The 56,816-nt window shown below is 60.4% G+C and carries 53 protein-coding genes and 2 riboswitches (1 of these 55 running past the window's edge); of the genes, 18 read left to right on the forward strand and 35 right to left on the reverse strand.

The window, feature by feature from the left end; translation table 11 throughout:
- Positions 1-180 precede the first annotated feature (180 nt).
- Positions 181-1,020, forward strand: a complete 840-nt coding sequence (locus O0882_RS12855) for a site-specific integrase (protein ID WP_289948491.1) — start codon at positions 181-183, stop codon at positions 1,018-1,020.
- Positions 1,021-1,207: 187 nt separating this feature from the next.
- Here the strand turns inward: O0882_RS12855 and O0882_RS12860 are convergent, their stop codons facing one another.
- Both O0882_RS12860 and O0882_RS12865 read right to left on the reverse strand, forming a co-directional pair.
- Positions 1,208-1,504 carry an RnfH family protein gene (locus O0882_RS12860; RefSeq protein ID WP_219135438.1) on the reverse strand — a complete coding sequence of 99 codons (297 nt, stop codon included), beginning with the start codon at positions 1,502-1,504 and terminating at the stop codon, positions 1,208-1,210.
- Complete coding sequence (locus O0882_RS12865) at positions 1,497-1,928, reverse strand: type II toxin-antitoxin system RatA family toxin (RefSeq protein ID WP_071077738.1); 432 nt, start codon at positions 1,926-1,928, stop codon at positions 1,497-1,499. Before O0882_RS12865 ends, O0882_RS12860 begins: the two co-directional genes overlap by 8 nt.
- A 93-nt stretch (positions 1,929-2,021) precedes the next feature.
- On the opposite strand from O0882_RS12865, the gene smpB reads away from it, so the two are divergent.
- Positions 2,022-2,471, forward strand: a complete 450-nt coding sequence (gene smpB, locus O0882_RS12870) for an SsrA-binding protein SmpB (protein ID WP_034752217.1) — start codon at positions 2,022-2,024, stop codon at positions 2,469-2,471.
- Between the two features lie 312 nt (positions 2,472-2,783).
- Here the strand turns inward: smpB and O0882_RS12875 are convergent, their stop codons facing one another.
- From O0882_RS12875 to ppsA, 5 genes are all read right to left on the reverse strand, one after another.
- Positions 2,784-3,092 (reverse strand): H-NS histone family protein, encoded by a 309-nt coding sequence (locus O0882_RS12875; protein ID WP_010397665.1) that lies wholly within the window; start codon positions 3,090-3,092, stop codon positions 2,784-2,786.
- Positions 3,093-3,689: 597 nt separating this feature from the next.
- Complete coding sequence (locus O0882_RS12880; protein ID WP_099759493.1) at positions 3,690-4,634, reverse strand: stomatin-like protein; 945 nt, start codon at positions 4,632-4,634, stop codon at positions 3,690-3,692.
- Positions 4,635-4,649: 15 nt separating this feature from the next.
- Positions 4,650-5,066, reverse strand: a complete 417-nt coding sequence (locus tag O0882_RS12885) for an NfeD family protein (protein WP_289948501.1) — start codon at positions 5,064-5,066, stop codon at positions 4,650-4,652.
- A 177-nt stretch (positions 5,067-5,243) separates the two neighbouring features.
- Positions 5,244-5,741 carry a Dps family protein gene (locus O0882_RS12890; protein WP_071077742.1) on the reverse strand — a complete coding sequence of 166 codons (498 nt, stop codon included), beginning with the start codon at positions 5,739-5,741 and terminating at the stop codon, positions 5,244-5,246.
- A 146-nt stretch (positions 5,742-5,887) separates the two neighbouring features.
- Positions 5,888-8,320, reverse strand: coding sequence for a phosphoenolpyruvate synthase (gene ppsA, locus O0882_RS12895; protein ID WP_289948504.1), 2,433 nt, complete (start codon positions 8,318-8,320; stop codon positions 5,888-5,890).
- A 152-nt stretch (positions 8,321-8,472) separates the two neighbouring features.
- Between ppsA and O0882_RS12900 the strand changes: the two genes are divergently transcribed.
- Positions 8,473-9,321 carry a pyruvate, water dikinase regulatory protein gene (locus O0882_RS12900; RefSeq protein ID WP_096235121.1) on the forward strand — a complete coding sequence of 283 codons (849 nt, stop codon included), beginning with the start codon at positions 8,473-8,475 and terminating at the stop codon, positions 9,319-9,321.
- 112 nt (positions 9,322-9,433) lie between these two features.
- Here O0882_RS12900 and O0882_RS12905 read toward each other — a convergent pair whose 3' ends face one another.
- The 17 genes from O0882_RS12905 to rpsB form a co-directional block, all read right to left on the reverse strand.
- Positions 9,434-10,651, reverse strand: a complete 1,218-nt coding sequence (locus O0882_RS12905) for an aminotransferase class V-fold PLP-dependent enzyme (protein WP_289948507.1) — start codon at positions 10,649-10,651, stop codon at positions 9,434-9,436.
- A gap of 11 nt (positions 10,652-10,662) precedes the next feature.
- The gene (locus O0882_RS12910) at positions 10,663-11,448 is read right to left on the reverse strand and encodes an RNA methyltransferase (RefSeq protein WP_289948508.1); all 786 of its coding nucleotides are present in this window, start codon (positions 11,446-11,448) and stop codon (positions 10,663-10,665) included.
- Positions 11,445-12,083, reverse strand: a complete 639-nt coding sequence (gene rnhB / locus O0882_RS12915) for a ribonuclease HII (RefSeq protein ID WP_289948509.1) — start codon at positions 12,081-12,083, stop codon at positions 11,445-11,447. The genes O0882_RS12910 and rnhB overlap by 4 nt, the downstream gene beginning before the upstream one ends.
- A gap of 44 nt (positions 12,084-12,127) precedes the next feature.
- Positions 12,128-13,312 carry a lipid-A-disaccharide synthase gene (gene lpxB, locus O0882_RS12920; protein WP_289948510.1) on the reverse strand — a complete coding sequence of 395 codons (1,185 nt, stop codon included), beginning with the start codon at positions 13,310-13,312 and terminating at the stop codon, positions 12,128-12,130.
- A complete protein-coding gene (gene lpxA, locus O0882_RS12925; protein ID WP_289948511.1) occupies positions 13,296-14,087 on the reverse strand; it encodes an acyl-ACP--UDP-N-acetylglucosamine O-acyltransferase in 792 nt (263 codons plus the stop codon). Before lpxA ends, lpxB begins: the two co-directional genes overlap by 17 nt.
- Entirely contained in the window at positions 14,087-14,581 is a 495-nt protein-coding gene (gene fabZ / locus O0882_RS12930; RefSeq protein ID WP_071077748.1) for a 3-hydroxyacyl-ACP dehydratase FabZ, read from the reverse strand. Before fabZ ends, lpxA begins: the two co-directional genes overlap by 1 nt.
- Positions 14,578-15,633 carry a UDP-3-O-(3-hydroxymyristoyl)glucosamine N-acyltransferase gene (gene lpxD, locus O0882_RS12935; RefSeq protein WP_289948512.1) on the reverse strand — a complete coding sequence of 352 codons (1,056 nt, stop codon included), beginning with the start codon at positions 15,631-15,633 and terminating at the stop codon, positions 14,578-14,580. The genes fabZ and lpxD overlap by 4 nt, the downstream gene beginning before the upstream one ends.
- A gap of 25 nt (positions 15,634-15,658) precedes the next feature.
- Positions 15,659-16,177, reverse strand: a complete 519-nt coding sequence (locus tag O0882_RS12940; protein WP_071077751.1) for an OmpH family outer membrane protein — start codon at positions 16,175-16,177, stop codon at positions 15,659-15,661.
- Positions 16,178-16,228: 51 nt separating this feature from the next.
- Positions 16,229-18,565, reverse strand: a complete 2,337-nt coding sequence (bamA, locus tag O0882_RS12945; RefSeq protein WP_289948516.1) for an outer membrane protein assembly factor BamA — start codon at positions 18,563-18,565, stop codon at positions 16,229-16,231.
- Positions 18,566-18,648: 83 nt separating this feature from the next.
- Positions 18,649-20,010, reverse strand: coding sequence for an RIP metalloprotease RseP (gene rseP / locus O0882_RS12950; RefSeq protein WP_289948518.1), 1,362 nt, complete (start codon positions 20,008-20,010; stop codon positions 18,649-18,651).
- Positions 20,007-21,191 carry a 1-deoxy-D-xylulose-5-phosphate reductoisomerase gene (ispC, locus tag O0882_RS12955; protein ID WP_289948520.1) on the reverse strand — a complete coding sequence of 395 codons (1,185 nt, stop codon included), beginning with the start codon at positions 21,189-21,191 and terminating at the stop codon, positions 20,007-20,009. The genes rseP and ispC overlap by 4 nt, the downstream gene beginning before the upstream one ends.
- Positions 21,192-21,199: 8 nt before the next feature.
- The gene (locus tag O0882_RS12960; protein ID WP_289948522.1) at positions 21,200-22,033 is read right to left on the reverse strand and encodes a phosphatidate cytidylyltransferase; all 834 of its coding nucleotides are present in this window, start codon (positions 22,031-22,033) and stop codon (positions 21,200-21,202) included.
- Positions 22,033-22,800, reverse strand: coding sequence for a polyprenyl diphosphate synthase (gene uppS / locus O0882_RS12965; RefSeq protein WP_141168852.1), 768 nt, complete (start codon positions 22,798-22,800; stop codon positions 22,033-22,035). The genes O0882_RS12960 and uppS overlap by 1 nt, the downstream gene beginning before the upstream one ends.
- A 99-nt stretch (positions 22,801-22,899) precedes the next feature.
- Positions 22,900-23,460 carry a ribosome recycling factor gene (gene frr, locus O0882_RS12970; protein WP_071077757.1) on the reverse strand — a complete coding sequence of 187 codons (561 nt, stop codon included), beginning with the start codon at positions 23,458-23,460 and terminating at the stop codon, positions 22,900-22,902.
- 186 nt (positions 23,461-23,646) lie between these two features.
- Positions 23,647-24,363, reverse strand: a complete 717-nt coding sequence (gene pyrH / locus O0882_RS12975) for a UMP kinase (RefSeq protein WP_071077758.1) — start codon at positions 24,361-24,363, stop codon at positions 23,647-23,649.
- Positions 24,364-24,510: 147 nt separating this feature from the next.
- Positions 24,511-25,422: a translation elongation factor Ts gene (gene tsf, locus O0882_RS12980; RefSeq protein WP_071077759.1), complete on the reverse strand. Its 912-nt coding sequence runs from the start codon at positions 25,420-25,422 to the stop codon at positions 24,511-24,513.
- A 158-nt stretch (positions 25,423-25,580) separates the two neighbouring features.
- Entirely contained in the window at positions 25,581-26,333 is a 753-nt protein-coding gene (gene rpsB, locus O0882_RS12985) for a 30S ribosomal protein S2 (protein WP_071077760.1), read from the reverse strand.
- Positions 26,334-26,723: 390 nt separating this feature from the next.
- On the opposite strand from rpsB, the gene map reads away from it, so the two are divergent.
- The 4 genes from map (at position 26,724) to O0882_RS13005 (ending at position 31,829) form a co-directional block, all read left to right on the forward strand.
- Positions 26,724-27,536 (forward strand): type I methionyl aminopeptidase, encoded by an 813-nt coding sequence (gene map, locus O0882_RS12990; protein ID WP_289948526.1) that lies wholly within the window; start codon positions 26,724-26,726, stop codon positions 27,534-27,536.
- Between the two features lie 41 nt (positions 27,537-27,577).
- Entirely contained in the window at positions 27,578-30,145 is a 2,568-nt protein-coding gene (locus O0882_RS12995) for a [protein-PII] uridylyltransferase (protein WP_289948527.1), read from the forward strand.
- A 41-nt stretch (positions 30,146-30,186) separates the two neighbouring features.
- Positions 30,187-30,936: a pseudouridine synthase gene (locus tag O0882_RS13000; RefSeq protein ID WP_289948530.1), complete on the forward strand. Its 750-nt coding sequence runs from the start codon at positions 30,187-30,189 to the stop codon at positions 30,934-30,936.
- 128 nt (positions 30,937-31,064) lie between these two features.
- Positions 31,065-31,829, forward strand: coding sequence for a PilZ domain-containing protein (locus O0882_RS13005; RefSeq protein ID WP_141168849.1), 765 nt, complete (start codon positions 31,065-31,067; stop codon positions 31,827-31,829).
- A gap of 177 nt (positions 31,830-32,006) precedes the next feature.
- Here O0882_RS13005 and def read toward each other — a convergent pair whose 3' ends face one another.
- The 7 genes from def to O0882_RS13040 form a co-directional block, all read right to left on the reverse strand.
- The gene (gene def / locus O0882_RS13010) at positions 32,007-32,543 is read right to left on the reverse strand and encodes a peptide deformylase (RefSeq protein WP_099759510.1); all 537 of its coding nucleotides are present in this window, start codon (positions 32,541-32,543) and stop codon (positions 32,007-32,009) included.
- Positions 32,540-33,433 carry a UTP--glucose-1-phosphate uridylyltransferase GalU gene (gene galU / locus O0882_RS13015; protein ID WP_289948537.1) on the reverse strand — a complete coding sequence of 298 codons (894 nt, stop codon included), beginning with the start codon at positions 33,431-33,433 and terminating at the stop codon, positions 32,540-32,542. The genes def and galU overlap by 4 nt, the downstream gene beginning before the upstream one ends.
- Positions 33,434-33,457: 24 nt before the next feature.
- Positions 33,458-35,809: an NAD-dependent DNA ligase LigA gene (gene ligA / locus O0882_RS13020; protein ID WP_289948539.1), complete on the reverse strand. Its 2,352-nt coding sequence runs from the start codon at positions 35,807-35,809 to the stop codon at positions 33,458-33,460.
- Positions 35,810-35,823: 14 nt separating this feature from the next.
- A complete protein-coding gene (locus O0882_RS13025) occupies positions 35,824-36,990 on the reverse strand; it encodes a cell division protein ZipA C-terminal FtsZ-binding domain-containing protein (RefSeq protein ID WP_289948540.1) in 1,167 nt (388 codons plus the stop codon).
- The gene (gene smc / locus O0882_RS13030; protein ID WP_289948542.1) at positions 36,987-40,514 is read right to left on the reverse strand and encodes a chromosome segregation protein SMC; all 3,528 of its coding nucleotides are present in this window, start codon (positions 40,512-40,514) and stop codon (positions 36,987-36,989) included. Before smc ends, O0882_RS13025 begins: the two co-directional genes overlap by 4 nt.
- 182 nt (positions 40,515-40,696) lie before the next feature.
- Positions 40,697-41,332 carry a phosphatase PAP2 family protein gene (locus O0882_RS13035; protein WP_289948544.1) on the reverse strand — a complete coding sequence of 212 codons (636 nt, stop codon included), beginning with the start codon at positions 41,330-41,332 and terminating at the stop codon, positions 40,697-40,699.
- A gap of 148 nt (positions 41,333-41,480) precedes the next feature.
- On the reverse strand, positions 41,481-42,065 hold the full coding sequence (locus O0882_RS13040) for an ATP-dependent Clp protease proteolytic subunit (protein WP_289948546.1): 585 nt from the start codon (positions 42,063-42,065) through the stop codon (positions 41,481-41,483).
- A 169-nt stretch (positions 42,066-42,234) separates the two neighbouring features.
- A riboswitch (glycine riboswitch) is annotated at positions 42,235-42,321 on the forward strand.
- 27 nt (positions 42,322-42,348) lie between these two features.
- Positions 42,349-42,455: riboswitch (glycine riboswitch) on the forward strand.
- Between the two features lie 80 nt (positions 42,456-42,535).
- Here O0882_RS13040 and gcvT point away from each other — a divergent pair.
- The 3 genes from gcvT to gcvP all read left to right on the forward strand — a co-directional run bounded on the left by gcvT (position 42,536) and on the right by gcvP (position 47,111).
- Positions 42,536-43,657, forward strand: a complete 1,122-nt coding sequence (gene gcvT, locus O0882_RS13045; RefSeq protein ID WP_289948547.1) for a glycine cleavage system aminomethyltransferase GcvT — start codon at positions 42,536-42,538, stop codon at positions 43,655-43,657.
- Positions 43,658-43,726: 69 nt separating this feature from the next.
- The gene (gene gcvH, locus O0882_RS13050) at positions 43,727-44,107 is read left to right on the forward strand and encodes a glycine cleavage system protein GcvH (RefSeq protein ID WP_219890130.1); all 381 of its coding nucleotides are present in this window, start codon (positions 43,727-43,729) and stop codon (positions 44,105-44,107) included.
- Positions 44,108-44,210: 103 nt separating this feature from the next.
- Positions 44,211-47,111, forward strand: coding sequence for an aminomethyl-transferring glycine dehydrogenase (gcvP, locus tag O0882_RS13055; protein ID WP_289948551.1), 2,901 nt, complete (start codon positions 44,211-44,213; stop codon positions 47,109-47,111).
- 79 nt (positions 47,112-47,190) lie between these two features.
- Here gcvP and O0882_RS13060 read toward each other — a convergent pair whose 3' ends face one another.
- Positions 47,191-47,349, reverse strand: a complete 159-nt coding sequence (locus O0882_RS13060) for a hypothetical protein (RefSeq protein WP_289948553.1) — start codon at positions 47,347-47,349, stop codon at positions 47,191-47,193.
- A gap of 147 nt (positions 47,350-47,496) precedes the next feature.
- Between O0882_RS13060 and O0882_RS13065 the strand changes: the two genes are divergently transcribed.
- Together O0882_RS13065 and O0882_RS13070 are read left to right on the forward strand one after the other, a co-directional pair.
- Positions 47,497-48,714: a Bcr/CflA family efflux MFS transporter gene (locus O0882_RS13065; protein ID WP_289948554.1), complete on the forward strand. Its 1,218-nt coding sequence runs from the start codon at positions 47,497-47,499 to the stop codon at positions 48,712-48,714.
- 24 nt (positions 48,715-48,738) lie between these two features.
- A complete protein-coding gene (locus tag O0882_RS13070) occupies positions 48,739-49,347 on the forward strand; it encodes a TetR/AcrR family transcriptional regulator (protein WP_289948556.1) in 609 nt (202 codons plus the stop codon).
- A 117-nt stretch (positions 49,348-49,464) separates the two neighbouring features.
- Here O0882_RS13070 and O0882_RS13075 read toward each other — a convergent pair whose 3' ends face one another.
- Complete coding sequence (locus O0882_RS13075; protein WP_289948557.1) at positions 49,465-50,283, reverse strand: AraC family transcriptional regulator; 819 nt, start codon at positions 50,281-50,283, stop codon at positions 49,465-49,467.
- An 89-nt stretch (positions 50,284-50,372) separates the two neighbouring features.
- On the opposite strand from O0882_RS13075, the gene O0882_RS13080 reads away from it, so the two are divergent.
- The 6 genes from O0882_RS13080 (at position 50,373) to O0882_RS13105 (ending at position 55,925) form a co-directional block, all read left to right on the forward strand.
- Positions 50,373-51,071, forward strand: a complete 699-nt coding sequence (locus tag O0882_RS13080) for an aspartate/glutamate racemase family protein (protein ID WP_289948558.1) — start codon at positions 50,373-50,375, stop codon at positions 51,069-51,071.
- Complete coding sequence (locus tag O0882_RS13085) at positions 51,068-51,796, forward strand: hypothetical protein (RefSeq protein ID WP_289948559.1); 729 nt, start codon at positions 51,068-51,070, stop codon at positions 51,794-51,796. The genes O0882_RS13080 and O0882_RS13085 overlap by 4 nt, the downstream gene beginning before the upstream one ends.
- A 201-nt stretch (positions 51,797-51,997) precedes the next feature.
- Positions 51,998-53,344, forward strand: a complete 1,347-nt coding sequence (locus tag O0882_RS13090; protein WP_289948560.1) for an NAD(P)/FAD-dependent oxidoreductase — start codon at positions 51,998-52,000, stop codon at positions 53,342-53,344.
- Between the two features lie 154 nt (positions 53,345-53,498).
- Entirely contained in the window at positions 53,499-54,770 is a 1,272-nt protein-coding gene (locus O0882_RS13095; protein WP_289948561.1) for an amidase family protein, read from the forward strand.
- A gap of 42 nt (positions 54,771-54,812) precedes the next feature.
- The gene (locus tag O0882_RS13100) at positions 54,813-55,373 is read left to right on the forward strand and encodes an AAA family ATPase (protein ID WP_289948563.1); all 561 of its coding nucleotides are present in this window, start codon (positions 54,813-54,815) and stop codon (positions 55,371-55,373) included.
- A gap of 12 nt (positions 55,374-55,385) precedes the next feature.
- Positions 55,386-55,925, forward strand: coding sequence for a GNAT family N-acetyltransferase (locus O0882_RS13105; protein WP_289948564.1), 540 nt, complete (start codon positions 55,386-55,388; stop codon positions 55,923-55,925).
- A gap of 223 nt (positions 55,926-56,148) precedes the next feature.
- On the opposite strand, the gene O0882_RS13110 is transcribed toward O0882_RS13105, so the two are convergent.
- Together O0882_RS13110 and O0882_RS13115 are read right to left on the reverse strand one after the other, a co-directional pair.
- Positions 56,149-56,430 carry a DDE-type integrase/transposase/recombinase gene (locus O0882_RS13110; RefSeq protein ID WP_289948566.1) on the reverse strand — a complete coding sequence of 94 codons (282 nt, stop codon included), beginning with the start codon at positions 56,428-56,430 and terminating at the stop codon, positions 56,149-56,151.
- A 213-nt stretch (positions 56,431-56,643) separates the two neighbouring features.
- On the reverse strand, positions 56,644-56,816 hold the 3' portion of the coding sequence (locus tag O0882_RS13115) for a transposase (RefSeq protein ID WP_289948568.1). It continues 91 nt past the right edge of the window; only the last 173 of its 264 coding nucleotides appear in the window; its start codon lies off the right edge, out of view; it ends in the stop codon at positions 56,644-56,646.

The raw sequence follows: 56,816 nt of genomic DNA on the forward strand, positions 1-56,816 counted from the left end.
TGTCAGGACCAGTTTTACCGCTTCTTCCCGAAGCTCCGGTGTATAGGTTTTTGAACGTGTCATAAGTTCTCCAGTTGGTGAAGTTTACCAAACTAGAGTGTCCGAAAAAGTCAGGGTACCTCACAGTTCGAAATCTATGAGCGCATCCTCGCGCCCAGCACGCTGAAAAGCTACAAGCGCGTGCTCAACAAAATTCTGTTGGAGCAATGGGGCGACACCCTGCTCACCGAGCTTACTCCAGCCGCGCTGCGCGCGTGGATTGTCGATCTTTCGCTGAAGGCTACCTCGGTCCGTCAGATTCTCATCCCTCTGCGCGGCGCGCTGGAGCTTGCGATAAACGACGACCTGATCGACAGCAATCCGCTGGACCGGGTGAAATTGCAAAAAACCTTGGATCGCGACGCGTACAAGGCGGAATACGAAGTGGATCCGTTTTCCGCCCAGGAGATTGCGGCCATCCTCGGAGCTGCTCAGGGCCAGGCCCGCAATGTCTTTCAGTTTGCCTTCTACACGGGCATGCGCCCGAGTGAATACATCGCGCTACGCTGGGAATCGATCGACTGGGCCGGATTCAAGGCGAAGGTGGAACGTTCGCGCGTGATGGGCGAATCCCGAGAGGAGTTGAAGACGCGCGCCGGCCGGCGCCTGGTCGACCTGAGGCGCGGTGCCGTCGAGGCACTGGTTGCGCAGAAACAACATAGCTTCCTTGCTGGTGGCCTTGTGTTCCTTGATCCGGCTACCAGCCAGGGATGGGACAACACGCAGCGCCTGAGCCTCTTCTGGGCGGCAATGATCAAGAAGGCCCAGGTCCGCTATCGTAATCCGTATCAAACGAGGCACACATTCGCGTCGACGCTGCTATCGACGGGCGCCAACGCAATGTACGTGGCAAAGCAAATGGGGCATACCGATACGACCATGATCACCCGAACGTATGGTCGCTGGGTTGAGCAGGAAGGTGGCGTGTTGCCTGATCAGTATTGCAAAATGACTGATGGGCTAAAGGCAGGGGCTGCCTAGATTTTCGCCCACGTTTCGCCCATGCTTATTGCGGAATGGCTGTAACCCGCATGGATGCTTGCTTGCGACGGACAAAAGCAACTTATACAGAAAAAAGCGCCCTCCGTCCTTGCAGCATAGAAAAGATATTTGAAAATAGCAAAAGATCGCGCTCGCCAGACGGCGGTCACGCCGCCGCCCTGCCCGCTCAACCCTTCGCAGGCTTGCCGCTGGCACGGCGTCGGCGCGCCTCTTTCGGGTCGGCCTGCAAGGGGCGATACACTTCCACCCGGTCATGCTGGTGCAATACGGCATCGAGCGGCTTTCTCTTGCCATGGATACCCACCATATTGATGGCCAGGTCGATGCCAGGGACAGCCTGCAGCAAGCCGCTCTGCGCCACCGCCTGCTCGATGGTGGTGCCTGCAGGCACGCTCAGGGAACGCAGGAAGCTGCTATCCGGCAAGGCGTAGCAAACTTGCACCTCGATGGCGGCCTCAGCCATAGACGGTCTCCGCGCGCTTGCAGAAGGAGTCGACCATACTGTTGGCGATCATGCCGAAGACGGGGCCGATGATCTGCTCAAGCACGCGGCTGGAAAACTCGTAGTGCAGGTCCAGTTCGATTTTGCAGGCGTCTTCACGCAGGGCCTTGAAGGTCCACACGCCATCGAGGGTCTTGAAAGGACCGTCCACCAGCTTCATCTTGATGGAGGTCGGTGGCACGTTCTCGTTGGACGTGGTGAAGCTTTGGCGCACGCCGTGGTAATGTATGCCCACGCTGGCGACAACCGTGTTCTCGCCCCGCTCGCGAACCTCGACCGCACCGCACCAGGGCAGGAATTTGGGATAATCCTCCACCGCCGCCACCAGCGCGAACATTTGTTCGGCGCTATAACCGAGAAAAACTGATTTATGTACTACTGCCATTGAAGAACCATTTGCTATGATGTTGGATACATTTGATTTTATCGCGCTTGCGCGAGACAGTAGTTTAACCGACCCGCGCACATTTACCATCTCATGACCATAGCAGACAACAGAAAAGCCTTCCACGACTACTTTATCGAGGATCGCTACGAAGCGGGCATCGTGCTGGAAGGCTGGGAAGTCAAAGCCATCCGCGACGCCCGCGTACAAATCAAGGAAGCCTACGTCGTCGTCCGCGGCGATGAACTCTTCCTGTTCGGCGCGCATATCAGCGCCCTGCCGACCGCCTCCACCCACATCCACCCGGAAGCCGTGCGCACGCGCAAGCTGCTGCTGCATCGCACGGAAATGGATAAACTGATCGGCAAGGTGGAACGCTCCGGTTACACGCTGGTGCCGCTCAACCTGCACTACAAGGGCGGCCGCGTGAAATGCGAAATCGGCCTGGCCAAGGGCAAGAAACAGCACGACAAGCGGGCAGCCGAGCGCGACCGCGATGGCGCACGCGAAGTACAGGCGGCGATGAAGTCGCACCGTCGCTGATCCGGCACTGCGCGCAGCGTGCTGCGACCGCACCAACAAACCCGGCTATATGCCGGGTTTTATTTTGCCGGCGCCTGCGGCAAGCGGAAAAGCACAGCGCAACGGGATAAAAACAGGGAAAGGAAGAGGTACGGCGGAAATAGACGGGTATTGGTGAAAATACCGTGGAGATAAACGAATGAATCAGCTTTGCCTGTCTGGCCAAAGACGATAATGCAGGAAAGTTCCGGATGCTTGCATGCTGCCTTGTACTACACCTGTACCACTTCACAGGACAAGCATCCGAATGAACGGTTTTTTAAACCTTCAGGATTACACCTTCAGCAGATCGCGCGACTTACCCGAATCGGTCCACTCTTTGACCCATTTCGGTTGACGGCCACGGCCAGTCCATTGCTGCGTCGCATCATCAGGATTGCGATAGCGCACAGCGACCGTACCCGTTTTAGCGCGGATCCCTGTACCAACCAGGTCTTTTACGGAAACGCCGACGCTTTGGGCAATCGCCAGGATTTGCTCGCGCGCTTTGGACAGATCATCCTGTTCGCGTTTCTTCATTTGCTTCTTGATGTCGTCCTGCAAGGTGCGCAGTTCGGACAGGGATAAGCTCGACAGATCCATGATATTTCCTTGTGTGAGTTGAAAAATATAACTGAACAGTTAAATTCTATCCAATTGTAACGCGACTGAGGTGTTTTTTCTTAAGATTTGATTGTTTTTTACAATTCTTTTACCAAAAACCCTACTTTCCCGGCCTTCAAGCGATGCAAGTCTTCAATCAAGGGGGCGGGCATCGCACACGGAGCGCCTGTGCGATACCCCTGCTTTGTGCGACTGCGATTCAATATAGCGCCATCGGCTGTATTTATTTTGCAGTACTTTCTGTTTCATTGCAATTTATGGTAACTATAAATTGCAATTCAAAATATACATGGGTCCGATACTATCGCCAATCGCACATCGCCTGCAAACACTACCCGGGATCCTGCGCGGCAGATGTTACGTCAATCAAAGAATAAGCGCCGCATGACAGCACATAATCCTCAAAGTGCGCATAGCATAGCATGAAGAAAAAAAATCAACGTAATTCATTCAGCCGCCGATACTCCGGCCTGCCGCCGCCACATATTCCAGGCCCGCAAATGCAAACTACCCGCTATACAGCGGGCAGTATTGACGAAATCTTGCTACAAGCTTGCTATTCACCCAGCCAGGCAATCAGGGGATAGTCACGTTGCCTTTCGGCTTCTGCGTTTTCACCACCTGCATCGCCGTGGCGATCAAACCGCTTATATCACCCAGATTGGCCGGTACGATAATCGAGTTATTCGTTTTCGCCAATTGCGCGAACGCGCCCACATACTGTTCGGCCACTTTCAGATTGACGGCATCCTCACCGCCCGGCTCGCGGATGGCGGCGCCCACCTGGCGCAGCGCTTCGGCACTGGCTTGCGCCAGCGCGACGATTGCCGTAGCCTGGCCTTCGGCGCGGTTGATCGAAGCCTGCTTCTCGCCTTCCGAGCGGGCAATGTTCGCTTCGCGCTCACCGCTGGCAATATTGATCTGCTCCTGCTTGCGTCCTTCCGAAGCGGCAATCAGTGCGCGCTTTTCGCGCTCGGCCGTAATCTGCGCCTGCATCGCATGCAGAATCTCCTTGGGCGGCGTCAAATCCTTGATTTCATAACGCAATACCTTGACACCCCAATTCGCCGCCGATTCATCGATCGCATTCACGATGGCCGTATTAATATGGTCGCGCTCTTCAAATGTCTTGTCGAGTTCCATTTTACCGATCACCGAACGCAAGGTCGTTTGCGCCAACTGCGTAATGGCGGCAATATAATTCGACGAGCCATACGAAGCACGCATGGCATCGGTAATCTGAAAATACAGAATGCCATCGACCTGTAATTGCGTATTATCACGCGTAATGCATACCTGCGGCGGCACGTCGAGTGGAATTTCCTTGAGCACGTGCTTGTAAGCGATGCGGTCGACGAAAGGCACAACGATATTCAGGCCAGGACCCAATACCGCGTGAAACTTGCCCAGGCGCTCCACCACCCAGGCATGCTGCTGCGGCACCACATTGACCGTCTTGAAGACAAATACCAATGCCAGCAATAACAAGATCAGCGACATGCTTCCGATGCTTACTTCCATAATCTACTCTCCAGGTTATCCAACAATCAAACGACTGCCACGCACGGCACGTATGGTGTAATGACCGGCCTGCGTATCGCTGCCGGCAATCAGTTCCACATCCCACAAGGCGCCGCGATACATGACGCGCGCCGCGCCATCGACCCAATGCGCGACCGCCACGCTTTGGCCGATATCGAGGTTCACATTCGGATCCTGTGCCGCATCGCGCCGCGCCGCCCTGCCAAAACGGCTGCGCCGCAATAACAGCGTGGCCGCCACGCCGGCTATGGCCGCTGTCACGGCCTGCCAGCTGCCATTGCCGCCCGCCAGCGCCACCAGTCCTCCGGCACCGATACCGATGGCGATCATCAGCAAATAAAACGTGCCCGTAAACAGTTCCAGGATCAATACCGCGCCAGCCGCCACAAACCAGCCTACCCATTCAGCCATGATGCCTCCACCCTTGCGATTCCAAAAATAAAAAACCCCGCGGCCTATATAAGCGACGGGGTTTAATGCGCAGTGCTGCCTGATATTCTTCTTGCCAAACACCTATATGCAAACAGTCTAACGCAATTCCTGATGGCGTCAATAGCCGGGGGAGAATTAGCGCCGCCGGCCCGGCTTTTATTCCTCGAGCAGGCTGCGCAGCATCCACGCCGTCTTTTCATGCAAATCGAGGCGCTGCGTGATCAGGTCGGCTGTCGGCTGGTCATTGGCTTTTTCCAGCAGCGGGAACAAACGGCGCGCGGTGCGCGCAGTCGCCTCCTGTGCCGCCACCAGGTGGCTGACCATGTCCAGCGCCGGCGGCACGCCGTCGATTTCCTTGATCGAGGCCAGCTTGACGAATTCCTTGTAGGTGCCCGGCGCCGGATAGCCGAGGGCGCGGATGCGCTCGGCGATCAGGTCCAGCGCGCCCCACTGCTCCGTGTATTGCGTCATGAACATCTGGTGCAGGGTATTGAACATCGGTCCCTTGACGTTCCAGTGGAAATTATGCGTCATCAGGTACAGGGTATAGCTGTCGGCCAGCAGGCCGGACAGGCCTTCCGCGATCTTCGCGCGGTCCGCCTCGGAAATGCCGATGTCGATCTTTGCAACTTTGCTCGGTTTCTTGCTTGCCATGAGAACTCCCGTTTCAATGTATTGGTGGAATCATTTTAGCTGATCTGGCGCAAGCTCATCGAATACTGCCGTGCGCCGCATGGCAGGTGTAAAAAAACCCGCTGCCGGGTGAGCGGCAGCGGGTTTTCAGGGGGCAATAAAGACGCTTACGCTTTCAGCGCAGCGAGCTTTTGCCAGGTGTCGATCACCGAGTCCGGATTCAGGGACATCGATTCGATGCCCTGCTCCATCAGCCAGACGGCGAAGTCAGGGTGATCCGAAGGACCCTGGCCGCAGATGCCGATGTACTTGCCGCGCGCCAGGCAAGCCTTGATGGCCAGCGACAGCAGGGCTTTGACGGCTGGATCGCGTTCGTCGAAGTCGGCGGCCAGCAATTCCATGCCGGAATCGCGGTCCAGGCCCAGGGTCAGCTGGGTCAGGTCGTTCGAACCGATCGAGAAGCCGTCGAAATGGTCGAGGAACTGGTCTGCCAGAATGGCGTTCGATGGCACTTCGCACATCATGATGACGCGCAGATCGTTCTCGCCACGCTTCAGGCCGTTTTTCGCCAGCAGGTCGATGACTTTCTCGGCCTGGCCCAGGGTGCGCACGAACGGCACCATGATTTCCACGTTCGTCAGGCCCATGTCATTGCGCACGCGCTTCATCGCTTCGCATTCCATGTTGAACGCTTCGGAGAAGTCGGCCGACAGGTAGCGCGCCGCGCCGCGGAAGCCCAGCATCGGGTTTTCCTCGTCCGGCTCGTAGCGCGAACCGCCGATCAGCTTCTTGTACTCGTTCGACTTGAAGTCGGACAGGCGCACGATGACTTTTTTCGGCCAGAACGCGGCGGCGATGGTGGCGATGCCTTCGGCCAGCTTGTCGATGTAAAACGCTTTTGGCGAAGCGTGGCCACGCGCCACCGATTCCACGGCCTTTTTCAGGTCGGCGTCGATGTTCGGGTATTCCAGGATCGCGCGCGGATGCACACCAATATTGTTATTGATGATGAATTCCAGGCGCGCCAGGCCCACGCCGGCATTCGGCACGGACTGGAAGTCGAACGCCAGTTGCGGATTGCCCACGTTGAGCATGATCTTGGTGTCGAGCTTCGGCAATTCGCCGCGCGACACTTCCGATACTTCCGTTTCCAGCAAGCCATCGTAGATCTTGCCCTCGTCGCCTTCGGAGCACACCACGGTGACAAAGGTGCCGTCTTTCAGCACGTCGGTGGCGTTGCCGCAGCCGACGACGGCCGGCACGCCCAGTTCACGCGCAATAATTGCCGCGTGACAAGTACGGCCGCCACGGTTGGTGACGATGGCCGATGCACGCTTCATGACCGGTTCCCAGTTCGGGTCCGTCATGTCGGCAACGAGCACGTCGCCTGGCTGCACGCGTTCCATATCGGCCGGGTCGTGAATCACGCGCACGGGGCCGGCGCCGATCTTCTGGCCGATGGCGCGGCCGGACGTCAGTACGGTGCCGGTGCTCTTCAGCTTGAAGCGTTCCTGCACGTCGGTCGCCTTTTGCTGCGACTTGACGGTCTCTGGACGCGCTTGCAGGATGTACAGCTTGCCGTCGCGGCCATCCTTGCCCCACTCGATGTCCATCGGACGGCCGTAGTGGTTCTCGATGATGACGGCGTACTTTGCCAGCTCCACCACTTCGCTGTCGTTCAGCGAGTAGCGGTTGCGCATTTCGACGGGCACGTCGACGGTTTTCACGGAACGGCCAGCTTTCGCTTCGTTCGTAAATTCCATTTTCAGCAGTTTCGAGCCGATATTGCGGCGGATCACAGGCGACTTGCCTTTTTCCAGCATCGGCTTGTGCACATAGAATTCGTCGGGATTGACAGCGCCCTGCACCACGGTTTCGCCCAGGCCATAGCTGGAGGTGACGAACACCACGTCCTTGAAGCCCGACTCGGTATCGATGGTGAACATCACGCCAGCCGCACCCAGGTCGGAACGCACCATGCGCTGCACACCGGCCGACAAGGCCACTTCCGCATGCGTAAAGCCCTTGTGCACGCGATACGAGATGGCGCGGTCGTTGTACAGCGAGGCGAACACCTGTTTCATGGCGTCGAGCACGTTGTCGATGCCGACCACGTTCAGGAAGGTTTCTTGCTGACCAGCAAAAGACGCGTCCGGCAAGTCTTCCGCCGTGGCCGAGGAACGCACGGCAAACGACATTTCCGTGTCGGAATCGGCCACCAGCTTGGCGTAGAACTGGTCGATTTCGGCGGCCAGGCGTGGCTGGAATGGCGTTTCCACGATCCATTGACGGATCTCGGCACCGGCTTGCGCCAGCGAGCGCACGTCATCGATGTTCAGCCCGACGAGGCGCTGGGCGATGCGTTCGGCCAGCGGCAAGCCGCCGTTGGCGCTATACGACAGGAAATCGCGGAATGCCTGCGCCGTGGTGGCAAAGCCACCGGGCACGCGCACGCCGGCTTCCGCCAGCTGGCTGATCATTTCGCCCAGGGAGGCGTTCTTGCCGCCGACGGATTCGACATCCGTCATGCGCAAATGCTCGAACGAGGCAACATACACCGCGTCCTTGTCTTCCTGCTGTTGCGATACTGCGTTGGTCATAATGACACCCTTACTGATGATAGAAATCTTTACGCGCGGTGCACGGACAGTCTTCTTGTTATTCTTGGCGTCGTGCAGCACAATCATACCGTTGCAGCCATTTTACCTTGTGCGGCGCAAATTGACGACGCACAATCTTGATCCGAAAACCCATGACACAAGATCCACGCCCCCCCCTGCCCTCCGCGGCCCGCACCGTCTTCTTCGTTTCCGACGGTACCGGCATCACCGCCGAGACCTTCGGCCACTCGGTGCTGACGCAGTTCGATCTGCGTTTCCGCCAGATCCGCCTGCCCTTCATCGATACCATGGACAAGGCCTACGAGGCGGCGCGCAAGATCAACGAAGCCTTCGTCAGCGATGGCCAGCGCCCGATCATTTTCTCCACCCTGGTGAAGAACGACCTGTCGGCCGTGATCCGCAAGTCCAGCGGCATGCACATGGACCTGATCCAGACTTTTGTCGCCCCGCTGGAGCAGGAGCTGGGCGTGATGTCGACCCATACCATCGGGCGCTCGCACAATATCGTCGACAGCGAAGAATACAAAAATCGCATCGAGGCGATCAACTATTCGCTGGCGCACGACGATGGCCAGTCGCACAAGAACCTGTCCTCGGCCGATGTCATTCTGGTGGGTGTTTCGCGCTCTGGCAAGACCCCTACCAGCCTGTACCTGGCCATGCAATACGGTATCAAGGCGGCCAACTATCCGCTGATTCCCGACGATTTCGAGCGCGACAAGCTGCCTTCCGCCCTGCTGGAATTTAAGAATAAAATTTTCGGATTAAGCATTACGCCCGAACGTTTGTCGGAAATACGCAACGAAAGACGCGCTGGAAGCAAGTATGCGGCCATCGAAAATTGCCGTTACGAGGTCAACGAGGCGGAAAAAATGATGAAACGCGAAGGCATCCGCTGGCTCTCATCGACCACCAAGTCGATCGAAGAGATCTCCACGACGATCCTGCAGGAAATCAAGCCGAACCGCCGCGAGTACTAGAACGCCTGACCAAACCTGCTGCGCGTCGGTATAGGCGGCTTGCGATGCTCACCGTACTAGAAGTACGGTTGCGCTTCTCGACCACCTCTCCCTTCCGCTCGCTACGGTTTTGTCAGGCGTTCGCATCGCTGCAGTTCGCCTCGCCGGACAGCACCGTCAGCGCGGCGACCAGTTGATCCAGTTCAGCGATGGTGGTGGTGACGGCCACCGTGGCGCGCACGACGTCCATGTCGCCGATATTGCGCTGCACGGTAAAGACTCCGAAACGCTGCAGCAAGGCCTGTTGCAGCGCGCGCGCGTCCATGCCGTCGATGGCGAACGCCACCAGCGCCGTGCCGCGCAGCGCATCGAGCGGCGACAGCAGGCGTACGCCAGGCAGTTGCGCGGCGCGGCTGACCCAGTAATCCCTCAGCCAGGCCAGGCGTTCGTTCTTGGCCGGCGTGCCGCCCAGGCGTTCATGAAAGTCAAGCGCGGCGGGCGCGGCCAGGATGGCGCCGATCGGCGGCATGCCCATGTGCAGACGACAGCGGATATCGTCCAATGGATAATCCTCGTCGCCGAAATGCGGCTCGATCTTGTGCAGCTGCGCGGCGCGGATATACACAAAGCCCAGCCCCGGCGGAGCCCCCAGCCATTTATGTAAATTAAAACCGGCAAAGTCGACATCCATCATCCGTACATCGAACGCCACCTGTCCCAAGGCATGGGCACTATCGAGCACGACATCGATGCCGTGTTCGCGCGCCAGCGCAATCAAGGCGCGCACCGGCAACTGCTGGCCATTCGCAGGCGTCACCTGCGACAGCAACAGCAGTTTCGGCCTGACGGCCTGGCGCATGGCTTGCGCGTAACGGGCGATGATCTCGTCATCGCTGATGGGCAAGCTCAAAGTGACTTGCGTGCTGGCGACGCCACGGCGCTGCGCCAGCCAGCGCATGGCAGTGCGGGTGGCCGGATAATCGAGATTACTCCACAGCACCGTATCGCCGGGCGCCAGGCCATGGTATTGCGTGATCAGCACCTGCATGGACTCGGTGCCGCTGCGCGTCAGCAGGATCTCGTGCGGCTCGGCGTGGATCAGCGCGGCCAGGCGCTGACGCAGGATATCCACATGCGTGCGCGTGAATTCGCCGCGCACGAAGGGACTCAGCTGTTCATTCGTGTAGCGCACGGCCTGCGCGAAGGCCGCTTGCACGGGCGCGGCCATGGCGCCGAAATAGCCATGTTCAAGATTGACGATGGCGTCCGGCGGCGCGGGATAAAACGCGGCGACCTGGCGCCACCAGGCCTCGTCACGTGCGGCACCGTCGGCAAGCACAGGGAAAGACATGGCGCCCCTGTTCAGGCCTGGCCCTGGCGCAGCTGCTCGAAGAAGCAGACGGCGGCGCAGGCGGCCACGTTCAGCGATTCGATCTGGCCCAGGTGGGGAATGACCACCTGGTGCGTCGCCATCGACAGCAGGTCGTCGGCCACGCCCTGCCCTTCATGGCCGAACAGCCAGGCGACGGGCTGGCGCAGGTCGACGTCGTACAATCGCCGGGTGGCGTAGCCGCTGGTGGCGAGCGTCGCCACCTTCGCGTCGGCGACCAGCGCCGCCAGATCGACGTTTTCAAAGATGTCGAGCACGAAGTGCGCGCCCATCGCCGCGCGCAGCACCTTCGGCGACCAGCAGAAGGCCGTGCCCGCGCTGCAGTACACCTGCGTGATGCCGGCGGCGGCCGCGCTGCGCAGGATGGAGCCCACATTGCCCGGGTCTTGCAGGTTATCGAGCAGCACGGCCGACACGCTCAGGGGCTGCGTGACGGCCCGTTCCGGCGTCTCGATGAGGAACATCACGCCCACGCCGTGTTCGACCTGACTGACAGCGTTATACAGCGCATCGGGCAAGCCCAGTACGTGCGCGCGCTGGCTTTCCAGCTGGCCGACGATCTCCATCACTTCCGGATTGCGCAAGGCGCTTTCGCTGACGATGCACTGCTCCGGCATGCCGCGCAGCTGCAGGTAGGACTGGCACAGGTGCACGCCATCGAGCAAGGTACGGCCCGACTTGCGGCGCGCCTGCGAACTGCCCGCCAGCTTCAGCAGCTCCTTGTATTGCGCGTTGTCGCGCGAGGTAATCGTCTTCATGCCACCACCTCTTGTCCACCGAACAGGGCGATCACATTGCGCACGGGCGCGAACGAGCGGCGGTGCACGGGCGAGGCGCCGTGCAGATGCAATCGCTCCAGGTGCAGCTTGGTGCCGTAGCCCTTGTGCTGATCGAAACAGTACTCGGGATAGGCCGCATGCAAGTGCACCAGGGCCGCGTCGTGCGCCGTCTTGGCCAGGATCGAGGCGGCGGAAATCGAATCGACCTTGTCGTCGCCGCCGATGATGGCCATGCCGCGTATCGGCATGACGGGGCAGCGGTTGCCGTCGATCAGGGCCAGGGTCGGCACGGTACTCAAGGCCTCGACGGCGCGGCGCATGGCCAGCATCGACGCCTGCAAAATGTTCAGGCGGTCGATCTCCTCTTCCGACGCTTCGGCGATGGCCCAGGCCAGGGCCTTGGCCTTGATTTGCGGCGCCAGCAGGTCGCGCTTGGCTTCAGTGAGTTTTTTCGAATCGCGCAAGCCGTCGATCGGCTGGTTCGGGTCGAGGATCACAGCGGCGGCGAACACGGGGCCGGCCAGCGGACCGCGGCCTGCCTCGTCGACGCCGCAGATAATTTCATCGAGCGAGAATGGCAAGTCGTCAAACAGGCCGGGATAGATATTTTTCACGTTGAATCTTTGGTTGGTAATGCGCTTGAAGCGGTGAGCGGGATTTACTTGCGGTTGGCGGCGATGACTTGCATGACGGCGTTGGCGCTCTCGCGCGCGCTGTCGCGCAGCAGGCTGTGGTGCATGTCCGTGAAACGCTGCACCAGGCGCAAACGGCCCGGCACGTCGCTCAACTGCTGCCACATGGACTCGGCCAGCGCCTCCGGGCTGGCCGCGTTTTGCAGCAGTTCGGGCACCAGGTAGTCGCGCGCCAGGATGTTTGGCAGCCCAATCCACGGCTGGTAGCCCATGTGACGCATGATTTCCCACGAGGCGCGCATCATCTTGTAAGCGATGACCATGGGCTTCTTGTACAGCGCCACTTCCAGCGATGCCGTGCCGGACGCCACCAATACCGCATCGGCGGCGCAGATGGCAGTGTGCGAGGCGCCATCAGTGAGCAGTATCTCGACGTCCTGCAAGCCAGCTTCTGCTACCAGTTGCAGGAAGTACTGGCGCTGTTTTTCGCCGGCCATGGGTGCGACGAAACGCAGGGAGCGGTCGCGGGCCAGCAGCAGCTTGCAGGCGCCGACAAAGGCTACCGCATTGTATTTGAGTTCGCCCATGCGGCTGCCCGGCATCAGGGTCACGACATTCGCGTCTTGCGGCAAGCCCAGGGCGCGGCGCGCGGCCGCTTCGTCGGGCTGCAGGGGGATCATCTCGGCCAACGGATGGCCGACATAGGTGACGGGCACGCCCGCCTTGCGGTAGATTTCTTCCTCGAAGGGGAAGATCACCAGCATGTGCGAGACAGCCTTGATGATTTTCTTGATGCGTCCACCGCGCCAGGCCCAGATCTGCGGCCCGATGTAGTGCACGGTGGGGATGCCGCCTTCCTTCAGCTGCTGCTCCAGCCCCAGGTTGAAACCGGGATAGTCGGCGCCGATGAAGACGGCGGGACGCTCCGCCAGCAGCTGATCGCGCAGCGCGTTCTGGATGCCCTTGATTTCGCGGTAACGGGGGATGATCTCGAACAGGCCGCGCACGGTCAGCTTGTCGAGCGGCCAGTCGGACACAAAGCCCTGCTTGGCCATGTGCTCGCCGCCGATGCCGTGGAAGCGCGCGCCGGGCAGCTGCGGCACGAGGCCGGACAGCAGCCGGCTGGCCAGCAAGTCGCCCGACACCTCGCCGGCGACGATGGCGACATTGGCGACCGACAGGCCGCTGGCCTGGTCAGCGGACGATGCCACGCGACGCCACGCCCAAAAATTCACGCATGGCGCGAATGTGCTCCGCCACTTCCGGCGACGAGGCCTGCTCTTCTTCGAACAGGGCCGCCTTGGATTCTTCCAGGGTCAGGCCGGAACGGTAGATGAGCTTGTACGCGGCGCGGATGCCGTTGATCTGCTCGCGCGTAAAGCCGCGGCGTTTCAGTCCTTCGATATTGACGCCATGCGCCTGTGCCGGATTGCCATTCAACAGGACAAACGGCGGCACGTCCTGCGTCAGGCTGGTGCTCATGCCGACAAAGGCGTGCGCGCCGATCTTGCAGAACTGGTGCACGTTGGCGAAACCGCTCATGATGACCCAGTCGCCGATTTCCACGTGGCCCGCCAGCTGGGCGTTGTTCGAGAAAATCGTGTTGTTGCCCACCAGGCAGTCGTGCGCCAGGTGCACATACGCCGAGATCCAGTTGTCATTGCCCAGGCGCGTCACGCCGCCACCTTGCACGGTGCCCGTGTTGAAGGTGCAAAATTCGCGGATGGTGTTGCGGTCGCCGATGTCCAGGCGCGTCGCCTCGCCCGCCCATTTTTTATCCTGCGGCTGTGCGCCGATGGAAGAAAACTGGAACAGGTGGTTGTCGCTGCCGATCGTCGTGTGGCCGTCGATGACCACGTGCGGGCCAACTTTGGTGCCGGCACCGATGCGCACGTGCGGACCGATGATGGTGTACGGACCCACCTCGACCGAGCTATCGAGCTCAGCCTTCGGATCGATGACTGCCGTAGAGTGGATGGCCGCCATCACTGCCCCGCTGGCTGGCTCGCAGACTGGCTCGCATCCTGCGCGCTACGGATGGTGCACATCAATTCCGCTTCCAGCGCGACCTTGCCGTCGACCGAGCCGACTGCCTTGTATTTCCAGATGCCGCGCGAGACGCGCAGGATTTCCACATCCATCTTCAGCTGGTCGCCCGGTTCGACAGGACGCTTGAAACGCGCATTGTCGATGCCGACAAAATACACCACCGAATTTTCGTCGGGCTTGACGCCCATCGACAGGAACGACAGCAAGGCCGCCGTTTGCGCCAGCGCTTCGATCATCAGCACGCCGGGCATGACCGGCTTGTGCGGGAAATGGCCCTGGAAGAACTCTTCGTTGACCGTCACGTTCTTGATGGCGGTGATGGTTTTGTTCGCTTCCCAGTCCAGCACGCGGTCAACCAGCAGCAGCGGATAGCGGTGCGGCAGCAGCGATTTGATGGCCAGGATGTCGAGGGTCTTTTTTTCAGTAGTCATTTTTCGTCTTGCGTGGTCAGTGTTTTAATTGTTTTTTCAAGCGTGCGGATCTTCTCGCGCATGCTTGACAGGTTGCGCACGATGGCGGCGCTCTTTTCCCAGTCGGCATTTTTGGCCAGCGGATAAAAACCCGTGTACTGGCCCGGTTCAGCGATCGAGCGCGAAACCATGCTGCCCGAGCCGACATGAACGCGGTCGGCGATCGTCAAATGACCGAGCACCATGGCGGCGCCGCCAAAGGTGCAGTACTTGCCGATGATGGCGCTGCCGGCCACGCCGACGCAGCCGGCCATGGCCGTATGCGCGCCGATGTGGCAGTTGTGGCCGATCTGGATCTGGTTGTCGAGTTTGACGCCATCTTCGATGATGGTGTCGGCCAGTGCCCCACGGTCGATGGTGGTATTGGCGCCGATATCGACATCGTCACCGATCACCACCCGGCCCGTCTGCGGAATCTTGATGTACACGCCGCCTTCGTTGGCGAAGCCGAATCCGTCGGTGCCGATCACGGCGCCGGAATGGATGATGCCGCGCTGGCCGATCACGCAACGCGCATGAAAGGTTACGTTGGCGAGCAATTGCGTGCCCGCGCCGATGACGGCGTCGCGCCCCACCACGCAGCCGGGGCCGATGACGCAGCCGGCACCGACGATGGCGCCGGCCTCGATCACCGCGTGCACGCCGACAGAGGCGCTGGCATCGACCTGCGCGCCGGCATCGACAAAGGCGCCCGGATGGATGCCGACTGGCGCCTTGATCTCATGCAGGGCGGCGAAATACTGCGCCGCGCGCGCGAAATACACATAGGGATTCGGTGTCACGATGCGCGCGCCGGCGTACTCGGCACCGATCAGCGCAGCGTCGGCCGGCGTGAGTATCAGCGCCGCAGCGCCGCTCTGGGCGGCCTGCGCGCGAAATTTGCTATTGCTGAGAAAGCTGATGTGCGAAGCGCCGGCGTCGGCCAGCGGCGCGATCCCTGTGACTTCCAGGTTGGGATCGCCCGCCAATTGACCACCGAAGCGTTCGACCAATTCACCTAGTCGAGTGCCCATCTTGATAACCCTTATTTTGTTACTGTTACTTGTCCAGCGCCTTCAAAACCTTGTCGGTAATGTCGATGCGCGGGCTGGCCCACAGGGCTTCCTGCAGCACGATGTCATATCCTTCGATATGCGCCATCTGCTGGATGATGGTGTTGGCTTTTTCCGCGATGGCGCTGCGCTCTTCGTTCGTGCGCTGGCTCAGGTCTTCGCGAAATTCGCGCTGACGGCGCTGCAGCTCCTTGTCCAGCTCGAAGAACTCGCGCTGGCGCTTGGCGCGCTCGGCCTCGCTCAGGGTGGGCATGTCCTTTTCCAGGGCTTCGTTGGCCACCTTGAAGCGGCTGCCCAGTTCCTGCACGGCTTTTTCGCGCGAGCGGAACTCTTCGGCCAGCTTGGCGCTGGCCGCTTTGGCCAGCCTCGATTCGTTATAAATACGTTCGCTGCTGATCCAGGCGATTTTCGACTCCTGAGCCTGCGCCTGCACCGGCAACAGCGAACTCCAGCACAATGCAATCACGGCAAGGGACTTGGGCAGGGTAGCGGATGCGGTGTTCATGATACTCCATGGTCAAAAGGTAAAAGCTGTCGCCCCGGTTCAGATGGCCGGTCAGAAACCGGTGCCCATCTGGAACTGGAAGCGCTCCAGGCGGTCCGTCGGCTTGGCGTTCAGCGGCTTGGCATAGCTCAGCTTGAGCGGGCCCACCGGTGAAATCCAGCTGATGCCCAAGCCAGCAGAATAGCGCAATTGCGAGATCCGCATTTTTTCGCCTTCCTGGTAGACCTGGCCGCCGTCAAGAAAACCGAACCAGCGCAGGCTGCGGTCATTGCCCGAACCGGGGAATGGCATCTGCAGTTCGGCGTTACCGATCAGGCGCGAAGCGCCACCCAGTGCATCGTTGGTGCTCGGTTCGACCGCGCCCAGCGAGGAACTCAGGTAGCCGCGCACCGAACCGATGCCGCCGCCGTAGAAGTTCTTGAAGACCGGATACACGTGCTTGCCGATGCCGTGGCCGTAATCGATCTCGCCTTTCAGCGCCAGGGTGACCTTGCTGAACAGCGGACGGAAATACTGGTGCTCATAGATGGCACGGAAGTACTTCTGGTCGCCGATCAGGTCAGCCTCCAGGTTGACGCGCTGGTAGCGGCCGATCGATGGCGTCAGGGCGCTGTCGCGGCTGTCGCGCTGCCATGCCGCCGTCAGCGGAATGGAATTGGTGGTAGCCGAACCGATACCGTCCGACGGCCCGCCATTGTCGATCACGTACTGCTTGAAGCGGACCGGGCTGGTGATGTCGGTTTCGATGCGCGAGCGCTCGGCGCCGATGCCGAAGAAGATGGTGTCGACTTCCGAGAACGGCACGCCGAAACTGACGCGGCCACCGGTTTGCTTGATCTTGTAGCTGCCGATGTTCAGCGCCGGCGGTTCCGTCGTACGCAGGTAAACTTCAAAGCTGCGCGAAATGCCATCGTCCGTAAAATACGGATTGGTTTGCGAAAACGCAATCGTGCGGCTGTAATGGCTGGTATTGAGTTCAATGCCGACCGTGTTGCCGCTACCGGCGAAGTTGGCCTGCGAAATCGATGCCGACAGGGTGAACTTCTCCGACTGCGAAAAGGCGCCGCCGATCAGGAAGTTACCCGTTGGTTTTTCCACCACCGTCACGTTGACGTCGACCTGGTCGGTCGTGCCCTGCGCTTCCGGCGTGTCGATGGTCACGTCCTTGAAGTAGCCCAGGCGATCGACACGGTCGCGCGACAGCTTGATCTTGTTGCTGTCGTACCAGGACGATTCGAACTGGCGGAATTCGCGGCGGATGACTTCATCGCGCGTAGTGGTGTTGCCGGCGATATTCATGTGGCGCACGTACACGCGCTTGCCCGGATCGATGAAGAATGTAAAACCCACTTCATGCTTGTCGCGGTTGATTTCCGGATTCGCATTGACGTTGGCAAAGGCATAGCCGAACGTGGCCAGGCGGTCCTGGATGCGTTTATTTGTGGCCGTCAGGCGCGCGCCCGAGTAAATCTCGCCTTCGCGCATCAGGTTCAGCGCTTTCAGCTCTTCTTCGCGGCCGAACATCTCGCCTTCGAACTTGGTGCCGGCGATCTTGTACTTTTCACCTTCGGTGATATTGATTGTCAGGTAGATGTCTTTTTTATCGGGCGTGATCGACACTTGCGTGGAGTCGACCTGCATCTCGATATAGCCACGGTCCAGGTAATAGGACTTCAGCGACTCGATGTCGCCCGTCAGCTTGGTCTTCGAATACTGGTCGGCCTTGGTGTACCAGCTGAACCAGCCACCCGTGTTCAGGGCCAGCTGTTCGCGCAGTTCCTTGTCCGTGAAGGCCTTGTTGCCGACGATGTTGATCTGCTTGATGCGGGCCACGTCGCCCTCGTCGACGGCGAACACCACGTTGACGCGGTTGCGCTCGATCGGCGTGACGGTGGTGGTGATCTTCACGCCGTACAGGCCATGCGACAGATACTGGCGCTTGAGCTCTTGTTCCGCGCGGTCGACGGATGCCTTGTCGAAAATCTTGGCTTCGCCCACGCCGATTTCCTTCAATGCCTTGACCAGCACATCTTTTTCAAATTCCTTGGTGCCCGTGAATTCCACGGCAGCGATGGCCGGGCGCTCCTCGACCAGCACCACCAGCACGTCGCCATCGACTTCCAGGCGCACGTCCTTGAAAAAACCCGTCGCGTACAGGGCTTTGATGGCGGCGATACTCTTCTCGTCGGAGAACGTTTCGCCGACGCGCACCGGCAGGTAGCTGAAAACAGTACCCGCTTCAGTACGCTGGATCCCTTCGACCCGGATGTCCTTGACAGTAAATGGCTGGACGGCCAGCGCATGGCCGGCACAGAAGGCCATGACGGCGGCGCCGATCAGGCTGCGACGAAAGGAAGGCAAGGCAAAACGAGCAGAATGTAATTTCATTGGGGTTATTCAATGGGTAAATCAATGGACAACATACACAAAAGATTGCTTGTGCGACTCACGCAATGGCATCAACCACCGCCCTAATTCAGCAATCGCAACACGTCATTAAAGACGGCAAGCACCATCAAGGTCAGCAACAAACCGATCCCCAGGCGCTGGGCAATCTCGCCTACGCGCTCCGGCAAGGGGCGTCCGGTCAAAACTTCCAGCGAATAATACAGCAAATGCCCGCCATCCAGAACAGGAATGGGTAGCAAATTCATCACGCCCAGACTGATACTGATGAAGGCGATGAAGCTCAGGTAGCTTACCAGGCCGGTGCGCGCCGTCTGGCCCGCATAATCGGCGATGGTAATGGGCCCCGTCACATTCTTCAGCGAGACCTGGCCGGTCACCATTTTACCCAGCATTTTCAGGCTCATGACACTGGTATCCCAGACCTTGGTGGACGCCTTGCCCACGGCAGAGAACGGTCCGGAGGCCACGCTGATCATATCCGGCACCTGCCCCAGCTTTGCCTGGATCTTACCAACTGTTACAGCTCCCTCTGTCCCCGCACCCGGCACGGCGTCCGGCGTAATGGGCAAGGTCAAGTCCTGGCCCTGGCGCAAGAGTTGCAATTGCAAGGTCCGGCCAGGCGCCTGGCTCAGGGTGGCGATGACGGCCGCCACGTCGTGCACGGGCTGCTCGTCGATGGCCAGGATCTGGTCGTTTTTCTGCAGGCCGGCGCGCGCGGCGGCGCCACCGGGCATGATTTCCATCAGGGTGGGCGCGGAACGGGCCAGGGTCAGGCCCAGCTTGCCCAGCACGTCGCCTTCCAGGTCCGTCTCCGTCAGGCTGGCCGTCGGCAAGGTCGCTTCCTGCTGGCCACGGTCGGGACGGCGCAATTCGATGCGCGCCGGCTGCTTGTCGAGGGTGGCCTGGATCAGTTCCCAGCGCAGCTCGGACCAGCTGGCCACGGCCTTGCCATTCACCGTTTCAACCGTATCGCCGCTGCGCAAGCCGGCCGCGTAGGCGGCCGTTTGCTCGGCCACGGGACCGAGCTTGCTCGACGGCTCTTCGATGCCATGCATGAACAGGCCCGCGTACAGCACGATGGCGACGAGGAAATTGGCCAGCGGGCCGGCGGCCACGATGGCGATGCGGCGCCACACGCTCTGGCGCGTGAATTCGCGGCGCAATTCGCTTTCCGGCAAGTCGCTGAGGTCTTGCGCACGGCTGTCGAGCATGCTCACATAGCCGCCCAGCGGCAGCGCGGAAATCGCCCATTCCGTCTGGTCCTTGCCAAACTTGCGCGAATACACCACTTTCCCCATGCCGATCGAGAAGCGCAGCACTTTCACGCCGCACCAGCGCGCCACCAGGTAGTGCCCCAGTTCGTGCAGGGTAATCAGCGAACCGAGCGCGACGATAAAAGCCAGCAAGGTGGTAATCAAGGTCATGCGGCCAGCCTCTGGGCGATATACGCGTGCGCGGCCGCTCTGGCCAGGCGGTCCTGCTCCATCACGGCCTCGATGCTGGAGGCGGCGCCATGCGGCACCGCCTCGATCACGTGGGCGATGACTCTGTCGATCTGGCGGAAGCCGATCTGCTCGTCAAGAAACGCTTGCACGGCCACTTCATTGGCCGCATTGAGCAGGGCCGGCGCCGTGCCGCCCGCGCGCAAGGCGTCGAACGCCAGCGCCAGGCAGGGGAAACGGCGGAAATCGGGACGTTCGAACTGCAGCGTGGCCACTTGCGCCAGATCCAGCTGCGCCACGCCAGAGTTGATACGCTGCGGATAGGCCAGCGCATGGGCGATCGGCGTGCGCATGTCCGGGTTGCCCAGCTGGGCCAGCACGGAACCGTCGATATACGACACCATCGAATGGATCACGCTTTGCGGATGGATCAGCACTTCGATCTGCTCGGCCGGCGCGCCGAACAGCCAGTGCGCTTCGATCACTTCCAGGCCCTTGTTCATCATGGTGGCCGAATCGACGGAAATCTTGCGTCCCATGGCCCAGGTCGGATGCTTGCATGCCTGGTCCGGCGTGACCGTGTCGAGCGTCTCGACGTCGCGCGTAAGGAAGGGGCCGCCGGAAGCCGTCAGCACGATTTTCGCCACGCCAGCGGCACCTGGCGCGCGGCCATGCGCGTGCGGCATGCATTGGAAGATGGCGTTATGCTCGCTGTCGATGGGCAGCAGCACGGCGCCGTTATCGTGCACGGCATCGATGAACAGCTGGCCGGACATGACCAGCGCTTCCTTATTGGCCAGCAACACTTTCTTGCCGGCGCGTGCCGCCGCCAGGGTGGGCGCCAGGCCGGCCGCGCCGACGATGGCCGCCATCACACCCGTCACCTGCGGCGCGCTGGCGATGGCGCACAGGGCTTCCACACCGTACTCGACTTGCGTAGCGACGCCCTGCCCGCGCAGCAAGCGCGTCAGTTCAAGGGCGGCGTCCGCCGTGCCGACGACGGCGCGCTGCGGACGGAACTGCAGACACTGGGCGGCCAGTTCGGCCACGCGGCTGTGGGCGCTCAGCGCATACACGCTGTATTGCTCTGGATGACGCGCGAGCACGTCCAGGGTGGACACGCCGATCGAGCCGGTCGCGCCAAGGATGGTGATGTATTGCATGAGTTTCCTTAAAGCCAGCTGGCCACGAGGGCGGCAAATGGCAGGACCGGGATCAGCGCGTCGATACGGTCGAGTACACCGCCATGGCCAGGCAGCAGCTTGCTGCTGTCCTTGATGCCGGCGCGGCGCTTCAATTGGGATTCGAACAGGTCGCCGACGATGCTGGCGGCGACGATCAGCAACAGCACCAGCAAGGCCACCAACCAGCCGCGGCGCAATTGCAGCTGCACGGCGAAGGTGTCTTGCAGCACCGGCAGCGATGGCGCGGCGACGATGGTGATGGCGGAGATCACCAGCACGGCGATCCCGCCGCCGATGGCGCCTTCCCAGGATTTGCCTGGGGAAATACTGGGCGCCAGCTTGCGCTTGCCGAACGCCTTGCCCGAGAAGTAGGCGCCGATATCGGCGATCCACACCAGGGCCATGACGGACAGCAGGTACAAGGGGCTATGCAGGAACAAGGCGATGATGGCGACGAAGCAGCCGACGATGGTCACCGGGTACACCAGGCTGAGCAAGGTATTGCCCAGACCCTCGGTAGGCGGCAAGCCCGTCGCCAGCGAAGGCACGAAGCGGATCAGCCAGATGGCCACGCACAGGGCGAACCAGAAATTGAGCTGCGCCATGCCGTTACCGACAAAAAACGTATACGCGAAGGCGGCAGTCCAGACGGCGGCAATCACGAGCGCCTGGCGATTTTTGAAGATGCGGAAGCTTTCCCAGACGGCGGCGCCGAAGAACGCCGTGACGATCACGGCGAAGGCGGGGAAATAATTCAGATACAGAACCGGCAGCAAGACCGCCAAGAGGACCAGGGCGGTGATTATCCGTGTTTTCAGCATCAGTTTGTCTTTTCAGTTAATTGCGCGCTGGTACGGCCAAAGCGCCGTTCGCGCTGCTGGTAAGACGCGATTGCCGCGTCGAGGCACTCGTCATTGAAGTCGGGCCAGAAAGTCTCGGTGAAAAACAGCTCAGTGTACGCCAGTTGCCACAGCAGGAAATTGGAAATGCGCTGCTCGCCGCCCGTGCGGATGAACAGGTCAGGCTCGGGCGCATAGGCCATGGCCAGGTGCGGCGCCAGTTGTTCTTCCGTGTAAGCCTGCCCGGCAGGCTGGCCGTTGGCAGCGGCCTCGACCGTCATTTTATTGACTGCCTGCATGATGTCCCAGCGCCCGCCGTAATTGGCGCAGATCGTCACCGTCAGGCGCGTGTTGCGCGCCGTCTTGCGCTCGGCATTGGCAATCAGGGTTTGCAGCTGCTCGTTGAAGCGCGACAGGTCGCCCACCACTTTCAGGCGGATGTCGTTGGCATGCATCTTGACCACTTCGCGTTCCAGCATGGTGACGAACAGGCGCATCAGCATTGACACCTCTTCTTCCGGGCGGCGCCAGTTTTCCGAACTGAAGGCAAACAGGGTCAGATACTCGACACCCCGTTCGAGGCAGGTCTCGACGACACCGCGCACGGCGTCAGCGCCCTTGACGTGGCCAGCCACGCGCGGCAGGAAGCGTTTGGTTGCCCAGCGGCCATTGCCATCCATAATGATTGCCACATGGCGCGGCACAGTGCCAACCTCAGGTACTGCCGTTGTCGAACTCGAATAGATCATGAAAACACGAATACCAAAAATAAAAGATAACTATTATGCGCCAAATAGCACTGCCCGGAAAAGCCATGCTTTCCCGGGCAGCGTCAAAAGGACTGAAAACTAGACCGTCAGCACTTCTTTTTCTTTGTCGACCACCATCTTGTCGATGTCGGCAATAAACTTGTCCGTCAGTTTCTGCACTTCTTCCGACGAGCGGCGCTCATCGTCCTCGGAGCAGGCTTTTTCCTTGACCAGTTTCTTCAGCGACTCGTTCGCATCGCGGCGAATGTTACGCACGGCAATCTTCGCGTCTTCCGCTTCGGTCTTGACCAGCTTGACCATTTCCTTGCGGCGCTCTTCCGTCAGCGGCGGCGTCGGGACGCGGATCATGTCGCCCTGTGCCGATGGGTTCAAGCCCAGGTCGGCGTCGCGGATGGCTTTTTCAACGGTCGAGGCCATTTTCTTTTCGTACGGCTGCACACCGATGGTGCGCGCGTCGATCAGGGTCACGTTGGCCACCTGGGTCAGCGCCGTCGGCGAACCGTAGTAATCGACCATCACGTGGTCCAGGATACCCGTATGGGCGCGGCCGGTACGCACTTTGGCCAGGTCGGCCCGCAGTGTTTCCAGCGACTTCGTCATGCGTTCCTGGGTGTTCTTTTTAACGTCTGCTAAGGACATACGCCCTCCTATATCTTGATAATAAATGGGTATTACAATTATTCACTGCAGTGTCAATGCTCGCGCAGTCGGGAGTGCCGAAAACCGTTCAGGGCAAGGCGCAGAACCGAAGACGCTACGAATAGTACATAACGTGGATCAGGCACTGCAACGCAGCCATGGACGGTTTCTCGGTGCTCCTTATTTCTATACGTGGACCAGCGTACCTTCATCTTCGCCCATGATGACGCGCATCAGCGCGCCTGGCTTGGTGATCGAAAACACCTTGATTGGCAGTTTCTGGTCGCGGCACAGGGCGAATGCGGTGGCATCCATCACTTGCAGGTGCTTGGCGATGGCGTCGTCGAACGTAATCGTGTGGAACAGGGTGGCGTTCGGATCCTTCTTCGGATCGGCCGTGTAGACGCCGTCGACCTTGGTGGCCTTCAGGACGATCTCGGCACTGATCTCGGAACCGCGCAGGGCGGCTGCCGTGTCGGTGGTGAAGAACGGATTGCCGGTACCGGCGGCGAAGACCACCACTTTGCCTTCTTCCAGGTATTGCAGGGCTTTCGGACGGACGTACGGCTCGACAACTTGCTCGATGCCGATGGCCGACATGACGCGTGCGACGATGCCGACGTGGCGCATGGCATCGGCCAGGGCCAGTGCATTCATCACGGTGGCAAGCATGCCCATGTAGTCGGCGGTGGCACGGTCCATGCCTTGCGCGCCAGGAGCGACGCCACGGAAGATATTGCCGCCACCAATCACGATTGCCAGTTCCACACCCAATTTCGCCACCTCGGCCACATCGGCCACCATGCGCTCGATCGTGGCGCGGTTGATGCCGTAGGGATCATCGCCCATCAGGGCTTCGCCGGACAACTTGAGGAGGACGCGCTTGTAGGCTGGTTTTGACATGAGCTGGGGCTCCATAAATGAGGTTATTCGAGTATGACATGGCGCAGCGCCTTGCAGCGCCGGATAGGCGCGCGGGGCTGCCCATGCCGCCGCCCGGCACGACAGGTGCGGGCGGGCCAAAAAAACGGGCCTCTCGGCCCGCTTTACTTACGCTCCCTGGGAGGCAGCCATCTGTGCTGCGACTTCTGCTGCGAAGTCGTCTTGCTTCTTCTCGATGCCTTCGCCTACCACGTACATGGCAAAACCTTTGACGCTGGTGTTAGCCGCCTTCAGCATTTGCTCAACCGACAGCTTGTCGTTTTTCACGAAAGCCTGGTTCAGCAGCGATACTTCTTTCAGGAACTTCTGTACGGAACCTTCCAGGCGCTTGGCCAGGATTTCCGGCGATTGCGCTGGCTTGCCTTCGGCGGCCGCTTTGACTGCGTCTTCTTCGGCTTTCAGTTGGGCAACCGAACGCTCTTTTTCGATCAGTTCCGCAGGAACTTCGTTCGACGACAGCGACACTGGCTTCATGGCAGCGATGTGCATGGCCACGTCTTTGCCGACTTGCTCATCGGCGCCGTCGAATTCGACGATCACGCCAATGCGCGCACCGTGCAGGTACGACGCCAGCTTGTTGCTGGTTTCGAAACGCTGGAAGCGGCGGATGGTCATGTTTTCGCCGATTTTGCCGATCAGGGCAGCGCGCACTTCGTCCAGGGTCTTGCCATCGAGTGGCAGGGCCAACAGGGCAGCGACGTCAGCCGGGTTGTGTTCCGCTACCAGACGGGCAGCGTTGTTGGCCAGTGCCAGGAAATCGTCGTTTTTCGCAACGAAGTCGGTTTCCGAGTTCACTTCGACCAGGGCGCCTACGCCATTGGCGATGTAGGTTGCCACAACGCCTTCAGCGGTGATACGTGCCGATGCTTTCGATGCCTTGCCGCCCAGTTTGACGCGCAGGATCTCTTCCGCACGCGCCATGTCGCCATCGGCTTCGGTCAGTGCTTTTTTGCATTCCATCATTGGTGCGTCGGTTTTGCCGCGCAATTCGCCTACCATCGCTGCTGTAATCGCTGCCATGTGTTTCTCCTGATTCGGTGAGTCGATAGTCGCGGCCGGGCAAATCTGCCTCGCCAGCGGTCTCTATCGTTTTTTTGTTAAAAAAAAGGGGGAGCTGCTGCCACCCCTTTTCCCTTACTGCTGTGCTTACAAACGGCTATCTCGCGATAGCCTGGCCATTAAGCCTGTTCGTTTACTTCGACGAATTCGTCGCCAGCGGCTGCTTTAACCATTTCAACAACTTCGTTACCGGCAGCTGCACGGCCTTCGATGATTGCATCAGCAACACCGCGAGCGTACAACATGATGGCTTTCGAGGAGTCATCGTTACCTGGGATCACGAAGTTCACGCCTTCTGGGGAGTGGTTGGTATCGACAACGCCGATGACCGGGATACCCAGTTTAGCTGCTTCGGTGATCGCACCTTTATGGTAGCCGACGTCGACGACGAAGATTGCGTCAGGAATGCCGCCCATGTCCTTGATGCCGCCGATCGATTTTTGCAGCTTGATCATTTCGCGGGAGAACATCAGCGCTTCTTTTTTCGACAGCTTCTCGATCGAACCATCTTCAACCATGACTTCCATGTCTTTCAGACGCTTGATCGAGGTTTTGATCGTTTTGAAGTTGGTCAGCATGCCGCCCAACCAACGTTGATCAACGAAAGGCACGCCAGCGCGTTGTGCTTCAGCAGCGATGATTTCGCGCGCTTGACGCTTGGTGCCAACCATCAGGATGGTGCCACGGTTTGCAGCCAGTTGACGCACGTGCTTCATTGCGTCCTGGTACATCGCCATGGTTTTTTCCAGGTTGATGATGTGGATCTTGTTGCGATGGCCGAAGATGAACGGTGCCATTTTTGGATTCCAAAAACGGGTTTGGTGACCAAAGTGGACACCGGCTTCCAGCATTTCGCGCATTGTTACGGACATTATTAACTCCAGGGTTGGGTCTGGAATCCGATCAGTCACCATACAGGCACCCTTGTCGACCGGATTCGCGTGTTTATATAAATTAAAGACACTGTTTTGCTGCATTGCCCAAAAGAGAATTCAAGCAACCCGGGATTCTACACCGAAATGCCCATTCCATCAAGTCCACGACGCAAATCGCGCGCGCAGCGACGGCAAGCCTTGCACCACACTGGTGCAAGGCGTATCCACCATGGACTTTCCCGCAAAAATCGCCTGCCCGCCATAGGATGGAGGCGGCGGATGCGGGGCGCCTCGTTTATAATTTCGACATATTTGCAGACTTTTTCTCGTACGCTGAGATTCGTCTGTGCTTTTCACCCGAACATCTTGCAGATTGCGAATTACACCATGGCCACCATCCGTATTAATAGCGCCGCCGACATCGAAGGCATGCGCGTTGCCGGCAAGCTCGGCGCCGAAGTACTCGATTACATCACTCCCTTCGTCAAGGTCGGCGTCACGACCGGCGAACTGGACCGCCTGTGCCACGAATACATGGTCAACGTGCAAGGCACCATCCCTGCCCCGCTGAACTACTGCCCGCCAGGCTACACGCCTTACCCGAAGGCCATCTGCACCTCCGTCAACGACGTCATCTGCCATGGCATTCCCGGCGACAAGGTCTTGAAGAGCGGCGATACCGTCAACCTCGACATCACCGTCATCAAGGATGGCTACCACGGCGACAACAGCCGCATGTTCTTGGTTGGCACGCCCACCATTCTGGCCAAGCGCCTGTCGGAAATCACCTATGAATGCATGTGGCTGGGAATCGACCAGATCAAGCCGGGCGCCCACCTGGGCGATATTGGCCACGCCATCCAGCAACATGCGGAAAAAGCCGGCTACAGCGTGGTACGCGAATTCTGCGGCCACGGCATCGGCAAGGTCTTCCATGAAGAGCCGCAAGTGCTGCACTACGGCAAGCCGGGCACCCTGGAACGCCTGGAAGCGGGCATGATCTTCACCGTGGAACCGATGATCAACTCGGGCCGCCGCGAAATCCGCGAAATGAACGATGGCTGGACCATCAAAACCAAGGACCGCAGCCTGTCGGCGCAATGGGAACACACGGTGCTGGTGACGGAAACGGGCTATGAAGTGCTGACCGTCTCGCCCGGCATGCCGCCGCCGCCGGGCTTCATCACCAACAAAGCCTGATCCCGCCAGCCAGCCAAACGCAACGCCACTCCAGGGCCCAGATGAAAAAGCAGATTCGGGAACAGCTGAAACAGCAACTGAAAGCCGACCGCCAGGTCGTCATTGCGGCCTTCCAGGCCGACGGCAAGCCTGAAAAACTGCTGCGCAGCCTGCGCCACAGCGTCGATGGCGTGCTGGCGCGCGCCTGGCAGGAAGCGGGTTTGCCGCCCGGCACGGCCCTGGTGGGCGTGGGCGGCTACGGCCGCGGGGAACTGTTTCCGTATTCCGACGTCGATCTGCTGATCCTGCTGCAGCAGGCGCCCGATGCGGCGACGCAGGAAAAGCTCGAGGAACTGGTCCAACTGCTGTGGGACCTGGGCCTGGAAATCGGCCACAGCATCCGCACGGTCGATGAATGCATGGTCGAATCAAAGGCCGACATCACCGTGCAAACCAGCTTGCTCGAAGCGCGCCTCGTGTGCGGCAACGCGGACCTGTTCGCGCAACTGCAGCAGCGCTACGAAGCGGCCATGGACCCGCAGGCGTTTTTCCAGGCGAAAACGGCGGAAATGCGCCAGCGGCATGCCAAATACGAAGACACGGCCTTCAGCCTGGAACCGAATTGCAAGGAAAGCCCGGGCGGCTTGCGCGACTTGCAGGTGATTTTGTGGGTGGCCAAGGCGGCTGGCCTGGCCAACTCCTGGCGCACCCTGGCCACGGGCGGCCTGATCACCCTGACGGAAGCGCGCCAGCTGATGGAAAAGGAACGCGCCTTCAAGGATATCCGCGTGCGCCTGCACCTGCATGCGGGGCGGCGCGAAGACCGCCTGGTGTTCGACGTGCAGACGGCGATCGCCGAATCGCTGGGCTTGCAAGCCACGGGCAGCGGGCCGCACATGCGCCGCGCCAGCGAATACCTGATGCAGCGCTATTACTGGGCCGCCAAAACGGTGACCCAGCTCAACACGATTCTGCTGCAAAACATCGAGGCACGGCTGTTTCCGCAAGACGATGTGGCCGTGCCCATCAACGAGCGCTTCAATGAAGTCAACAGCCTGATCGACATCAGCGCCGACGATACGTTCGAACAATATCCGTCGGCCATGCTGGAAATCTTTGTCCTGATGACGGAGCGCCCGGCGCTGAAAGGCATGACCTCGCGCGCCACGCGGGCCCTGTGGCATGCGCGCTTCAAGATCGACGCCGCCTTCCGCCAGGACCCCGTCAATCGCGCCCTGTTCCTGCGCATCATGCGCGCCCCGGTCGGCATCATCCATGCGCTGCGGCGCATGAACGAGATGAGCATCCTGGGACGCTACCTGCCGAATTTCCGCCGGATCGTGGGTCAGATGCAGCACGACCTGTTTCACGTGTACACGGTCGACCAGCACATTTTGATGGTGGTGCGCAACATGCGTCGCTTCACCATGAGCGAACATGCGCACGAATACCCGTTCTGCAGCCAGCTGATGGCCGATTTCTCGCAGTCGTGGCTGCTGTACGTGGCGGCCCTGTTCCACGACATCGCCAAGGGACGCGGCGGCGACCATTCCAAGCTGGGCGTGGCCGATGCCACCCAGTTCTGCCAGGACCACGGCATGTCGGCAGAGGATACGGAACTCATCGCTTTCTTGGTGGAAAATCACCTGACCATGTCGCAAGTGGCGCAAAAGCAGGACCTGTCCGACCCCGACGTCATCGCCGCGTTCGCGAAAGTGGTCAAGGACGAGCGCCACCTGACGGGCCTGTACCTGCTGACGGTGGCCGACATCCGCGGCACCAGCCCGAAAGTGTGGAACGCGTGGAAGGGCAAGCTGCTGGAAGACCTGTACAAGATCACCCTGCGCGTGCTGGGCGGCGAGCCACATACGGCCGACCGCGAACTGAAGAACCGCCAGCAAGAAGCGCTGGCCACCCTGCGCCTGTACGGCTTGCCGCCGGACGCGCATTTGAAACTGTGGCAGCAGCTCGATGTGGCGTATTTCCTGCGCCACGACGCCTCCGACATCGCCTGGCAGACGCGCTCGCTGTATGACAAGCTCGACAGCAAGTTGCCGGTGGTAAAATGCCGGCTGGCGCCCATCGGCGAAGGCTTGCAGGTAGCAGTCTACATTCCCGACCAGCCCGACCTGTTCGCGCGCATCTGCAGCTATTTCGACCGCAAGAATTTCAGCATCCTCGACGCGAAGATCCACACGACCAGGAATGGCTACGCGCTCGACACCTTCCTCGTCACGGAGCAGAACTTCGCCAAGAGCTACCGCGACATCATCAGCCTGATCGAGCATGAGCTGGGTGAACTGCTGCAGTCGCAGACGCCACTGCCGCCGCCGGGCAAGGGACGGCTGTCGCGCCTGTCGCGCACCTTCCCCTTCCAGCCGACGGTGGACTTGCGGCCAGATGAAAGGGGCCAGTACTACCTGCTGTCGGTGGCCACCAATGACCGCACGGGCCTGCTGTATGCGATCGCCAATGTGCTGACCAAGTACCGCATCAACCTGCACACGGCCAAGATCATGACCCTGGGCGAGCGGGTCGAAGACGTCTTCCTCGTCGACGGCCCCGCGCTCAACAATGCCCGCAACCAGATATTGCTGGAAACCGATTTACTCGATGCGCTGAAGGTGTAAACCTTGCGCGCAGCGCCTACCCTTACTGAAACTGAAACAACATGACCGAAGAATTGTTACGCTTGTCCAAACGCATGTCCGAACTGGGCCTGTCCTCCCGCCGCGAAGCCGATGAATGGATCGCGCGCGGCTGGGTTCGCGTCGACGGCAAGGTGGTATCCGAGCTGGGCAGCAAGGTCTATCCCAGCCAGAAAATCACCGTGGAACGCCAGGCGGCGGCCGAACAGTCCAAGCGCGTGACCGTGCTGATCAATAAACCGATGGGTTACGTCAGCGGCCAGGCCGAAGATGGCTACACGCCGGCCGTGGCCCTGATCAAGGCCGAGAACCGCTGGGCGGAAGACCGCAGCCCGGAACAGTTCCATCCGACCCAGCTGCGCAGCCTGGTAGCGGCTGGCCGCCTGGACATCGATTCCGTCGGCTTGCTGGTCTTGACGCAGGATGGGCGCGTGGCCAAGCAGCTGATCGGCCACGATACCGATATCGACAAGGAATACCTGGTGCGCGTGAGCTACACCAAGGGCGATACCCTGCCCGACAGCGAGCTGAAAAAGCTCAACCACGGCCTGTGGCTCGACGGCAAGCCGCTGCTGCCGGCCAAGGTGCGCTGGCAAAATGAAGACCAACTGAGCTTTACCCTGCGCGAAGGCAAGAAACGCCAGATCCGCCGCATGTGCGAAGCCGTGGGCCTGAAAGTACTGGGATTGAAACGCGTGCGCATCGGCAAGGTCAAGCTGGGCGACTTGCCGACGGGCCAATGGCGCTACCTGAGCGCGGACGAACAATTTTAAGCGTGCCGGGATCTATATCCAGCAGGCAACAAGAATAGTGAAATAAAGGCAATTATTGTGATTTAGTTAGCAAATATTGCCTTGAACCTATACACTATTCCCCATTAGAACAAAAGAGATACGCTGTCGTGAACGATCCCATTCCTAATCCCCTGCGCAAAGGCGCGCCCAGCCTGGCCGATGTGGCCGAGCCGATGGAGCCAGGCACCAAGCCGCACCATATGAGCGATCCGTGGGATATCGGTGAAACCCTGTGCAGCCTGGCTGATAACGGCGACGCCATTTCCATCTACCCGACAGGCGGCGAAGACGTCATCATGGCGCGCATCTTGTCCGTCGACGATGACTTGCCGCAATTCGTGCTGGAACTCAATGAGGGGACCACCCTGCCCGAAGGCGGCGCCACGTTTGTATCGTGGGTGCAAAACGCCAAGCTGCAATTTACCATCAATGGCGAATGGGAGGCGTATCCCGAGCGGCCGAACGTCTACCTGACGAACTTCCCCAGCCATTGCCTGGTGCTGGAACGGCGCGAGTCGGCGCGTCTGGAAACGCCGCTGGGCGTGTACTACCTGGCCGCCTTTGTGCTGGAAGGCCGGCCGTATGAATTGCAGCTGTATGATTTCTCGGCCGGCGGCATCGGCATGCGTGCCCACCCGCGCGATACGGTCGGCCTGTATGTGGGCCGCAAGCTGTCGCGCGTACGGCTGGAACTGGGGCCGGACAAGGTCATGATCGCCGACCTGGAAATCCGCCTCTCGCGCACCTTCCGCTCCTTCCTGCTGGGCGAGCAAGTGCAGATCGGCTGCCGCTTCCTGAACCTCACGGATGCGATGCAGGATGAATTGAAGGCGCTGCTGGATCACCTGGGCAGCAGCCGCAAGGTGCGCTAGGTTTGCTTCAGGCATAAAAAATGGCCGCCCAGCTGATGCTGCGCGGCCATTTTTTGTTTAACAGCCAAAGTCACGAGGCGCCTGAAAAACGTTCAGGGCAAGGCGCATTGCCGAAGACAGTACGAATAGTACGGCGAGGCAATGCAACGCCGCCATGGACGTTTTCTCAGGCGCCGATCAATCGTCGTCGTTCGGATCCAGGTCGGGGAACATGACCTCCGTATAGCCAAACTGCGTAAAATCAACGATACGCATCGGATACAAAATGCCATGCAAGTGGTCCACTTCATGCTGCACCACGCGGGCGTGGAAGCCGTCGCAATCGCGGCTGATGGGCTGGCCGAACTGGTCCACGCCTTCATAGTGCAGCTCGCTCCAGCGCGGCACGCTGCCGCGCAAACCAGGCACGGACAGGCAGCCCTCAAAGCCTTCTTCCTTGCGCTCCGTCAACGGCGTCAGCACAGGGTTGATCAGCACGGTTTCCGGCACTTGCGGCGCATCGGGATAGCGCAGATTCTGCTTGAAGCCGTAGATCACCAACTGCAGGTTGACGCCGATCTGCGGCGCCGCCAGGCCCGCGCCATTGGCCGCATGCATGGTGTCGAACATGTCGGCGATCAGCGCATGCAATTCGGGCGTATCGAATTCGCGCACGGGCTCGGCCATGCGCAGCAGGCGCGGATCGCCCATCTTCAGAATCTCGCGTACCGTCATTTTGCTTCCAGTGTCGATTGCAGTTGTTGCAGGTAAGTGCGGAAGGCGGCGCCCGTTTCCGGATGTTTCATGCCCATCGCCGTCGTTGCCTTCAGATAACCGAGCTTGGAGCCGCAATCATAGCGTTGCCCCTGATAGCGGTAAGCCAGCACGCGCTCTTCGCGCATCAGGGCGGCAATACCGTCCGTCAACTGGATTTCGCCGCCGGCACCCGTTCCGAGGTTTTCCAGGTGACCGAAGATGCGGCTGGTCAGCACATAACGGCCCACCACGGCCAGGGTCGACGGCGCCTCTTCGGGCGCAGGCTTTTCCACGATGGCCGAAACCAGTTCCAGGTCGGGCTGATAATTCTTTGCCGACACGATACCGTACTGCCTGGTTTCCGCGCGCGGCACATCCTGCACCGCCAGCAGCGAGCAATTTTCATACTGGAAGACATCGGTCATCTGCGCCAGCACGGGGCGCACGCCCTCTTCCACGTCCATGAAATCGTCGGCCAGCAAGACGGCAAACGGCTCGTCGCCGATCACGGGACGGGCGCACAGCACGGCATGCCCCAGGCCAAGCGGTGCCGACTGGCGTATGTAAATACAATTGATATGCTTGGGAATGACGTTTTGCACCATGTCGAGCAACAGGCGCTTGCCGGCCGCTTCCAGCTCCGACTCGAGCTCATAGGCCGTATCGAAATGGTCTTCGATGGCGCGTTTGTTGCGGCCCGTGATGAAGATCATTTCCGTGATGCCCGCCGCCACCGCTTCTTCCACTGCGTACTGGATCAATGGCTTGTCGACGATCGGTAACATTTCCTTCGGTTGCGCCTTGGTCGCAGGCAAGAAACGGCTGCCCAGGCCAGCGACGGGGAAAACTGCTTTTCTGATTTTTTTCATGGGTCTTCTGTAATATTTTAATGATTAGTCTTGCGCGAGCAAGGCCAGCAAACCAGCCTCGTCGAGGATGGCCACGCCCAGTTCCTGCGCCTTGGCCAGCTTGCTGCCAGCGTCCGAGCCGGCCACGACATAGCCTGTCTTCTTCGACACAGAACCGCTGACCTTGCCACCGGCCGCCTCGATCAGCTCCGCGGCCTCGTCGCGGCTCATATTGGGCAAGGTGCCCGTCAGGACGAAAGTCTTGCCGTCCATCTTGCCGCCAGCGGCTGACATTTCAGGCAATTGTGACAGTAATTCATTGCGCAGGGCGTCCAGTTGACCGAGCAGCTTGACATTGCTCTCATCGGCCAGCCATTGCGCCAGCGCTTCGGCCACGGCGGCGGGCAAGCCCGCGTGGAAGCTGGCGCCTTGCGCCGCCAGGCTGGCCAGGGTCACGCCCCGCTCCACCAGCTGCTTGCTGCGCGGTTCCGTCAGCTTGGGGATGCCGATGGCCGCCAGCAACGTCGTTTGTTCCAGCTGCGTACGCAGCTTGGCGCTGGGTGCGTGTTCGCCTTGCGGCGTGATGCCAGCGTCCAGCAATGCCTGCAGCGCCTGCTGGTTCTTTTCTTCGGCAAAAAAGTCGGCGATGGATTCGGCCACGGTGCCGCCGATATCGGGCAGGACGCGCAGCAAGGCCGCGGGCGCCTGCCGCACATACGCCAGGCTGCCCAGCCACTCCGCCAGGGTCTTGGCCGTCGATTCGCCCACGTGGCGAATACCCAGCGCAAACAGGAAACGTTCGAGCGGCGGACGCTTGCTTGCTTCTATGCCGGCCAGCAGGTTTTCCGCCCATTTGGTGGGAATCTTGCCCTGTTGCACTGTTTCAGGCGTCGAACCGTCGCGCTCGTCGGCGCGCACTTTCATTTCCAGCAATTTATCCAGGGTCAGGCTGTACAGGTCGGCCAGCCCATGCACGTATTCCAGTTCGACCAGGGTATCGATATAACGTTCCCCCAGGCCTTCGATATCCATCATGCGCCGCCCGGCAAAGTGGCGGAACGCTTCCTTGCGCTGGGCCGAGCAGAACAGGCCACCCGAGCAGCGGGCAATCGCCTCGCCCTCTTCGCGCACCACGTGGGAATCGCAGACAGGACAGCGCTCCAGCATCTTGAACGGCAGCGGCGCCGGTTCCGGGCGCTTCTCCAGCACCACGGACAGCACTTCCGGGATCACGTCGCCGGCGCGGCGCACGACGACGGTATCGCCCACGCGCACATCCTTGCGCAACACCTCGTCTTCATTGTGCAAGGTGGCATTCGTCACCGTCACGCCGCCGACTGACACGGGCGCCAGGCGCGCCACGGGCGTCATGGCGCCCGTGCGGCCCACCTGGATATCGATGCCCAGCACTACGGTCAAGGCTTCTTCGGCGGGGAACTTGTGCGCCAAGGCAAAACGCGGCGCGCGCGAGACAAAGCCCAGCTCCTGCTGGTCTTGCGTCGCGTTCACCTTGTAGACGACGCCGTCGATTTCATACGGCAAGGCGGGGCGGCGCGCGCCGATATCGGCGTAGTAGGCCAGCAAGCCCTGCGCGCCCGGCACCACACGGCGCTCCTTCGACACGGGGATGCCCAGGGTTTCATACCAGTCCAGCAGGGCCGAATGCGACACGGGCATGGTGGCGCCTTCCAGCGCACCGATGCCATACGCATAAAAACGCAGCTTGCGCTGCGCCGTGATGCGCGAATCGAGCTGGCGCAGGCTGCCAGCGGCCGCATTGCGCGGGTTGGCGAATTCCTTCTGCCCCGCTTCGCGCTGGCGTTCGTTCAGGCGGGCAAAATCGGCCTTGAACATCATGACTTCGCCGCGCACGTCCAGCACGGCGGGAATCTTGTCGCCATGCAGGCGCAGCGGGATGCCGGAAATGGTGCGGATATTCGCCGTCACGTCTTCGCCCGTGGCGCCATCGCCGCGCGTGGCCGCCTGCACGAACAGGCCGTTTTCATAGCGCAGGTTGATGGCCAGGCCGTCGAATTTCACTTCGGCAGCATAGTCGACATCTGCACCGTCAAGGTCCAGGCCTTCACGCACGCGGCGGTCGAAGTTGACGATATCGTCATCGGAGAAACCATTATTCAGCGACAACATCGGCACCGTGTGCGTGACTTGCTCGAATTGCGGCAACGGTGCCGCGCCCACGCGCAAGGTGGGCGAATCCGGTGCCCGGAGTTCGGGATGGGCCGCTTCCAGCGCCTGCAGTTCGACAAACAGCTTGTCGTACTCGGCGTCGGGAATGGTGGGATTGTCGAGCACGTGGTAGGCGTGCAGATGCCGGTTCAGTTCGGCAGTAAGATCCAGGACGCGTTGGGCGGCGTCCTGGTTGGTCGGATCAGTCATTATTGCGGGATTCTTCAGCTAAATAAACGCAGGGCGCGGGTGGAACCGGCCGGAATGTCGGCCGCGTCCATTTCCTGGTAAAACTCTTGCACCTGGCCCGCGATCTCGGCCAGCGCCGCGTCTGACAGGGCCTGGTTGTAATCGTCGACGATGGTGGCGTCGAGGCGGCCCACCAGTGCCTTGGCGCAAGCGACCATGGCGCCGAAACCGTCGCGCGCGGGCGCCACGCAGGGCACGTCCAGCAACAGTGTCAAGCGGGAAGTGGTTTCCTCGGCCAGGGTGACATTCGTCGACAGCGAGAACAGATAGCTGCCGTCGCCGTCCGGCATGACGAAGCGGCCGTCCGGACGCACGTCGAAGCCCTGCTTTTCCAGCGCAAACAGCAAGGTGGAAATGGCCCACGGCGCGCCGTTCGTGTGCAGGTTGACGCCCAGCTGGGCATCGTGGCCGGCGACAAAGCGGTGCAGATTGCGCGCTTCTGCCATCACTTCCATCATGTCGGGCACTTCCGGCTCGGCGCCGATCTCGTCGGCCACGCCACGCAAGCGCGTGACCAACTCCGAGTATTCCAGTTCATTCAGGGCCGTGCTGCGGCTGGCCAGCTGCACGCCGCCCTGCATCTTGGTATAGACACCGCCATGCGTGATCGGTTCCCAGTCGCCATTCACGTGCAAGCCGATGAAATGCACGGGCTTGTTACCCACCAGGCGCAGGGTTTGCAGCACGGGCAGGATCTTGTCGCCGCGCACGGGCGCTTCCAGCGACAAAGGCAGCAGGCAGTCGATCAGCGGGTCGACCAGGCTGGTCGCCTGTTCGCTGGCGGCGCTGACTTCTTGCACGGGCTCGGCGGCTGGTGCAGGGACTGGCTCGGCAGGTGCATCCCCCAGCGACGGCTCTACATGCACGGGGGCATCGGACACGGGCGCGGCTGGCGGCGCGCCGAACGACGGTTCGGCCTTGGCGGCGGGCGCGGCGTCAAGGCGCGGTTCCTGGCGCAGGACGGGTTCCTGCACGTCCGCCACGGGGGCGTCGCCCTCGCGCATCAGCACGTCGTCGTGGTCGGTGGAAAAGGCCCTTTCCACGCTTTTCTTGGCCTTGTATTCCTGCCATTTGTTGTACGAAAAAACACCGACGATAAAGACGCCGCCGGCGCCGAACAAGGTAATTTGTAAGTCTGTCATGCTGCTTGTGCCTCGGTAGCAAAATTTGCGGCGGACTCCATGTCCACCGCCACGATGCGCGATACGCCTTGCTCCTGCATCGTCACACCGATCAATTGATGGGCCATTTCCATCGCAATCTTGTTATGCGAAATGAAAAGGAATTGGGTCTGGTCGGACATGCGCTTGACCATGCGGCAGAAGCGTTCCGTGTTCGAATCGTCCAGCGGCGCATCGACTTCGTCGAGCAGGCAGAACGGCGCCGGATTCAGGCGGAACATGGAAAACACCAATGCGGTCGCGGTCAGCGCCTTCTCTCCACCCGATAACAGGTGGATGGTGGCATTTTTCTTGCCGGGAGGCTGCGCCATGACTTGTACACCGGAATCGAGAATCTCGTCGCCCGTCATGGTCAGCCTGGCCTGCCCCCCACCAAACAGGATGGGGAACAGCTCGGAAAAGTGGTGGTTGACCTTGTCGAACGTGTCTTGCAGCAAGTCGCGCGTTTCCTTGTCGATCTTGTGGATCGCGTCTTGCAGCGTATTGATCGCTTCCGTCAGGTCGGCATTCTGGGCGTCGAGGAAATTCTTGCGCTCGGACGCCTGCGCCAGCTCGTCCAGCGCGGCCAGGTTGACGGCGCCCAGGGACGTGATGGCGTTCGTCAGGCGCGTGACTTCGCCCTGCAGGTAGGACGGACGCATGTCCGGATGCAACTTTTCCGTCAAGGCCGCTTCATCGGCACCGGATTCCAGCAATTGCTGGGCGAATTGCTCCTGGTTCAAGCGCGCGGCCTGTTCCTTGAGCTGCATTTCCATGATCTTGTCGCGCTGCGGCTGCAAGCTGCGTTCCGATTGCGTGCGCGCATCTTCGGACAGGCGCAGCTGCTGCGTGATCTGGTCCAGTTCATGGCGCGCGTCCGCCAGCGCCCGCTCTTGCGTGGTGCGGCGCTCGAGCAAGTCCTGCAAGCCGTCGGCCGCCGCGCCGCTTTCCAGATTCGCCAGTTCGAGTTCGCCCGCCTGCAGGCTGGCCGTCACTTGCTGCGCCTGCGTACTGGCCGTGGCGATGTTGCGGCGCAATTCCTCGATCTTCGCGCGGTGGGCTTTTTCCGCGTATTCCGTATCCTTGGCAGCCCGTTCCAGGTCGCGCAAGGCTTCGCGCGCTTCGGCCAGGCGCTGTTCCTTCTGCAAAAAGTCCGTGTGGCCGTCTTCGTGCGCTTCCTGCAAGTTGCCCAGTTCCATGTCCAGCTGTTCGAATTTCTCTTCCGATTCCAGCTTGGTCTGCATTTGTTCCGCTTCCTGCGCGGCGATTTCGGCCAGATCCGCACCGATCTGCGTGCTGCGCTGGTTGAATCGCGCTTCGACTTCCGACAATTTGACCACGTCCAGTTGCAGAGTATGCACGGAGGAAGTGAGCTGCTGTATGCGCAGGCGCAAGTCCGACAGGTTGCGCGTCAAGGTTCCCACGGCCGCGTCGGCCCGCACGGAACGGGCGCGCGCCTCTTCGGCCAGCAATTGCTGGGCGCGCAACTGTTTGCCGATATTCTCGATTTCCTGCTGACGCCCCAGCATGCCTTCCTGCTCCGAATCGGCCGCATAGAAGCGCACGCTGGTGGCCGTGACCACGTGACCAAGCCGCGTGACGAAGTAGCCGCCGGGCGGCAATTTACCGCGTTCGGCCAGCGCCTCGGCCGCGTCTTCCACGGCGTAGGCGTTGTACAGCCAGTCCTGCAGCAAGCCGCGCAAGCCCGGATCATTGAGTTTCAGCAAGTTCAGGAACGGCTTCAGGCCTGGCACGTCCGGCATCGGCAGCGGCGCCACCGTGGACGGCGCATACAGGGCCAGCTTGGCGGGCGGCGCGTCGGCAAAGAATGCCTTGGCCCAGTCGATGTTCGACAGTTGCAGGGCTGACGTGCGCTCGCGCAAGATCGATTCCATGGCCGCTTCCCAGCCCGCCTCGATCTGCAGCTTTTGCCACAGGCGCGGCAAGGTGTCGAGCTCGTGCTTTTTCAGCCACGGCTGGACCTTGCCCTGGGTTTGCACCCGTTCCTGTAATTGTTTCAAGGCGGAAAGACGCGCTTCCAGCTGGGCGTTCGCGGCCGTTTCGGCATTCACCTGCGCCTGAGCTTCAGCGCGTTCCTGCTCCAGCTTGGGTTGCTGCTCCAGTGCTTCTTCCAGGTAGAAACCCTGCTCTTCCAGCGTCTGCTGCTTTTCTTCCAGCTGCAGTTTCAGGTTTTCCAGGTGGCTGCTGTCGGGCAAACTCAGGCTGTTCTTTTCCTGTTGCAGGCGCTCGCGGCGCGTCAACAGGCTGGCCAGGATGTTGGAGGCGTTGCGCTGGTGCGCCGATTCCAGTTCCAGCTGCTGCTGCGCCTGCATGATGCGCGCGCGCGATTCCGTGCTCTTGTTCTGCGCGGCGCGCCAGGCGGCGTCCAGCTCGGGCAATTGCTCGCCCTTCTGTTCCGCCATCATTTGCGATTGCTCCACCTTCGCGGCCAGCTCTTCGAGGTGGAATTCCGCCTCTTCGATCTGTTCCTGGTATTCGCCGCCCTGGCTGCTCCACTGGTCGCGCTGGGCCGTCAGGGTGGCCAGCTGCGCCTGCAGGCGGGCGCGCGATTCGATGACGAACTTGATCTGCGCTTCCAGGCTGCCGATTTCCGCATTCGTCTGGTACAGATGGCCTTGCGCCGTATGCAGGCGGTCGCCCACGGCAAAGTGCGCCTGGCGCATCTGTTCCAGGGTCAATTCCACATTGCGCAGCTTGGCCGTCTGTTCTTCCAGGTCTGTCTGCGCCTGTTCCACTTCGCGGAAATAGCGCGTCTGCTCGTTCTGCGCCTCGTTCTTGCGCAGCAGCCACAACAGTTTCTGCTTTTCTTCCTGGTCCGCCTGCAAGGCGTGGAAACGCGTGGCCACGGCCGCCTGCGCTTCCAGCTTTTCCAGGTTGGCATTGAGTTCGCGCAAGATGTCTTCCACGCGCAGCAAGTTTTCGCGCGTGTCTTGCAAGCGGTTTTCCGTCTCGCGGCGGCGTTCCTTGTATTTCGACACGCCGGCCGCTTCTTCCAGAAAGACGCGCAATTCTTCGGGGCGCGATTCGATGATGCGCGAAATCATGCCCTGGCCGATGATGGCGTAGGCACGCGGACCGAGGCCCGTGCCAAGGAAGATATCCTGGATGTCGCGCCGGCGCACGGGCTGGCCATTGATGTAATAGGTGGACGTGCCATCGCGCGTCAGGGTGCGCTTGACGGCGATCTCGGCGTACTGGCCCCACTGGCCGGAGGCTTTTCCGTCGTTGTTGTCGAACACCAGTTCCACGGAAGCGCGCCCGGCGGGCTTGCGGTGCGTGGAACCGTTGAAGATGACGTCCTGCATCGATTCGCCGCGCAGTTCCGACGCTTTCGATTCGCCCAGCACCCAGCGCACGGCATCGATGATGTTCGACTTGCCGCAGCCATTCGGCCCAACCACGCCCACGAGCTGGCCTGGCACCTGGAAATTGGTGGGATCGACGAAAGACTTAAATCCCGACAACTTGATGGAAGAGAGACGCACGTGTTTTAGAGTTCCTGGCCTATGCTGGCGGTTGAGATCGGCGAACCCGGCTCATATTCAGTTCAGATGCACCATGGCGACGGCAGTCTGGCCGCACACCGCAAAAAAAGTGGTTCATCATACCATTTCCTGATGCTTTTCTGGCCAAAAAACAGCGACATCAAGTGCCGGCCGGCACCAGCTCAAGGGGCTGGGCGTCCATCTTGCGCCAGTTTCCAGTCTTCACGGGAGAAAACGCGCTCATGGCCGGACAGCACCATGGCCAGTTTTTGCAGCCACTGCTCGGTCGGCATGGGCTCGGCCTTGAAGCTCAGCACCACCATCAGCACCAGGCTGACCAGCGCCAGCGCATGGCTGACGGCAAAATTCACGGCGCCGCGGGCATTCCACATGAAGCCCAGCGCCAGCGCCAGGCCCAGCACGCAGCCGCTGACGGCTTCCGACACGCTGTGCGCATGCACGACGACACGCGAAATGGCCACCAGCACGGCAAACGCCACGCCGACGAGCACACCGGCATGGCGCCAGCGCGGCTCGGCCCGCTGCAGCAGCACATACATCAACACGGGAAACACGGCGCCGGCGCGCATGGCGTGGCCGCTGAAACCGGTAAAATCGAGCGCGCTGCTGCCCACGCCCCAGCTCATGAAGGCCAGCTTCGACAGCACCACGAGGGCCAGGCCGCCGCCGTACCACAGGCTCCAGCTGAGCACCAGGCGCCACTGGCGCGAGACGAGCAGCCATAGGGCAATCGCCACGCCAGCCGGCCCCATGACGGACATGTCGGCCGCAAAAGAAATTCCATTCCACCAAGTCATCGTGCCTGCGCTTATTTCATGATCAGCGTGCACTATGCCATGACTCGGCCCTGTTCCGCGCGGCTTTTGCTGTGCCGCAGCAAAGAATTACATTCCATTACAATATTCCCGCGCGAAAACTATCCACTTGGCAAGTACCAGGCACGTGTCAGATATTCGTCAGACGCTTGCCCCTGGGCGGCGCAAAGTCGCGGATCGATTCGATCATGCCCACTTCCAGCGCCTGGTCGGCCGTCAGGTGCAGGTCGGAATACGCATGCACCTGCCACTGCTCTTCCGTCAGGTTGACCTGGCCGCGCAGGATGCGCTCGGTTCGCATGTCGTCGGCGCGCAAGCCCTCGACGATGATGCTGAGCGCATCGGGGCGCGAACCGGGCGAGGCGGTCGCATGCGACTTGTGCACCATGAAGCGGGCCGTGTCGCTGGCATGGCGATGCCGCCCCGACAGAAACAAGGTGACGGCGATGGACGCCACGGCGCCTGCGTTGTAGGTAATGATGTCGAACGGCAACTTGCTGAGGAAGTTGTACAGACAAATGCCATCGCTGACATAGCCGCCGTTCGACTGGATCAGGATGTGCGCGGTGGTGAGCTTGTCTTCCGTGATGTCGGCCACGGCGTTGAAGACGCGCCGCACCATGTCACTGTTGACGTCGCCCGAGAGGGTAAAGTAACCGTGCTGCTCGGTGTTGTTTTGTGTCTCGTGTTGTGTCCCGCTCTGTGTCGTGTTCATGGCAGCCACCCGCAAGAAAGCCAGGACTTCATCATAGTCCATTCCCGCGCGGCCGGGCGCCCTTTTGCAGCGGATCAGCCCCCTGCCCAGCCCCGCAAATCGGTGGGTTTGCGGCAATTTGGCAACGTCTTTACAGATTGACAGAATACCCCTGCTGACATATATTCCTCACACTTGATCGGGAGAGGGCAACCCAGCGTTGCCGCCGAAGGGGCACTACCCAAAAACTCTCAGGCAAAAGGACCGATCAGGCGGACTGAAGATGTTGCTTTGGCGACATCTTTAGCTCAACTCTGGAGAGCGGCCGCGGCTATTGCCGGCGGCCCACCGAAGGGGCGCACGGGGCAAGCCCCCCGTAATCTCTCAGGTACAAAGGACAGGGGGGTCAGTGATCACGATGGAGTGCCGTTTTGGCTCTCGATATTCTGTGTTCTGTTAACTTCCCCCTTTACCTTCGTCCCGAGGAATCCATGACGCTCAAAGCGACCCCACTCAACAACGCCCACCGTGCCCTCGGCGCCCGCATGGTCGATTTCGGCGGCTGGGACATGCCCGTCAACTACGGCTCGCAAATCGAAGAACACAACGCCGTGCGCAACGACGCCGGCATGTTCGACGTGTCGCATATGTGCGTGGTCGATATCGAAGGCCCGAACGTGCGCGCCTTCTTGCGCGGCTTGCTGGCCAATAACGTCGACAAGCTGCAAGTGTCGGGCAAGGCGCTGTACTCGTGCATGCTCAATGCCGAAGGTACCGTCATCGATGACCTGATCGTCTACTTCTTCAATGAAAACTGGTTCCGCCTCGTCGTCAACGCGGGCACGGCGGAAAAAGACGTGGCCTGGATGCAGCAGCAAAATACCGCCACCAACAGCGGCCTGACGATTACCGAACGCCGCAATGCCAACGAGCCGATGGCCCTGGTGGCCGTGCAAGGCCCGAACGCGCGCGCCAAGGTATGGCAAGTGCTGCCGGAAACGCAAGCCGCGTCGGAAGCCATCAAACCGTTCAACGTCGTCATCGTCAAGGACACCGCCTTCGGCGAAGTCATGCTGGCGCGCACCGGCTACACGGGCGAAGACGGCTTTGAAATCGGCGTATCGGCGACCCAGGTGGAAGCCCTGTGGAACGCCCTGATCGCCGCCGGCGTCAAGCCGGCCGGCCTGGGCGCGCGCGACACCCTGCGCCTGGAAGCGGGCATGAACTTGTATGGCCAGGACATGGACGAAACCGTCAACCCGCTCGACGCGGGCCTGGCGTGGACCATCGACCTGGTCAGCGAGCGCGACTTCATCGGCAAGGCCGCCCTGCTGGCCAAAGGCCAGAATGCGCAATTCGTCGGCCTGATCCTGCGCGAAAAAGGCGGCGTGCTGCGCGCCCATCAAAAAGTCATCATCGGCGGCAACGAGCAAACGGGCGAAATCACCAGCGGCACCTTCAGCCCCACCATGCAGGAAGCGATCGCCCTGGCGCGCGTACCCAACGGCGTCGCTGTAGGCGACACCGTGCACGTGGAAATCCGCGGCAAGCAACTGGCCGCCTCCGTCGTCAAGCTGCCTTTCGTGCGTAACGGTAAAATCCTGGCTGCGTAAGCGTTTAGAGCCGCCCGCAAGACCGAATAAACATAATCAATAACGAACACTTACCATCTGGAGCCACACATGAACATTCCTGCAGACCTGAAGTACACCGCATCCCACGAATGGGTACGCCTTGAAGGCGACGGCACCGTCACCGTCGGCATCACCGAATACGCGCAGGACGCCCTGGGCGACATCGTCTTCGTCGAACTGCCAACCGTGGGCAATACCTATGGCGCCGGCGACGACGCCGCCGTGGTGGAATCGGTGAAAGCCGCGAGCGACATCTACGCGCCTATCGCCGGCGAAGTCGTGGCCGTCAACGACGACGTGGTCAACTCGCCTGAGTCGATCAACGCCGACGCCTACGCCAACTGGCTGTTCAAGATCAAGCCAGCCGACGTGTCGGCCCTGGACGGCTTGCTCGACGCCGCTGCCTATGGCGCCACCACCAGCGCGTAATCGCGTTTGACTCACGGGCCGCAATTGCGGCCCGTTTGCATTTTTTCTGCGTTGCGCCCGCGCGCCGCCTCCCGGTTTTTCAGTCTTTTTTGGCCTCTATATCATGACCCGCACCAGCCTGACCCAACTCGAAGCACGCGATGCCTTCATCGCCCGCCACATCGGCCCTTCCGCCACCGAACAACAAGCCATGCTGGCAACCCTCGGCTATCCATCGCGCGCCGCGCTAATCGACGCCCTGGTACCGGCCAACATCCGCAACAAGGGCGCCCTGCCATTGGGCGCGTATTCGCAGCCGATGCCGGAACAGGAAGCCTTGTCGCGCCTGAAAGCCATCGCCGGCAAGAACCAGGTGCTCAAATCCCTGATCGGCCAGGGCTACTACAACACCTTTACGCCTGGCGTCGTGCTGCGCAACATCTTTGAAAACCCGGCCTGGTACACGGCGTACACACCTTACCAGCCGGAGATTTCGCAAGGCCGCCTGGAAGCGATTTTGAACTTCCAGCAAGTGATCACGGATTTGACCGGCATGGGCATCTCGAACGCCTCGATGCTGGACGAAGGCACGGCCGCCGCCGAAGCGATGACCCTGATCCAGCGCGTGGGCAAGTCGAAGTCGAACGTGCTGTACGTGGCCAATGACGTACTGCCGCAAACGCTGGAAGTGGTGCAGACGCGCGCCCAGCCGATCGGCATCGAGGTGCGCACGTTCGACCCGGCTGAAATCGAGTCGCTGGACGCCTGCTTCGGCGTGCTGCTGCAATACCCAGGCGTGAACGGTGTCGTGCGCGACTACCGCGCCGGCGTGGAAAAACTGCATGCGAATGGCGCCATGGTCATCGTCGCGGCCGACCTGCTGGCCCTGACCATGCTGACGCCTCCTGGCGAATGGGGCGCCGACGTCGTCGTCGGCAACAGCCAGCGCTTCGGTGTGCCGCTCGGTTTCGGCGGCCCGCACGCGGGCTATTTGTCCACGCGCGATGAATTCAAACGCAATATGTCGGGCCGCCTGGTGGGCGTGACCGTCGATGCGCAAGGCAACAAGGCATATCGCCTGGCCCTGCAAACGCGCGAACAGCACATCCGCCGCGAAAAAGCGACCTCGAACATCTGCACGGCGCAAGTGCTGCTGGCCGTGATGGCCTCGATGTACGCCGTCTACCACGGCCCCGCCGGCCTGCTGCAGATCGCCCAGCGCGTGCACCGTTTTACGGGCGTGCTGGCCGCCAACCTGAAGACGCTCGGCTACGGCGTCGTCAACGCGAGCTACTTCGACACATTGACCGTCAACGTCGCCGATGCGGCGCAACTGCACGCGACGGCCATGCACCACGGCGTCAACCTGCGCAAGATCGACGCCACCCATGTCGGCGTGTCGCTCGATGAAACCACCACGCGCGACGATATCGCGCTGCTGTGGAAGGTCTTCGCGCACGGCCTGGCCAACGCGCCTGCCGCCCCGGACCTGGACGCCGTTGAAGCGGCTGTGACCAGCGCGCTGCCGGCGAATCTGGCGCGCGAAAGCGCGTATCTGACCCACCCCGTCTTCAACAGCTACCACTCGGAACACGAAATGCTGCGCTACCTGCGCAGCCTGGCCGACAAGGACCTGGCGCTGGACCGCACCATGATCCCGCTCGGTTCGTGCACCATGAAGCTGAACGCGACGAGCGAAATGATTCCCGTCACCTGGCCGGAATTCTCGAACATCCACCCGTTCGCGCCCGATGCGCAAACGGTGGGCTACCGCGAAATGATCGCGCAGCTGGAAGAAATGCTGTGCGCGCTGACGGGCTACGCCGCTGTCTCGCTGCAGCCGAACGCCGGCTCGCAGGGTGAATACGCGGGTCTGCTGGTGATCAAGGCGTATCACGAGTCGCGCGGCGAAGGCCACCGCAACATCTGCCTGATCCCGTCGTCGGCGCACGGCACCAACCCCGCATCGGCCAATATGGTCGGCATGCAGGTGGTCGTCACCAGCTGCGACGCCAACGGCAACGTCGACCTGGCCGACCTGAAAGCGAAAGCGGAAAAGCACAGCGCCAACCTGGCTTGCGTGATGGTCACCTACCCGTCCACCCACGGCGTGTTTGAAGAAGGCATCCAGGAACTGTGCGAGATCATCCACTCGCACGGCGGCCAGGTCTACATCGACGGCGCCAACATGAACGCGCTGGTCGGCGTGGCCGCTCCCGGCTCGTTCGGCGGCGACGTCTCGCACCTGAACCTGCACAAAACCTTCTGCATCCCGCACGGCGGTGGCGGACCAGGCGTGGGCCCGATCGGCGTGGGTGCCCACCTGGCGAAATTCCTGCCAAACCAGCGTTCGAGCGGCTATCAGCGTGACGCTGCCGGCATCGGTGCCGTCAGCGCCGCACCATTCGGCTCGGCCAGCATCTTGCCGATTTCGTGGATGTATATTGCCATGATGGGCGCGGAAGGCTTGACGGCAGCGACCGAGACGGCAATCCTAGCGGCGAACTACATCGCGCGCCGCCTGGCGCCGCACTATCCCGTGCTGTACTCGGGCCACGACGGCCTGGTCGCGCACGAGTGCATCCTGGATCTGCGCCCAATCACGGACGCCACCGGCATCAGCAACGAAGATGTGGCCAAGCGTTTGATGGACTTCGGCTTCCATGCGCCGACCATGAGCTTCCCCGTGCCGGGCACCTTGATGATCGAGCCGACGGAAAGCGAATCGAAAGTGGAAATCGACCGCTTCATCGACGCCATGATCGCCATCCGCGCAGAAATCGCCAAGGTCGCCAGCGGTGAATTCGACCACGACGACAACCCGCTGAAAAACGCGCCGCACACGGCGCAGGTATTGATGTCGGACAACTGGGAACGCAAGTACAGCCGTGAAATCGCGGCCTACCCCGTCGCTTCCCTGCGCCAGCGCAAATACTGGCCACCGGTCGGCCGCGCCGACAATGTGTATGGCGACCGCAACCTGTTCTGCGGCTGCGCCCCGATCAGCTCGTACGAGGAAGAGTAAACCTGATTTGCCCGGCTAGCCGGGCAACAGGAAAACAGAACGGCAGGCCGCAAGGTCTGCCGTTTTTTTATGCGCCGCGTTACAAAGCCAGCAAGACGGCCCCTGGCAAGCCCAGCACCGTGCCCAGTATCGTCAGCAACACGACATCGCGCCGCTCGCAGCGGGTGCGGTGCGAGCTCCAGGCGGCAAACAGCAACGCGACGGCCACGCCGCTGAGCGAAATTCCCACTTCCGTCATGCCAGTTCTCCCATCATTGTTTCTTTCTTCATTGCTCTCATCCTTTTCAAATTATTGAACAAGCTACCTACCGGTAGGCAGTAAGTGTACAATAAAAAACACGGCGGCGTCCATGCCCCGTTTTTTTGATGACATGAAGGAAGCGCAATGCGGCAGCAAACCACTCTCCCCGCCGCCAGTCTTGGGCTGGCGGCCTCCCTGGCCCTGGTGGCCGTGCTCGGTCCGGCAGGCATCGACATGTACCTGGCCTCGATGCCCGCCATGGCGCGCGAGCTGCACACCTCGTATGCGAACGTGCAGCTGAGCCTGACGGTTTTCCTGCTGGCCCTGGGTGGCGGACAATTGCTGTGCGGGCCGCTGACGGACATGCTGGGCCGACGCTATCCGTTACTGGCCGGCATCGCCGTGTACATCGTGGCGGCCGTGTGGGCGTCGCAGGCGGAGCAATTGAGCACCCTGCTGCTGGCGCGCTTGCTGCAGGGCCTGGGCGCGGCGCTGACCCTGGTCGTGGTGATGAGCATGGTGCGCGACGTGGCCAATGGCGTGCAGGCGGCGCAGCTGTTTGCCCTGTTGATGACCATCGTGGGCCTGGCGCCCGTGCTGGCGCCCGCCGTGGGCGGCTTGCTCGATGCCCATTACGGCTGGCGCGCCGTGATGCTGGCCCTGGCCGCGCTGGGCGTCTTGACCCTGCTCAATAGCGCGCTGTTCCTACCGGAAACCTTGCCGCAAAAGAACCGCGTTTCGCCGAAGGGCTTACACCGCACGTATGCGCGCATCGCGCTGGACCGTGCCTTCCTGCTGCCCGCGCTGGCCCTGTCCGCCACTTTCTTCTTCCTGTTTGCCTATATCGGCGGGGCGTCGCTGGTGTATCAGCGCGATTTCGGTCTGTCCGCCGGCAGCTTCGGCCTGGTGTTCGGCGCCACGGGCGTGGCCGTGCTGCTGGGCGCCATGGCCAGCGGCCGCCTGGTGGAAAAGTATGGTGTAGTGCGCCTCTGCGTGGCAGGCAGCGCCGCCATGCTGGGCGGCGCCGTGCTGGCCCTGCTGGGCGCCTGGGCGGGCTTCGGCATCGCCGCCGTCGTGCCCGGCATGTTCGTGGCCCTGTTTGGCCTGGGTATCGCGGAAGCGGCGCTGATGGCCATGGCCATGGGTTCGCAACAGCGTGCGCTCGGTTCCACGGCGGCATTGCTGGGCGCCATCCAGATGACCTTGTCGTCGCTGGCCACGCCGCTGGCGGCCAGCCTGTCCGAATGGGGGCCATTGCCCTGGCTGCTGTTCTTGACGGTGGCCGGCCTGCTGGTATCATGGCTGACCCTGGCCACTGCGCGCGTCCATCCGGCACACGCCACCAGCCCGGGCGCGCACTGACGCCTGAACCAACCACTACCTCCTATGAAGAAACGCTCGGCCTCGGCCGATAACATCTGTGCCGTCGCCGTCGTGCACTTTTCCGAACATGGCTACGATGCCTCGTCCCTCAGCGACATCGCCGAGCAGGCGGGCATGCGCAAGGCATCGCTGTACTCGCACTTCGCCGGCAAGGACGCCCTGTTTCTCGACGTGTTTGCCGACGCGCTGGCCGAAGAGCAAGCCTTCATGGATGCCTGCTTCGCCGACGAAGCGGCACTGGCGGCACCCGGCGGCCAGCTGGCCGGCGCCCTGTACTGCGACCGCATGGCCCAGCGTTACGGGGATTCGGCCCATTTGCGCTTCCTGCTGCGCACGGCGTATTTACCGCCCGCCACCCTGCGCATCGAAGTCGGCACGGGCTACGAAGCCTTGCTGGCGCAGTTGCAGCAGCACTACATGGCCAGCCTGGGCCGCCTGGCACCCGCCCTGGCGCCACCACACATCGCCCTGTACGCGCAAGCCTACCTGGGCATCGTCGACAGCCTGCACGTGGAACTGATCTACGCGGGCGGCGCCGCCCTGCAGCAGCGCCATGCGGCGCTGTGGCAGATTCTGTCCGATTCGCTGGCGATGGCGCAAACCATCCTATAAGTTGCACGGGAAAATCTAGTATAAAAACTCCAATTGACGATGGTTTGGGAAACTCCTGTCGGCACCCACTTGTCTAACCCATTCCGGTGTTCTGATGTGCTAACTGCATCCAGATCTTCAAGTCCCCAACAACTGGCGATATTGGCTTGGCGTCATGCCCAGGGCGGCGCGCATAGCACTGCCCATGTGCGACTGATGTGCAAAGCCACTAGCGCACGCGATGTCCGCCAGCGGCCTGTCTATCTCCATTAGCATGCTTCGTGCCGCCTGCACGCGCGTTTCCACAATGTATGCATGCGGCGTCATGCCTGTCGCCTGAGTAAAGTCACGCAGGAAGCGCAGGACCGGCAAGCCTTCGTTTGCAGCCAGCTGTTCCAGGGTCAGTCCCTGCCCGAACTGGCAAGCGATCCGCTCCAACACCCGCGCCATGTCTACCCGCGCCGTGCGTGTCGGTGCCTCTTGACATCCCTGCCGTAGCGACAGCAATGCCAACGCCGAGTGTTCCAGCGCCAGTGGATCGGCCTGTGTATTCAGCATTAGCCGTCGCAGGCGTAGCGCCAGAGCGAGAGCCTGCCGGTGTCCGGCCATTTCCACGCGCCTTTCAAGAGGATTCGCCTCCGGCGCGCCGGTCAACGCGGCGCCACGCCAGCGCAGGACCAGGTACTCGCCACCTTGCGCAGATTCGGAAAAAACATCAATCCCGGCCGGCGTGCAAGCGAGCACGCCGGGCCATGTATCGAAATCGACGCGCCGGTCGGAACCTATCGCATGCACCCCCCGCTGACGCTGCAGCGACACGCCCATGCTTTGTGACTGCACGGGGTCGCGCGCGCTGTAGGGTGCGCCTGGCAAAAGCTGCAGGCACAGTCCGCCTGCTGCGTGTGTGACGACAGGCATTGCGCCACCTGTACTCTCCTTGATAAGTGGCCGTGCCATGTGAAATTTCCTGATAGATCAAAATGTTGGTAATGGAGATACTAGCCGGGCTCACAGCAGTACATCTACCACACACGACAGGAAAGCATATGCGAACAATCGGATTGATCGGCGGCATGAGCTGGGAATCCAGTGCAGAATATTACCGCATCATTAACCAGGGCGTACGCGCCCGCCTGGGGCCGCTTCGCTCTGCGCCCATATTGCTATACAGCGTTGATTTCGGCCCCGTCGCGCAAGCGCAGCATGCAGGTCGCTGGCAAGATGCCGGTACCATTCTGCGCGATGCGACGTTACGTCTGTATGCGGGGGGCGCCGACGGCATCGTGCTGTGCACCAACACAATGCATGTGCTCGCCGACGAAATCGCTTCGGCATCGCCATTGCCATTCCTGCACATAGCCGATCCCGTTGGCAGCGCGGCACAGGCGCTAGGATTGTGTACGGTCGGCCTGCTCGGCACCTCGTTTACCATGCAGCAACGCTTTCTGCGCGATCGGTTGGAACGGCACGGCCTGGAAGTCCTCGTACCACCCGATGCACAGCAAACTGCCTTGCACGACATCATTTATAGCGAACTGTGCGCCGGCATTGTGCGAACTTGCTCACGTACCGTCTTCCTGCGCGCTATCGATGCGCTGGCCGCGCGCGGAGCACAAGCCGTCGTCCTCGGCTGCACGGAAATCAGCTTGCTGCTACAGCAGGAACACAGCGACCTGCCCCTGCTCGACAGCACCCAACTACATGCACTCGCTGCAGTCGATTTCATCCTGGAAGGCGAGGCATGATGCCGCCTCGCCGCGCCGCATGGACCATGCTCCCCACGTCGCTCGTCGCCCTGTTGTCCGCCTGCGGCGGCAGCGTCGATGTAACCACGCCCCCATCCACCATTCCTTACCTGGTGTACACACATGACGCGTCCAAGCTGCTACCTGACACGGGCAGTATTAGCATTGCACCAACAGGTACACCAGCAACGATTTCGCCGCGTGGCAGCCTGACGATAGCGGCCGATGGCCGGGCAAGTTGGGGGGCTGGCCTAAACGGGGGAGTTACTGCGTACCACCATCCGCAGGCGAAGCATTTGCCTTATGCAGCCATGTTGTGCATGTCCGGCTTAGGCGGAAAGGATAACCGCAAAGCCATTCATATACTGGTGGCCGCCGTCGCTGAAGTAGTGAGTACAGCAGCCGCTTTGGCGGAGCAACGATTCGACAGCAGTTTCGACGACTGTGCAGACGACACGGCCAGCGAAAGTCTGCGCTTCGACAGCGCGGGCAACTTGCTGAGGCGCACCACGCGTCAGCCTGGTGGCCCGGGCGTGACAACTGCCTACACTGCCACCGAAGTGGACCGCATGCTGGGGAGGGACGGATTGACGGAAATAGGCATCACTACCCGGCTTCAGGCATTCCGCTTGTCCGTTGACGGCGCGCCACGCTACGTACTCGTTGAGCAACGCAGCAGCGCCGCGCAAGCAGCGGCAAGCTATCTGATTTTGTGGAAACAATAGCAATATATGGTGTCGCAAACTCTAGGCCAGCCGCAACGAAACGCCAACGTAGAGCGCAATAACGACACTGTGCGCCACGACTGGCTCAGAGCTCTAAAAATAAGTAATTTCAATGGCATTTTTTGATAAAGGAGCCCTATTATCAAATCTTCAAACTTAGGCAATAATAGAGTCATCTTTGAGCCAATTGGACAAGACTTTGTGGCGAAAGTTCAAGATCCCGTCACTCGGGTGATTATCGTGGGAGCAGGGTTTTCGGGTATTGCTGCCGCTAATTCACTGCAAACTTGCGGTGTGGAAGTGATGGTGTTGGAAGGACGTTCGCAGATCGGTGGGCGTACGCGCACGCTGCCCGCCCTGGGTGCAAGTGTAGAGGCGGGGGGCGCCTGGATTCATGCACCGATCGGTAATCCTTTGACCGACCTGGCCAACTTTCTTTCCATCGAACAACGCCGGTTTGCGCTGAGCGACATTTTTTCGGAGATGCGGCTGGCAGGCTTGCACGGGGAAGTGTTAGATACGCTGGAGCGTGATCGTGTTATGCAGCTTGCCGATGAGATTGAGACGGAACTGACGCAGTTGGCGTTTAAATATGCGCCCACACAGAACGTCGCCGACCTGCTCGAATTGCGACTACGCTCAATCACCGATCCATCTCTACGGGCGTGGGTGCGCTTTGTTGTATACACGGGGTTTCAGGCTGATTTAGCTTGTCATGCAGAAGATATTTCCATTGCCAATTACGCCTTGGATGCAGGGTTCAGCGGGGGAGATCACCGCATCGTGGGCGGTTACGGAAAAATGCTTTCCCGTCTTGCCGATGGTTTGGAAATATACTGCGACGCGCTCGTCAGTGAGGTGCGGCAAACCACTGAGGGCGTGACAGTACGCTGTACCGACGGGCGCGTAGAACGGGGGTCGCATGTGGTGATCAGTGTGCCGCTGGGCGTCCTGAAGGCTGGTGTCATCCGTTTTTCGCCGGACTTGCCAGTGGCAAAAAAGAGAGCCATCGAGCAGCTGGGTTTTGGGGCATTCGAAAAACTTATTCTCCAATTCGAGCAGGCATTTTGGAAAATTGGGAATGCTAGTCCCAGTGGTGTATTCATTCGGGATCACCCAGTTTTTCCGTACTGGATTGATGTAACCTCCACCGCCGGTCGACCGACCTTGGTCGCGCACATCGCAGGGCCGCCAGCCCTTGCATTAGCTGACTTCAGCCCCGATGCAGCGCTCGCGATGGCTTTAGCGGCACTCGCTACCGCCTTTGCTTGTGAAATACCGAGACCTACGGCCTTCCATCAGACCAATTGGTCTGGCGATCCCTGTAGTCGCGGCGCGTATACACATTTGTCTCCCGTTTCTACAATTGAGGATTTGCAGTCCCTAGGCGAACCCGTAGGTCGTATTCTCTTCGCCGGCGAGGCGACTTCCATGCAACGTTTCGGCTATGTTGACGGGGCCTACATCTCGGGTCTTCGCGAGGCACAGAGGTTGGTCAGCGCTTCTGGGGTGCAATTATCAGCAATTAAATACGATCACCAGGGATAGTGAAATGCAAAAAAACGGACTATCGGTGACAAGCGTCGGGAATCCGGTGCCTACTACCACCTTGTTCTCGGTGATTAGTACCCTTGCTAGACGTCGTCACGCTCCAATTGACAGCGCCTGTTTTCGTAGACTTTTCTCAGACTAAAAACACCCTATGAATCAACGTGTACCCGCCGCATTTTCGTGTGTTCAGGACGGCTTTGATAAAAGTCAGTTGCAAGCCAGCGGCGCCTTTGTGGAAGAATTTGAACTTAAGCCCTATGCGCCTGGCACTTTGGATGGCTTGCGATTCGCTGTCAAAGATAACATCGACATCTGTGACCGCCTGACCTCGTATGGCAGTAAACCCTGGCGTGATGTGCATCCGCCTTCAGCATTTCACGCGGTTTGTGTTGAACAGTTGTTGGCGGTCGGCGCTCACTGCGTCGGAAAAACCGTGGCCGATGAATTCACCTACAGCCTGGATGGGGAGAGTCACTTCTTTGGCACCCCATTGAATCCGCGTGCACCTGATCGAATTCCTGGGGGTTCATCTAGTGGTTCGGCATCAGCGGTCGCCTGCGAACTGGTGGATTTTGCACTTGGTACTGACTGCGGTGGATCTATTCGAGTTCCAGCCAGCCTTTGCGGAGTATTTGGGATGCGTCCAAGTTTACACCGCATTTCCGAAGCCGGCGTGCTTCCTTTTGCACCGAGTGTAAGTACCGTCGGTGTATTGGCTCGAAGTCTACCCATTCTGCGCAAAGCAATGCGCGTGCTTCTTCGCAGCCAAAATGTAACATCCCCAACGGTTAAAAATGTGTATCTATTGGAAGATGCCTTTAAGCTGGCCGATCCTGCTATCCAAGCTGCGCTATCTGAACATCTTGCTTACCTGCGCAACCGCACTGACATCACCGTTTCTTCGATTACGCTGCGCGACATAACAGGGCTGGACCTGGACTTGATGTCATGCAACAGGAAAGCGCTACGCGTTCTGCAGACGGTAGAGGTGGGCAATGCGATAGGTGGCTGGATTCGTGCAAATCAACCCGAGCTAGGACCAAATTTCCAGGCTGGATATCGGAATGTCGAAGACTATGATCGCAGTACCCTGAGTGACGGCTTGAACCTGTGCGAGAACCTCTATACCCGAATCGCTGCTTTCACTAAGCCGGGCGATGTTTTCTGTTACCCCACTGCACCAGTATTGGCACCGAAGAAGGGCACATTAACTGGCGACAACCTTCCCGCCGTTCTCGACTATTACGACCGGACCATGGCCGTTACGTCCTTCGCGGGTGTTGCCAGATTGCCAGAAATAACCCTCCCGCTGGCCCAGGTCGATGGAGTTCCAATCGGTCTGTCTTTAACTGCAGGCCGCTATCAAGATGAATTTCTTCTTGATGCTAGTCAGCACTTATGGGGCGCGCACCTGGCGTCCTAATGGTTAGGCGTCAGTCGCGTATTAATTTTTAGAAAAGAGAATATGAAATCAATTTTCCTCAACGGTACCGTTGGTGTCGGGAAATCAACCACCGCCGAACATTTGGGGGCATGCCTTGCCGCGCGCAGTACGCCCCATGCAGTCATTGATCTGGACAGTATTCGGCAGTACTGGCCCGCGTCGGCACGCGATCCGTTCAACCTGGAAATTGAACTATTGAACCTGGCAGCACTTGCCGCCAACTTTGAACGTGCTGGGGCGCAATACCTGGTGATAGCCGGGGTCATTGAGAACGTAAATAGCGCGGCGCGTTACCGTGCAGCCCTGCGAGGCCAGCCGGTCTTCATCTGTCGGCTCATGGCCCCATCCGAAGTGATAGGGCAGCGCTTGCAGGTACGGCATCAGAACGACTCGAAAGCGCTTCATTGGCATCTGCAACGAAGCCTTGAGCTCGATTTAATTCTTCGCGATGCACATGTGGATGACACGGTGATTGACTGCGCCGGGAGCTCGCCACATGAAATAGCAGAGAAGGTTCTTTCCGTTGTTGGCTGTGCAACAGGCGCAGCCCTACCAGCCGACAATCAGATACGCTTCAGTTAGAAGAAACAACTTATGAAATCACATACCACCGATCGGCTCATACTACGTCCATGGACGCTAGATGATGTAGAGTTCGTTTTCGACATGTATTCTCGATGGGAGGTCCAACGCTTCATCGGATTCTCCCCTCGATTACTGGCATGCCGAGCAGAGGCTGAGGAAAAAATCCTTCAGTGGCAAAGTCTAAGGCATGAGATCAACGGTTTCTGGGCCATCACATCCAAAGAATCAGGAGCCTTGCTTGGTAACGTATTTTTAAAGCCGATTCCATTTTCATTCAAAAACAATGCATCATGCTCACCCGACGACACAGAAATTGGATGGCATCTTTACCCAAAAGCATGGGGCAAGGGCTTTGCATCCGAAAGTGCGGCAGCACTACTACAGCATGCATTCGGTGAAGGTCTTGAACGAGTGGTCGCCGTCACCTATCCTGAGAATGTTGCGTCTGTCGGCGTATGTGAACGAATCGGCATGCGCTACGAGGGATTGAGTTCAGCGTATTACAACGCGACGGTCAAGCTGTTTACGGCAATGAAGCCCGCGCTGTGATCTGCCCGGAAGTATTTCAGACCAACTGAAGAGCCGTATGCATTGCTTTGTCATACAATTACCCCGCAAATCTGCAGCCACATAATCCGCAAACTTTCAGTCTTTCGATGACGACTTCAACAGAGTTATATCATCAGCGGCAATGCAGGTCCTGGTAAAGCTCGCTGGCATACTGGCTCCCCCTGTCCGAATGGCCGATCAATACGGGCGCCGGCCGACGCTGTTAATTGGCCATATTCAACGCATCGCAAACCAGCTTGGTTGGCATGCTTGGTGCCATGGCCCAGCCCACCACTTTGCGCGCGTACAGGTCCAGCACGGTTGCCAGATGCTGCCAGCCGGCACCGGTACGGATGTACGTGATGTCGCTGACGTATGCCAGGTTCGGCGCGCTCGGATTGCACTGCCGGTTCAGCACGTTGCTAGCCACTGGCAGGTCGTGCTTGCTGTCCGTCGTATGGACGAACTTGCGCTTCCAGACCGGATTCAAAACCTGCAGGCGCATCAAACAAACTGCGCACCTTGTAGCGCCCGATGTCGAACCCTGCGCTGGCTTTGCACCAAACCGGTTTAGCAGAACGACGCTGCGCCTCGTAAAAGCCGGATCGGCTCACGTCCAGGATGCGACAGCTGTGCCGGACTGAGATGGCCTCCTTTTGCAGCTGGCGAATGAGCGTATGGGGCACTTCATCTCGCGGGCAAAGAAGGCCGAGGCCTTTTAAAAGATGGTGACATCCTGCCGAAGTTGCTGATTTTCCAGCTCCATTTGGCGGATTCTTTGCTGCTCGGCGGTGAGCGGCTTGCCGATGCCGGGCTGCCCGTTCCGCTCGGTACTGTACTGCTGTAGCCAGCGACGGTTCGCGGTCTGGACGATGCCCATGCTTTCGCTGA

Origin of the sequence: Janthinobacterium sp. SUN073, assembly GCF_030397665.1 — a bacterium.
In the GTDB taxonomy this organism is placed as follows: Bacteria; Pseudomonadota; Gammaproteobacteria; order Burkholderiales; family Burkholderiaceae_D; genus Janthinobacterium.

Bases quoted from the DNA above. Each gene is read 5' to 3' on its own strand.
- O0882_RS12860 (WP_219135438.1), bottom strand. From the start codon at position 1,504: ATGGCTGAGGCCGCCATCGAGGTGCAAGTTTGCTACGCCTTGCCGGAT.
- O0882_RS12865 (WP_071077738.1), bottom strand. From the start codon at position 1,928: ATGGCAGTAGTACATAAATCAGTTTTTCTCGGTTATAGCGCCGAACAA.
- smpB (WP_034752217.1), top strand. From the start codon at position 2,022: ATGACCATAGCAGACAACAGAAAAGCCTTCCACGACTACTTTATCGAG.
- O0882_RS12875 (WP_010397665.1), bottom strand. From the start codon at position 3,092: ATGGATCTGTCGAGCTTATCCCTGTCCGAACTGCGCACCTTGCAGGAC.
- O0882_RS12880 (WP_099759493.1), bottom strand. From the start codon at position 4,634: ATGGAAGTAAGCATCGGAAGCATGTCGCTGATCTTGTTATTGCTGGCA.
- O0882_RS12885 (WP_289948501.1), bottom strand. From the start codon at position 5,066: ATGGCTGAATGGGTAGGCTGGTTTGTGGCGGCTGGCGCGGTATTGATC.
- O0882_RS12890 (WP_071077742.1), bottom strand. From the start codon at position 5,741: ATGGCAAGCAAGAAACCGAGCAAAGTTGCAAAGATCGACATCGGCATT.
- ppsA (WP_289948504.1), bottom strand. From the start codon at position 8,320: ATGACCAACGCAGTATCGCAACAGCAGGAAGACAAGGACGCGGTGTAT.
- O0882_RS12900 (WP_096235121.1), top strand. From the start codon at position 8,473: ATGACACAAGATCCACGCCCCCCCCTGCCCTCCGCGGCCCGCACCGTC.
- O0882_RS12905 (WP_289948507.1), bottom strand. From the start codon at position 10,651: ATGTCTTTCCCTGTGCTTGCCGACGGTGCCGCACGTGACGAGGCCTGG.
- O0882_RS12910 (WP_289948508.1), bottom strand. From the start codon at position 11,448: ATGAAGACGATTACCTCGCGCGACAACGCGCAATACAAGGAGCTGCTG.
- lpxA (WP_289948511.1), bottom strand. From the start codon at position 14,087: ATGGCGGCCATCCACTCTACGGCAGTCATCGATCCGAAGGCTGAGCTC.
- fabZ (WP_071077748.1), bottom strand. From the start codon at position 14,581: ATGACTACTGAAAAAAAGACCCTCGACATCCTGGCCATCAAATCGCTG.
- lpxD (WP_289948512.1), bottom strand. From the start codon at position 15,633: ATGGGCACTCGACTAGGTGAATTGGTCGAACGCTTCGGTGGTCAATTG.
- O0882_RS12940 (WP_071077751.1), bottom strand. From the start codon at position 16,177: ATGAACACCGCATCCGCTACCCTGCCCAAGTCCCTTGCCGTGATTGCA.
- bamA (WP_289948516.1), bottom strand. From the start codon at position 18,565: ATGAAATTACATTCTGCTCGTTTTGCCTTGCCTTCCTTTCGTCGCAGC.
- rseP (WP_289948518.1), bottom strand. From the start codon at position 20,010: ATGACCTTGATTACCACCTTGCTGGCTTTTATCGTCGCGCTCGGTTCG.
- ispC (WP_289948520.1), bottom strand. From the start codon at position 21,191: ATGCAATACATCACCATCCTTGGCGCGACCGGCTCGATCGGCGTGTCC.
- O0882_RS12960 (WP_289948522.1), bottom strand. From the start codon at position 22,033: ATGCTGAAAACACGGATAATCACCGCCCTGGTCCTCTTGGCGGTCTTG.
- uppS (WP_141168852.1), bottom strand. From the start codon at position 22,800: ATGATCTATTCGAGTTCGACAACGGCAGTACCTGAGGTTGGCACTGTG.
- frr (WP_071077757.1), bottom strand. From the start codon at position 23,460: ATGTCCTTAGCAGACGTTAAAAAGAACACCCAGGAACGCATGACGAAG.
- pyrH (WP_071077758.1), bottom strand. From the start codon at position 24,363: ATGTCAAAACCAGCCTACAAGCGCGTCCTCCTCAAGTTGTCCGGCGAA.
- tsf (WP_071077759.1), bottom strand. From the start codon at position 25,422: ATGGCAGCGATTACAGCAGCGATGGTAGGCGAATTGCGCGGCAAAACC.
- rpsB (WP_071077760.1), bottom strand. From the start codon at position 26,333: ATGTCCGTAACAATGCGCGAAATGCTGGAAGCCGGTGTCCACTTTGGT.
- map (WP_289948526.1), top strand. From the start codon at position 26,724: ATGGCCACCATCCGTATTAATAGCGCCGCCGACATCGAAGGCATGCGC.
- O0882_RS12995 (WP_289948527.1), top strand. From the start codon at position 27,578: ATGAAAAAGCAGATTCGGGAACAGCTGAAACAGCAACTGAAAGCCGAC.
- O0882_RS13000 (WP_289948530.1), top strand. From the start codon at position 30,187: ATGACCGAAGAATTGTTACGCTTGTCCAAACGCATGTCCGAACTGGGC.
- def (WP_099759510.1), bottom strand. From the start codon at position 32,543: ATGACGGTACGCGAGATTCTGAAGATGGGCGATCCGCGCCTGCTGCGC.
- galU (WP_289948537.1), bottom strand. From the start codon at position 33,433: ATGAAAAAAATCAGAAAAGCAGTTTTCCCCGTCGCTGGCCTGGGCAGC.
- ligA (WP_289948539.1), bottom strand. From the start codon at position 35,809: ATGACTGATCCGACCAACCAGGACGCCGCCCAACGCGTCCTGGATCTT.
- O0882_RS13025 (WP_289948540.1), bottom strand. From the start codon at position 36,990: ATGACAGACTTACAAATTACCTTGTTCGGCGCCGGCGGCGTCTTTATC.
- O0882_RS13035 (WP_289948544.1), bottom strand. From the start codon at position 41,332: ATGACTTGGTGGAATGGAATTTCTTTTGCGGCCGACATGTCCGTCATG.
- O0882_RS13040 (WP_289948546.1), bottom strand. From the start codon at position 42,065: ATGAACACGACACAGAGCGGGACACAACACGAGACACAAAACAACACC.
- gcvT (WP_289948547.1), top strand. From the start codon at position 42,536: ATGACGCTCAAAGCGACCCCACTCAACAACGCCCACCGTGCCCTCGGC.
- gcvH (WP_219890130.1), top strand. From the start codon at position 43,727: ATGAACATTCCTGCAGACCTGAAGTACACCGCATCCCACGAATGGGTA.
- gcvP (WP_289948551.1), top strand. From the start codon at position 44,211: ATGACCCGCACCAGCCTGACCCAACTCGAAGCACGCGATGCCTTCATC.
- O0882_RS13060 (WP_289948553.1), bottom strand. From the start codon at position 47,349: ATGACGGAAGTGGGAATTTCGCTCAGCGGCGTGGCCGTCGCGTTGCTG.
- O0882_RS13065 (WP_289948554.1), top strand. From the start codon at position 47,497: ATGCGGCAGCAAACCACTCTCCCCGCCGCCAGTCTTGGGCTGGCGGCC.
- O0882_RS13070 (WP_289948556.1), top strand. From the start codon at position 48,739: ATGAAGAAACGCTCGGCCTCGGCCGATAACATCTGTGCCGTCGCCGTC.
- O0882_RS13075 (WP_289948557.1), bottom strand. From the start codon at position 50,283: ATGGCACGGCCACTTATCAAGGAGAGTACAGGTGGCGCAATGCCTGTC.
- O0882_RS13080 (WP_289948558.1), top strand. From the start codon at position 50,373: ATGCGAACAATCGGATTGATCGGCGGCATGAGCTGGGAATCCAGTGCA.
- O0882_RS13085 (WP_289948559.1), top strand. From the start codon at position 51,068: ATGATGCCGCCTCGCCGCGCCGCATGGACCATGCTCCCCACGTCGCTC.
- O0882_RS13095 (WP_289948561.1), top strand. From the start codon at position 53,499: ATGAATCAACGTGTACCCGCCGCATTTTCGTGTGTTCAGGACGGCTTT.
- O0882_RS13100 (WP_289948563.1), top strand. From the start codon at position 54,813: ATGAAATCAATTTTCCTCAACGGTACCGTTGGTGTCGGGAAATCAACC.
- O0882_RS13105 (WP_289948564.1), top strand. From the start codon at position 55,386: ATGAAATCACATACCACCGATCGGCTCATACTACGTCCATGGACGCTA.
- O0882_RS13110 (WP_289948566.1), bottom strand. From the start codon at position 56,430: ATGCGCCTGCAGGTTTTGAATCCGGTCTGGAAGCGCAAGTTCGTCCAT.